The organism is Desulfosporosinus youngiae DSM 17734 (genome assembly GCF_000244895.1).
Taxonomy (GTDB): Bacteria; Bacillota; Desulfitobacteriia; order Desulfitobacteriales; family Desulfitobacteriaceae; genus Desulfosporosinus; species Desulfosporosinus youngiae.
In genome coordinates this window covers 2,727,834-2,785,504 of record NZ_CM001441.1, presented here as the reverse complement: position 1 = coordinate 2,785,504, position 57,671 = coordinate 2,727,834, and the positions used below count along the sequence as shown (strand labels likewise).

Sequence of the window (57,671 nt, the reverse complement as noted above, 5' to 3'; positions counted from 1 at the left end):
GATCAGGAAATGAAGATAAGCAAGTTAACCTGTACCTACTGTCCGACTAAAATCGAAGGAGAATTTAGCTCATGCAAATTTTGCCGGCTGCCTCCTGAACAGCTAATCTTTGTGGAAGCATTTATCAAATGCCGCGGGAATATTAAAGAGGTGGAAAAAGAGTTGGGTATCTCTTACCCGACAGTCAGAGGTCGTTTGGATAGTGTGATTGAGGTTCTGGGCTACGGGGCGTATAAGGAAAAGGAACCTGATATGGAAAAGAGGAATTCCCCGGAAGAAAGTCTGCGCCGTCAGGAGATCCTGGAGGCACTTGAGCGGGGAGAAATATCCGCTCAGGAAGCGACTCATCAGATGAGAAAACAAGTTGATTAGACCTGAAAGGAGCATAACAATGAGCAGTGAAAAAATGAAGATTCTTGAGATGATTCAAGAGGGAAAATTGACTGCGGCTGAAGGAATGGATTTGCTAAAGGCAATTGAAGAAGGAAGTTTGCCAAAAGAACCTATCTCAATTCCCGCAGATGGACTGACGAAGAAAGAGATCCCGCCTAATGGAGAACGATTCTTACGAGTTCGAGTGATTGGAGAAAAATCCTTAAAAGTGAATGTAAATGTTCCCTTGAGTTTGATACGCTCCGCTTCTAAATTGGTCGTCTATGCCATGAGTTTTGTTCCCGCCGATAAGCGCGCTGAGCTGGAACAAAAGGGACTTGATTTACAAGCGTTGGACGTTGAGGGGCTTGCCAGAATTTTAGAAGATAATCTCGATGGGAAGATCGTAGACATAGAAGTTGCAGACCCTACAGAGGGGAGAATCAAGGTGGAAGTGTGTGTGGAATAGACCGGTTAGTCTGTTAATAGTCCAGATCAAATTGCCAAAGTACAGAGGGTTTAAGTTTCCGGTTCCCATCTGGGTCATTGACGAATTCTTTGAGGCCCTTACAGATTTAGCCTTCGTTGGGGAACTAGCCTTAAAGCAGATTCCTCTTCCCAGCGATGAAAAGGCCGGCAGACATTGGCGCTGGATTAAAACAAGTTCCCCAAGTGGCGTTATCGGAGCTTTCCATAATGTCGTTAAAGATTTAGCCGGACATAGAGGACTTGATATGGTTGATGTCGAAGTCGGCGATATTAAAGTCAAGGTCAGAATAACTTGAACGGGAGGGAGATATGAAAAGACAGGTCTATAGAGTCATCCTTAATGGATTCGCTTTCTTTATAGCAGCCCAGTTTTTGCCCATCGTCTCATCAACCCCCCTGCATTTCTTATGGGCTGGTATTATTCTTAGTCTAATTAACCTAATAATTCGTCCGGTGTTAATTATTCTGACCATCCCACTCAATCTTATCACTTTAGGAGTTTTTACTTTGATCATCAATACTTGGATGATCATGCTGACCAGTGGGTTATTGCCCGGCTTTTATGTGCCGGGGTTTGGAGTCGCTTTCCTGGCCTCAATCGTCGTGTCCTTTGCCAACTGGTGTTTCAAGGAAATCAGGCATTAAGAAAAAGGGCGCCTCAAAATAGAAATTTAGTTTCTATTTTAAGGCAGCCCTTTCACTCTAAACTGGAGTTTCCGAACAAAACTTTGTAGCACAAATGGCAAACATCGGTGTTGGATGGTACAAAATCCGTTCTAATTCATTAAAAACCAAGCGGCTGATATTTTCCTCAACTTCAATTTCTTGAAAGCCGCAGCGCCGAAGGGCTCCATGATCCCAAAGCGGCCGTTTTTCAAAGGATAAGGGCATTTTTCGGGCAATTGCGTCACTTACTCGCTTCTTTGAAATAAGTTTATCCGGATAACCCTTTTTCAGGGCAAGGCGGCGATACGTATCACATTGCCGGCGCAATTCCGGATTGTTAAGGGGTAAATACCAATTGGCGTCAAACACCAACACCTTGCCGGAGGGTTTCAAAAGTCTGAACCATTCCTGATACACTTCTTTCGGATTAGGCACAAGTCCCAGGGTATTTCTGGAAACAATCACATCCACGCTTTCATTCGGCAGTCCAATGGCATGAGGTTTAGCTTTCAGAAAGCGCATGCTTTTTCCTGCTGCCTTTACGTTTTTCCGGGCTTGCTCTAACCTATCCGGATAGCAGTCTATTGCTGTAACTGAATATTCCAGCTCTGCTAATAATATGGCTAAAAAACCATCCCCAGTTCCGACATCTAACGCCTTAAGGTTTTTTCCCCGCCCGATATATTTAATCAACAATGATTCCCAAGCTTCTTTTTTGTGCCAAAGATCATTTTGAATAGATTTACCTTTGCTGGTTTCTTGCCTGTCCCAATAGCCTTCAATGCGGTTTTCTAACATACTTTTCTCTCCTCATGTTTTAATCAATAATTGCACTTGCCTTTAACAAAAACCTGAAATCACCTCGGACCGAAAAAAACCCTTTACAGATACCTGTAAAGGGTTTTTAATGACTCTACCGGTCGGATTAAGTCGCTGACTACCCGGCATAAATGACACCTCCCCTATCTTCCGTAGGTTCTGATTAACCTAAACGAGCAGGTCTCCTGGCTTAAGTTCATCGCTGCCTTACGTCTTCCCGGTATCCCAGTGACATTATGTAAGACCGCTCACTATCACAGTGGCGGGACCGCGTCAGATTGACTGACTTCCCTTTTAATACTTTCCATTAGAAAGTATACTCGTTTATTTGTATGAAGTTTTTAGTTTTTTTCAGCCTAGCACATGAATATTAGATTTGTCAATCCTAAATATCAAAGTTCAGGGTGTGACAAGGGGACGGGGTTATCGACACATTGATGAATGTTGTCGATAACCCCGTCCCTCCGACATATCTTTCTATATAAGAACATCATTTACTGAACAAGCTGCAAAGCCAAATCAACAGCTTTGAAGGCATCAACCGCATAACCATCGGCCTTTATAGCCTGTGCATAATCATGAGTTGCAGGATTTCCGCCAATTATTATTTTAACGTTATTACGGAGCTCACGTCGTTCCAGTTCCTTAATTGTTTCGTTCATCATCGCTAAGGTGGTGGTGAGCATGGCCGACAAAGCGAGAATATCTGGCTTGTGCTCAGTAACCGCTTCAATAAAATCATCAGTTTGAACATCGATCCCAAGATCAATAACTTCTAAACCGGCGCCGCGAAACATCATGACGATAAGATTTTTGCCAATATCGTGCAGATCTCCGGCTACTGTACCGATTACTACCTTGCCGAGGGAAGATTGCTTGGGATCTGACAGGATTGGCTTCAAGACGTGCAAACCTGCATGCATAGCCCTTGAGGCTATTAACACATCAGAAATATAAATAGTATTATCTCGAAATTGGCTGCCGATGACCTGCATACCCGGGAGCAATGCCTTTTCAAATAACGTTTGAGGAGTGACCCCGTTTTCTATAGCTAACGCAGTAAGTGCCTTTACGCGATTGGCTTGCCCTTTGATCAGCGCTTTTGTTATTAAATTTAATTCCAGCTGTGTAGTTACCAATATCACTCACTCCCCGGTAGTTTAGTTATAAGGCATATTGTTTAAATCGACTAGGAGTAACTCCCTCGAGCTTCTTAAAAACTCTGGTAAAGTAGCCGGGATCTTCGAAACCGCTTTCTTCAGCAACTTGCATTACGTTATATTTAGGGTTCTTCAGCATTATTTTAGCTTGTTCCACTCTTACCTGTGTGAGGTATTCCATTAAAGTGCAGCCCAGACCTTGTTTAAAAATTCTGCTCACATAACACGGACTTAGATAAACTTCTTGGGCAATGTCTTCTATTGTCAGCTTATTCCGATAATTCCTGTGAATAAATTCAGCAGCCTTCTGAATCGCCTGCTGATTCTTTTGGATTTTGTTCGTTTCCGAATAGTTCATAAATGTTTCCAGCATATTTTTTGCCCAGAGGCAGAGTTCATCAGGATAATTAATATCTTGCAATTCTTTATAAAATAAGGAGTTTAGCTGCAGGACTTCAGTCAACTCAGCGCCTCCATCTACAACTGCTCTTGAGATAATAACCGCTAGTTCCATCATTCTGGTCTTTAAGGTATCAAGATTATCAGGAGCTTTTGCTAAAATATCAACTAACAACTTTTCCAGAAGCCGCTGGGATTTAGGCTTATCTCCATTTCGTACTAACGTCTTTAATTCATGTTCTTTGTCTAAAGAATTAATGCTGAAATTTCTCGACTCAACGGTTGACATGGCTATCTCCGCCCGTTTACGGGCCTGAATTTCTTCTGCCAGCCTAGCCTGTTGGGCAGTTATTTCCCTTCGCTGCTTTAGAACGGTCATACCGCTTTGCATAATTTGATTTGCTACAACAAACAACAGGTCCGCTGCGGCCTGCACCTTATCACTGGACATAATCTCTAATTGAGCAGCCGACCATTTGACAGCCGCAACGTCTATTTCAAGTCCCGATACCATTTCCTCAATTTCTTCCAAAAAATAGTCCTCGGGTTCCCACATAAGTACCTGGCCACAAATAATCGAACCTACATACTGATCTAGCAAAATAGGAGCCGCCCACATTATCAACCCTGCGTGACAACGGAATATATATGGCTCACCATATTTAGCTGCTTCAGTGCATGCTCGTGCGTATGAACGCTGGCATTTTTTCGCGCCATTGCTGTCAGATCTTATCATTTCACAAAAATTACAGTCTTTTATAGCATGATCGGTGGAGATCAGTGTATTTCCCTTATTGTCGACTAGAATTGCCTTTAGTCCAGTCGATTTTGAAAACGAACATAACATTTTGTCTAAAAGATTTCGTCCGACCAGTTGTTCAAGCCACTGGATTTTCTTTTCTTGACTGGAGTCTACTCGATTCACATTGCCACCTCCAAAACAGGCTTAATACTTGAAAAATGCGCAAATATTAAATCAATTTCTGAAATAAGATTGCTAAAGTGACGCAGATAAGGCATTTTCAAAAACGAAATAAGGGATTATTTATAGTATATCACAAGAAGAGCAAGTTTTCGCATAATTTATAACACTTAGAAACTAAATATTCAATTCAAAGGGGCACTCATGCCTCAGGCCATATTTATAAATCAAGCCAGCTAGAGACACGGGTGCCATTAAATGTATTTTAGAGAGTATATCTAAGTTAAATAAAATTACTTTGCAGCAGAGTCAGCATTAAAATCATATTTTGCAGGATCAAATTTGTCTAAGGTACTATTTTTGATCATAAATTCACTAAACTCAGCTTCATTATCGGGAATAGACTTTAATTGTTTCTCAAAAATATCCAGATACTTTAATTCTTTAGCATCTAACTGAAGCAAACCATCTTTGAAAGCAGATCGCAATTCATTAATTGTAGCGGCAGCAGCGATTTTTGTCCGTTCAAAGTGAGTCTTCCCTTTGACAATCTCTTGACTGATTTTCAGAACGACTGCAGGATCCAGGATATATGCCTGGGGATCGTACATGCGGTCGGACTCTGACAGGATGTCTCTCATTTGAAGAGCGAATCCACGAGATGCAGCGCCATTCATTATACGGCAATCATAGATAAGCTGCTCTGTGCAAACCGTAGGAGCCATTCCGCCCAATAATCTTACATTTTCAACAGATTCGTTGCTCCAGCAGTCAGCCAGGCATGCAGCTATATTTCCAACATGACTTGAGTGAGCACAAGCGGCAGTTTTTCCTTCCATGGAAATAGGTCTTCCAGTAATCGCTTTAAGATAAACCCCTTCATAACCACAGTCTTTATCTGGGCCTTGAGCACCACGTTCAACGGCTACAAGTGTACGGACTGCACACATAACTCTGTCAATAGCCGCAAAGACTTTGGGAATAAAGTTTTTGTGAGCCATGACCATAGAGGTATTAGCAAAGCCGCAGGCAGTGTCTCCTGAAGGGATGCAGTTCGCATCAGCAGCAATTTTGACAATTTCATCCCATAAAATTTCCATATCCCGACAACCTACAACTCCCAGTGAAAACACAGCCCTGGGCAGGTCCACATTCATGACGGCTTCATCGTGAAGATGCTTTCCTCCGATTGATTCAATCGCCAGGAAGTCGGCCCCAGCTTCTGCACACCCTTTAAAGGTGTCAATGACATTATCCCAATGTTCTCCTTTATACATGTGGGTAAGAGTCTTACCTTCACGGACATCAACAACCGTCATTCTTAAGAGGCTTTTTAAACCAAATTTCGTATTGTATTCATCCATTACCCCTTTAACAACTTTAGTGACATCAATGCCCCATTGAGGATTAAAGGTGCATGGAGGAAGGAGCTCGATTTCGATAAGGATTCCGGGGGCAAGCAGTTCATGTGCTTTCGAACAAATACCGTGAATCATTTCTTCATATTGCGCCAATACTTTTGGCATGGTTTCTTCGCTGATTAACATAGTAGGAAGAGTAAGGTTTACTTCCGGGTAAACAGTCCCTCCGCCGATAACCATTCCATTATTGCAAACGACGGGGTTCTTAGCATGACCGTATACAAACTCATCTAAATTAGTATAAGCGAGTTCAGTAAATTGAAGATTTGCCACAATAGTCCCTCCTATTATTAAATTTAACGTGCCACCATATCAGTATTTTCTAATAACTTAGCTACAAGTTCTACTGCCGCGGCAGCATCTCCGGCATAGCCATCTGCACCAATCTGATCTGAGAATTCCTGAGATATAGGTGCCCCGCCAATAATAACTTTAACATCGTTACGGATTCCTTGAGCCACACACTCTTCAATGGTTGATTTCATGGAAAGCATGGTCGTCGTGAGCAAGGCGGAAAGGGCTATAACTTTACCATCGTTTTCTTTAATGGCGGCGATGAATTCCTCCGGAGAGACATCAACACCCAAGTCGATTACTTGGAATCCTGAGCATTCAAGCATCATTCCGACTAAACTCTTGCCGATATCATGTAAGTCTCCTTTAACGGTTCCGATAACAACTGTACCCTTATTGGTCATTTCACCGGCGGCCAGCAGTGGTTTGACAAGTTCGATGCCCTCATTCATGGAGCGGGCTGACATTAATACTTCCGGTACAAACATATCATTAACCTTAAAACGTTGTCCAACAATATTCATTCCACCGATAAGGCCTTCATTAATAATTGTGAGTGGATCAACCTTTGCGTCAATGGCTTCTTTAACCAGCGCCTGAACTTGATCGCTGTCACCCTCGATTACGGCATTACTTAATCCTTTAAAATCAAACATTATATATCCCCCTAAACGTTATTTTTAGATTTTACCTAAGTTGTCCAGGTCACAAAAACCGACCTTCTGCCTTCCAGGTACTCACTAGGATTTCAAACTCGTTCCTTTTGTCACTCCTTTCTAACAAGACTCACTCATTATCCACCGGAATGGAAAGAATGTTCAAAAGGTTTTGATTTGTTTCATTGACATTATTTTAGTATTTAATTGCCTCTTTCCGCTATGGACGATCTTGTTTTATATGGATAAATCTTAACCTGTTAATCTGGGCCGAAACGTGAATCTCTTGAAAGATAAGTGTCCTGCAAAGTGATAAATGCTGTGTTAAATCCCATAAAAGCGGGACTATCCTGCAAAAGCCAATTGTAAAATCCTTATTACTATAGAATAATCCATGGAATCATTAATCAATTATCATTAAGCTTACTTCATATAGATACAAACACAGAGGGGGACTGGTTTATGGTCAAATTTGATATTATCTCCGGTTTTTTAGGGGCTGGCAAGACAACCTTAGTCAAAAAAATCCTGCAATCTCTGGACAATAAGGAAAAGATCGTTTTAATTGAAAATGATTTCGGTGAAGTTAATGTTGACCGGGAGGTCCTGGAAATTGAAGGTTTCGAGGTTTATGAATTATCCAACGGATGTGTCTGTTGTAAACTCAAAGGGGATTTTCTTCTTACTCTCAAACAACTATTAAGTCAAAAAATTGACCGGATCATCTTTGAGCCGTCCGGAATATTTATCCTAGGCGAAATTCTTGACATATTTAAATACCCTGAGATTTCCGGCAAATGCTTTATCAACTCTGTGACAACGGTTGTAGATGCCCAAAACTTTTCCAAGCACCTGCAGGGTTACTCTGGCTTTTTCGAAAATCAAATATCCTATGCCTCATCCTTGGTTATCAGCAAATCCCAGTTTTTAAATCATAAAGAAATTCGCCTAATCGAAAAAGAATTACGAAGAATTAACTTAACGGCTCCTATTATTGCTAAGGATTGGAGCGAACTATCGGGTCCGGATATTAAGAACCTCATTGATGAAAATCCGGAAGAATGTACAATGCCTGACCCTAAACTATTTTTGAGCCATAACTTTGATTCTATCGGCCTAAAAACCTCCAGAATTCTAGATGTAGAAAAAGTAGAGAATATCCTCGAAACCTGTAAAAATGGCGGATTTGGAAATGTCATCCGTGGCAAAGGAATTCTTAATTCGGGGGATCGCTTCTTTGAATTTAATTATGTAGACGGTCAATATACCATATCAGAATCCACCAGTTCCGCGTCGGGTGTTGTGAGTTTTATCGGTAAAAAGTTGGCCAAAGATAAACTGACTGCCGCCTTTCAGTAACCACTGGTCTCCAAAAGAACACTTCTTGGCTGATGAATCCCCCGGCTTAAACCTGGAAAAATCCACCTCTTGTATAAGGAGAGGTGGATTTTTCCTATCCTTATACAAGCGGGGACTTAAATGAAACAGGGCTGCAACAAACTCTGAATTTGTTACAGCCCAAACAATCTCTCAGGCCAATTAGCCTAAGAAGTCAAATTGCTTATTGCGGAATGCTTTCAGATACTTGACGCAGAAATTATCCCGACCGGCCAGTGCTTCAGCTGTAATTAAGCTAGCCATCATCATTTGATCCAGCGGATTAATAATCAAACCATCCAGCCCCTTGCCGATAGCCATAATGGCAAAGGCATGATTCATGAATTTCCGCACCGGCAAACCATAGGATACGTTAGAAAGTCCGCAGATTGTATGGACTCCTTTAAACTGGGTCATAATGGCTTCAACTGAATTAATAAATTCAACCGCAAAGGTGCTGTTAACCGAGATTGGCTGAACTAAGGGATCGACATAAATGTTACTCAGGGGCACATTGTTTTTAACAAGCCCATCAATGAGTTTTTCAGCAATTTTTAAGCGGGCATCCATAGTTTCCGGCATTCCATCATCACTCATGCAAAGCGCTACAACTTTCAAGTTCGTTCCGGCGACAACCGGCATTAAGGCATCATAACGCTCTTTTTCGAGGGAAATGGAGTTGATCATGGCTGTTCCCTTGTGTATAGATAAAGCTGCCTCGATAGCCTTGGGATCTGGGCTGTCAATACAGCAGGGTGCATCGACGACTTCCTGAACTGTTTTCACGAGCCATTGCAGATATTCGGGTTCTTTACCGACAAAGATACCGGCATTGACATCAATATAGTCTGCTCCGGCTTCAAACTCATCTTTTGCTACCTTCTGAATATAATCTGCATCTTGTGCTTTGATGGCTTCTCCAATTGCCTTACGGCTGGCATTAATTAATTCTCCGACAACTAACATGTAAGTTCCTCCTCATTTTTATTCAGATCTCGTTTGGTTGTATAGATTCTTGAATTACTCTTTGAGTGTTGTTTTTGTAATATAAATTCTATTCTTAAATCTGCCGTTAGCCCATGGATTTTTTTGTTTTATATTGATGTATCTTAACTAAAAAAGCACCTCCTTCAGGAAGTGCTTTTTGATACTATTTAGCTAGATTAGGATTTACGCTTATCCTTAATGATTTTTCAGCTCACTGATTTATGTAGCTAGAAAAAGCGTTAAGAAAATCAACCGGAGTCATTATCGTAAAAAATTCTTGAATTTCCGGAGTATGAAAATCCATGTCTCCAGTGATAAGAATATCGGGTTGGGATACCATCGCAGAAACTAAAATGGGTATATCCTTTGGATCCCTTATATATGGAACGCTCACAGTAGACAAGTCTGAGGGCGTATAGGCTATTTCAAATTCTAGAGTGGTAAGAAATTTATCCCATTTAGAAATATGCTTAGGAAATTTACGGTTAATGACTTTGGAGACCTCAGTGATTGAATAGCTGCAAATGATTAAATGGTGTTCCTCAATGATTAGAGTTAATAGTTTACTGGATAGGGATGAATTAGATAAAACGGCCGACACCAGAATGTTGGAATCAATAAATACCCGCAAGGCATTACTTTTTCCGTTCATTCCACATTTCCTCCCGAACTACTTCTAATTCATTTAGAAGCTCTTCTTCGATGATACCTTTCTCCTGAGCATCTTTACTTAAAGCATCTTGTAGTTCACGTAAGGCAATTAAACTTGCCTTAGTGATCACAACTTTACCATCATCTTCTATGAAGGCAACCCGATCACCCTCATTTAAGTTTAGTAATTCTCGAATTGTTTTTGGAATCGTTACCTGTCCTTTAGAACTAATCCTTGATACTTCCACAACATAACCACCTTTCAACGTCCTTACTTCTTTACTTTCTTTACCTCTAGCATACTACAACATAAGGACCGGTGCAATTCCTAAGTTCCAAATATAATTTTGGCAATAGAACTTATACTTTTTCAAGACAATATTGTCCCTCTATAAAAAATAATTCCATGCTAGGCCAGACGAAAGTCAGGTCAAATCTGAAATAGTACTACACCTCTGATCAAAAAAGCACCTCCTTTCAGGAAGTGCTTTTTGATACTATTTAACTAGATTAGGATTAACGCTTAGTCCTGCTCCCATACGAAATTTCTCAGCCCCTCAATTAACCGCTGCATGACAGGGATATCCTTGATCGCGACCCGTATGAAATTGCCCGGCAGACCTTCGAAGCTGGCACAATCCCGGACAAGAATCCCCGAACGTCCTAAATGCTCAATTAGGTCTCCCGGCTTCCGGTTCAAAACTTCAATTAAAGCAAAATTAACAGACGCGGGCCAAAGCCGTAAATTCATAAAGTTGGATGACTCAAATTCCCGATAAAAGTACAATCTGCTCTCTTCCAACTTATTTCGTACATCCTCAGGATATTTCAAATCCTCCAGCGCCGCTATCCCTGCCTGTTGAGCCAAAACATTAACGGACCAAGGGTCACGATATCTCTCACATGCCGCAAGCAACGATGGATGGGCAAATACCGCACCTAAACGCAAACCTGGCAGACTAAAAAACTTCGTTAAAGAGTATAAAACAAGGAGATGTTCGTTAGCTGCCAAATAGTCACGGGATGACTTGCGATACTCATCCGGCAGAAAATCAAAGAACGACTCATCGAAGAGGATTTTACACCCTATCTCTTTCGTTAATCTCAAAATTCGTTCGAAGGTTTCTGTCTCAAGGACGCTCCCTGTGGGATTATGAGGGGAACAGAGAAAGAGCAGCTCACACCCTTTAAGGAGTTTACGCCACAGCTGGTCGTTATCCTGCTCATAATCAGGGTTTTCCTTTACCCCATCCCTTCGGCCAAACCTTGCCCACCCTTCAGGGCCAAGAGGAATATACTCTATTTCAGACCCAACCGCTCGCGCAGCCCGTTCATATTCACTAAAGGTTGGAATCGGAATAACCACCTTTTGAGGCTTCAAGGCCTGCAGAATCGTAAATATCAATTCCCCTGCCCCATTACCCGCCATAATCCATTCGAGGGGCTGACCCAAGCGGCGGGAAAGGGTTTTGCGCAAGGCTAAGCTTTCCGGGTCCGGATAATTGACGATATCTGCCATAGCTTTTTGTAAAGAAGTCCAAACCCCTGATGGGGGTCCAAACGGATTAATATTTGCGGAGAGGTCGATAAAGGAGTCCAGTCCATACAATTCCTGGGCTCTGCGGAGATTTCCGCCATGCATAAGTATCACCCCGTATTCTCAGTTGTTTCAGATTCAGCTGTGACAATTCCTCCTGAATGACTATGAAAAAGATCGAGGTAAGCAGGCGAAAACCGCTGCTGGGCTTCAAGCCGTAATTTCTTGCGGGCTTCAAGACTAAAAACGCTGGTTTGCGGAAATACCCCGGCTAATAAGGTGCCGCTATGAGCAGTCACCACACCGAGTCCGCCTTTTTGCCGAACCCAGGTCAGGAAAGGTTCAAAGAGCGGCTTGTGATTGACTTCCAGATTGCACCTTGCGCTGATGGTCCCTGCCGTCGCCAGTTTTTCCAAATCCCCCTGCTCTATTCCTTCGCAGGCTAATTTATAGGCCCGTTCAATGTCACTCTCATGACGGCGATAGTGTTCTGCCAACCCTGGCCGGGCGTTGAATGCTCTCGTATCAATGATGCCGCCCCAATCCAAAGCCAGAAACAGGGCAGGTACAGACGATCCCAGCCAGCGATGCTTATGCCCCTGAACATGTTCGATCTCCGTGATTCCGGGAAACATCACGCTGTCGCTTGGTTCAATCTGCAAAGCAAACTGTGCCAAGCGTTCCGGTGCCGGGTCTTCCCCAAGAGCCATCAGAGCGGCCGCCGCAACCGCTGTAATGTCAGCCGTGGAGCTAGCCATCCCTTTTCCTTCCGGAAGCTGATGAGAGAATTCCACCTTGCCCCCCAATTGCGGAAGGCCTAAGCTTTCCTTAAGTAATTCTAAAACCTGGAGTGCTTTAGTTTTATTTAAAGGAAGATCCCAGCCAGCAGCATCAAAACTCAATGCTACCCTGGCCTCCGAAAATCGGTCAATGGGACAATCTATCAGAAATGGTACTCCTTTTCGAGCCCCTTGTACCCATTCTCCACATGTTCCCGGACACCGGGCCAACCCGACTGCGAAGTCCATCAATATTCAATCCCCCTACGACTTTTGATCCCTTTAGAGAAAGGATGTTTTAACGGGTTCAGATCCCACCAATTGTCTGCCTCCGGCTCCAAGCCGGCGGGCATTCCCCGGCCTGTAAGAATCCAGTGCAGGTGCGGTGAGGATTCGGCCAACAAACATTCTCTTAATTGATTCAAGTCCAAAAAACCGCGGTTTAACGCGTGGCTTATTTCATCTAAAATAATAACGTCATATAGGTTCGCCTCAACTTGGCTCGACACAAATTCAAGGGCTTGTTGAACTAACTCCAAAGCTATTTCCGGATTGCGGTTTTCCCGAAAACATTCTCCGCACCCGGTACAATGTTTCATACCGGTGCGAATCATCCCTGACCAACGGCAACCCACTCCAAATTGTATGAGCGGAATTCCTAGACGGTTTAGACCAACAAGTTCACCACTGTAAGTACTCCCCTTCAGGAATTGGACCATCAAAACCCGTTTTCCTTCAGAATAAGCTAATACCGCCTCTCCAAGGGCTGAGGTCGTCTTGCCTTTCCCCTGGCCTGTATAGACTGTAATCATACCCCTATTCTCCCTGATTGGGAAGCAAACCAATGTTCGAGTAAGTCCTGATGTCCGGCAAAATGCAAGTGCAGATAAGAAGCGACTATATTATCCCGGGCGTATCCCTCCAGGCGAAGCGCTTCGTTCCCTCTGAACAATTCGTAAGCGGGTGGATACTCCTTATCATAGACCACTCGTGAGTAGTGAAATTCATGCCCTTGAACGGTTGTCCCGCGAGGACCGAGAAAATTATCCTCCCGGAAGACTCCTTTGCGGTAGCCTATCCCTTGCAAGCGTTTGGTCATTTCGGCCTTCATCGGAATGAGACCCGCCATAGGCAGCTCGTTTCCTTCAAAATCCTTGATGGATTTGCCCAGATACATGTACCCGCCGCATTCAGCATAGATAGGTTTGCCGCTTGCTGCGTAAGCACGCAGGGAATCTAAAAATAGGGTGTTTTCGCTTAAAGGTTTAAGATGAAGCTCCGGAAAACCCCCGCCTATAAAAATCCCATCCAGATCTTCGGGGAGAGCTGAATCGTGTAAAGGGCTAAAGGGAACAATCGTGGCATTTAAGCGTTCAGCCAGGTCTAAAGCATCCTGGTAGTAGAAAAGGAATGCTTCATCCTGGGCTAAGCCCAACCTAAAACTAATATTATTATCTTGTGTGCCAGGCCCTGCATCCGAACCTGACTTCAAGCTGCCAAAATCACTATCTTCATTAAAGTCAGGTGCACCAAGCATGATGCTTTCGACTTGATCCAAGTCAATGTGTTTAGTTATCAAATCTGAAAGTGTCTCAATAAAACCTTCTAAGAGTCCGCCTTCTCCTACAGGGACTAGCCCTAAATGCCGTTCGGGCAGTTTCAGGGACAATTCTATGGGCAAGACTCCGAGGACCGGTATCTGAATCTCACTTAGAGCTTCTCTAAGTATTTTTTCCTGTGCCGCAGACTTAACCCGGTTTAGAATAACCCCTTGAAGCTTTACTTGGGGGTCATAAGTACTAAAACCGTGCACAAGTGCCGCCACACTGCGCGACATTGAAGAAACATCAACAATAAGAAGGATTGGCGCGTCAAGGAGTTTCGCCACATCGGCAGTGCTCCCGAAACCAGGGGTTCCGCTCATCCCGTCATACATACCCATAACACCTTCGATCACCGCCCAATTCTCTTCAGAACTTTGAGCAAAAACGGAAGGAAGATGCTCCCCCAACAGCCAGCGGTCAAGATTGCGGGAAGCCCTTCCTGTAGCCGCCGCATGATAACTGGGGTCAATGTAATCCGGTCCGACCTTGTACCCTTGGATCGGGCACCCGCGCTTTTTCAAAGCGGCCATCAAGCCTGTGGCGAGGGTTGTTTTCCCTACTCCGCTATGCGTTCCAGCTAAGACAATCCGTGGAATCTTCATGCTGTATCCCCCTAATCGATGTTCGTGGTTCGAAATTATATTACATAAGCTGTCATATACGCTAATATAAGTGTGGGAATAAGGGCTAACCAGGTTGCTGTCCATACCAATTGGCGGCAATGAACTATGTCTGCAGCGTTGACCGGATGAAGAGCATCCCCCATCTCTGCCCGGTGGTGAATCTTGCCGTGATAGATATTGACCCCGCCTAATTGTATACCCAGTAAGCCGGCAACCACACTTTCAGGGTTTCCGCCGTTGGGACTTGGATGACCGGCGGCATCTCGTTTCCACATTCGATAAGCATGACTTACGGGCATTTTTCTCAACCAACCTGCCAAAAGCAGGATAGGAACCGAAAGGCGTGCCGGCAGGTAATTCGCCCAGTCATCCGATCGGGCGGAAAACCGGCCGAAATCTAAATAACGCTCATTTTTATAACCCACCATGGAATCTAATGTACTTACCGCTTTAAAAGCCATGGCTAAGGGTGCTCCTCCCAGAGCCGCATAAAAGAGAGGCGATAATATTCCATCCACAAAGTTTTCGGCTAAGGTTTCTACTGTTCCCCGGGCAATCTCTCCTTCAGAAAGATTGGTGGTATCGCGGCTGACCAGCCAGGATAGTTGGATACGTGCCTCACTCAGATCTCCTTTAGCCAGAGGGACCAGGACATTTTGCCCGGCATCTAAGAGAGATTTACCGGCTAAGGTTGTAAAAATTAAATAGGCGTTCAGGGCAAACCCCAGAATGGGGTGAACCAGGTTCGCTAGAGATACAGCTCCCCAAGTAAGCAAAAAGCTTCCACCGACGATGAGAAGTGTCAGCAAAACCCCATTACGGCGGCGTACTTCAGGAGATCCCAGATTGAGCTTGCCCTCTAAAAAACTAATTCCTTTGCCAATCCCAATGACCGGATGCGGCCAGCTGGGGGGATCTCCAATGACTTGATCGAGAATAAACCCAATAAGAACAGCAACCGGAATTAGCGCCCCGAACATACTCAGCGTTTCGATCATTAATGATTCACTTCCTAGGATTTTGTCCCGAGGCCCATGATCTCCCGAATCCGGTCCAGATCTACATTGCGGCGTACTAAATCGGCTAACTCATTAAACGCCGATTCACGCAGGGCTGCCTGAGAGAGTGAGGCCTCGACAGGTCTCTGGGTTCCTCTGCGTTCCCAAAGCCAGTTTAACAATGAAGCCCGCAAACGATCATTATCGAAGATTCCATGTAAATAGGTTCCGTAGGCGCTTCCGGCCTGCATACCATCCAGATTGGATTCTCCGTTTGAGGTCAGCCTAAACAGCGGTGCATGTCCTTCATCCATAGTTGAGCGGCCCATATGAATTTCATAACCTACCACTGTTTCTCCGGTACAAGCTTTAAAAAAGCCTTGGTCAGCAAGAATCGTCCCCTTACTTTGAACCGTATGTTTCTGAGGATAGAATTCCGTGACCATGGGCAAAATCCCCAGGCCTGATACCTCTTCAAGCTCAGACTCCGTATGCAGAGGGTCTTTGACTAAGCGCCCCATCATTTGGTAGCCGCCGCATATTCCTATAACAGGGACCCCTTCTGTACAAAGGGTTTTAATTTGATTCCCCATACCGCTTTCATGAAGAAAGCGTAAATCAGCAAGGGTATTCTTACTGCCCGGAATAATCAGAAGGTCTGGTTTCCCCAGATTTGCCAGTTCAGTAACATACCTCACCGAAACATCCGGCTCATCCTGAAGTGCATCAAAATCCGTAAAATTCGAAATATAAGGTAAGCGGATTACCGCTGCATCCAATTGTTCCTTCAGGGAAACCGAAGGCTTTTCATTAGCTTCGCTCAAAGCGACGGAGTCTTCATCGGGAATACGGATTTTGAAATAGGGAACAACCCCGACGACCGGGATTCCCGTCTTTTCTTCAATAAAATCCAAAGCAGGCTGAAGGAGTTTGATTTCTCCGCGGAACTTATTAAAAATAATCCCCTTAATCATTGCCCGTTCTTCAGGTTCTACTAATTCCAAGGTTCCCACAACCGATGCCAGGGCACCCCCACGGTCAATATCTGCCACCAGCAAAACCGGCGACTTAATTTCCATAGCGACACGCATATTGACAATATCGTTGGATTTCAGATTAACTTCAGCCGGACTCCCCGCCCCTTCAATAACCACGATTTCATACTCGTCAAGCAGTCCGTGGAGAGCTTCTGTCACAAAGGGCCAAGTCATACGCTGGTATTCTCCATGATAACGCAAAGCAGTGACATTCCCCTGGGACTTACCCATAATGACAACCTGAGAACCCGTAGGCCCGCTGGGTTTCAGCAAAATCGGGTTCATTCGCACCTCCGGTTCAACTCCGGCGGCTTGGGCCTGCACCACCTGCGCTCTCCCCATCTCTCCGCCTGCTGTGGTCACAAATGAGTTGAGGGCCATGTTCTGTGCTTTAAACGGACTTACGCGATATCCTTCTTGGTAAAATATCCGACAAAACGCTGCTGCCAGCACACTCTTCCCAACGCTTGAAGAGGTTCCTTGAATCATGAGCTTAGCAGTTGATTGATTTGAAGACATCATTTTCACCCTCTTTTTCTAAGGAAGTAAGAGACGGTTGTTCAGCTTTAGCAGACCAGTTCACTTACTTTTTAAGACCGTATATATCAGAGCGTTCACCACAGTTGCTGCGATTGGGCTGCCTCCCCGGGTTCCAAGCACTGTGATGGAAGGGAATTCCTGGTGTTCCCAAAGTAAATCCTTGGACTCTTTTGCCCCGATAAACCCTACGGGTATGCCGACGATTAAAGCCGGACGAGTCTCAGGGTTTTCAGCTAAACGCAGCACCTCGATTAAGGCCGTTGGTGCGTTGCCGATGGCCACAATTGAGCCGCGCAGACGGTCGGCATTCATACGAAAGGCCGTCATTGAACGGGTGATTCCCCAAGCTTTTGCTTGTTCAGGAACCTCGGGAAAATTCAGGAAGCACTCTGCGGTTCCACCTAAGGAGTTTAATTTCTGCTTAGAAATACCGGCACGAACCATTTCGACATCCGTGATGACGTCGGCGCCCTCCCTCAGAGCTTTGAGTCCGCAAGCGATCGCTTGGGGGTGAATCGCAATCGAGGACTCTAAGGACGGATCTCCTGTTGTATGAATGATACGTTCAACTACCGGAAAATCCTCTTCCCGCCAAGGACGGGTTAGCCCAGCCCGTATAATCCGCATACTTTCCGCTTCAATTTGGCCCGGATCTAAAATGAAGTCTGCTGTCATTCACCCAAAGCCTCCTTGATACGCAGGCTGGCCAGGCTGGCAATTCCGTCATCCGCTCCCAGTTCTCTGGTAAAGATGATCTCCACCTCCGGATGCTGTTCCCGAATCTCACGCAATTCCTCGTGAATATCCACGGTCACGTGCATTCCGCGGAAAAGAAAGAGGGGCATGATGACAATGTGAGAAGCACCATTTTTGATCTTTGCTTCCACTGCTTCCGGGAGACTCGGTTTGTCATGGGCCATGTAGGCTGGAGTTACAGGCTGTCCCATTAATTTGCTCACTTTTTCGGCAACCACTAAAAGTCCTTGATTGGCTTCTTCGCGCCTGCTCCCGTGTCCTAAAATAATGATTTCTGTGGATTTCATATCAATTCCTCCAAACGTTTAATAAATTGGGCAACGGTTAAATTATGTGAATCATTTTCAGTTACTGGTCGTTTAATAAGAACCAAGGGAATATTTAAGCTGAGACAGGCCTGTACTTTTTCGAGGGTTCCGCCTACTTTACCGCTTTCTTTGGCCACGACAACCTCGACGTCTAATTGCCTGAACATTGCTTCATCCCAGGCTTGGGAAAATGGTCCTTGAGCAGCAATGATTTGATTGGGCTTGAATCCTAAGGATTCACAGCGCGCCAGCACCTCAGAAGTAGGCAGGACCCGAACATAGAGCAATTTGTCCTTCAGCAGAGGAAGGGATACCCATTCAGGCAACCCGTTGCTTCCCGTGGTGAGCATGATGCGATGTCCTAACCCTGCTGCAATCCGGGCGGCGTCCGGAATATCCTCAGCCCAATGAATATAGGAATGGTCCTCCAGCTCCAGAGCTGAACGCTCCCAGCGCAAGTAAGGCAGGGATAAATTCGCGCAGACCTTTTTAGCCATTTCTTTGACCCGTACCGCGTAGGGATGAGTTGCATCCACTAAAGCGGCAAAGGAGCTGCCGCGTAAAAGATCAGTAAGACCCTCTTCATCCATTGCTCCCGAGCGCGCTTGCAGCCCTTGACCTTGGGCTAAATCCGCCCCATAGGCTGTTAGAGTAGAAACTAAAACCTCATGTCCGCGTTGTTTCAGAGCATCTGCAAGTTCACGCCCATCCTCTGTTCCTGCTAAGACTAAAAGCCTCACAGCTTATACCCTCGGGGAGTCACCATATAAGGACCTACAATCCGGGTTTGAGAGTTGCCGATAATCACAGTCGTCAGCATGTCGATAGGGTGATTCGTGAAATCCCCCAGAGTGGTGATTTCAACGCTTGATTCCTCCCCTCGCAAGGCCTCCCTGACCAGACCTACCGGAGTATCGGGGCGGCGGTAACGCAGAATAATCTCTTGTACCGTCTCTATGTGTTGAGGACGGCCCTTGCTTTTGGGATTATAGAGGGCGAAAATGAAATCTCCCTCTGCTGCCAAGCGCACTCGTTTCTCAATAACTTCCCAAGGAGTCAACAAATCACTTAAGCTGACTACGGCAAAATCATGCATTAAAGGAGCACCTAACATGGAAGCCGCTGCTGAGGCTGCTGTTACTCCGGGAATGATTTCCAAGGGCAGATCCAACAGGTTCTCTTGCTCCAAACACTCAATAATAATCCCGGCCATGCCGTAAACCCCGGCATCTCCGCTGCTTACAACAGCGACCCGGTGCCCCTCGGCAGCGATTCGGATCGCTTCACGACAGCGGTCGATTTCCTGACGCATTCCGGTGGCTACAATTTGCTGATGGGTTAAAAACGGACGAATTAAGTCTATGTAGGTTTTATAGCCCACGATATATTCAACGTCATTTAATACCGACTGAACCTTAGCTGTCATATGGTCTTGGTCCCCGGGTCCGAGGCCTACAACAAAGAGTTTTCTATGCTGATCGCCACTGTGACCCCCTGCCCCTTGGTTTTCGGCAGGACCAGCCGTCCCATTTTGGCTCCCAGTAAACTCGCTGCTTCGCATACACCGTCCACTCCTATCTTTTCGCTTACAAAGTTTGATCGACTCAACTGTTCTTGACGATTAACGGATTGCAATTCATCCGCTGGAAAGGTTTTGAAAGGGACCCTCAAGGATTTAGCCGCTTCAATCAGGCCCACTTCATCGGATTTAAGGTCAATACTATAAATTCCTGAGATTCCCTTGAGGGAAGCGCCAAGCTGTTCTACTGCTGTCGTAATCCGTTCCAGAATGACTTCCTTGGCCACCCCTCGCCGGCATCCTACCCCGACACTTAAAATTGGCGGTATTAAATACAGGGAATCCGGCTGAATAGCTGACTTGGGAAAAACATCGATAATAATGTTCGCATGATCGTTTTCATTTTCAGACAAGAAACGATAATACGGATCCTTCAGCCACGCATCATGCTCCGGCTGCAAAGGATAATTTGCCCGAACAGTGAGGAGCTTTTGCTCCAAAAGCAAACGGTTGACCGCCGGCAAATGCCGGACAGGTTCAACTTTCCAGCCATACCTGCGGGCGTACTCGTCCGGTGCCACCATCCCTCGCCCATCCGTAGCTGTCGTAATAACAGGCACTGCCCCAATCCGATCAGAGATTAGAGCGGCCCAGGCATTGGCACCGCCTAAATGCCCTGAAAGCAAAGGAATGACGAATTTCCCTGTTTCATCTAAGACAAGCACTGCCGGGTCCCGATCTTTACCTTCTATTAAGGATGCGATCTGACGCACGACAATTCCTGTAGCCATGACAAAGATGAGAACGGAAAACTCTTGCCACAGATGCGGGACAATATCGCTCAAACGGGAAAAAGATTCGTATTGGATATCAAAGTTTGTAGTTTTATTTAACTGAGTTTGCTGTAATTGTCCCTGTTTTGGCTCACCGGGATTGTCTCTTGGCCCAACTGCTTTTTCATGAACATAAAACGCTGGAACAAGGGTATCCGGCAGAATCTCTCCAATACGCAGGATCGTATCTAAGCCGCGGTCCGTCAGCGATATAAGAGCTGCCTTTGATTTTAGATTTACGTCCGATTTCACGTCTCTGTCCCTTGCCGGTATTCGTGGGTAAAGGTTGGATCATAGAGCTTCGAACGGGCATATCCCCGCGCCGGATCCAGGAAATCCCCAACTAAGATTTGAGCCTGTTTACGAATCCCAGCCTCTTTGACTTTCTCTACGATGGTTTCGAGGGTTCCCAGAAGAACCTCTTCGTCCGGCCAGCTTGCTTTGGCAACGACTGCAATGGGGGTTGAGGCAGGATACCCGCCTTCCATTAACTCCTTTACCACAGATCCCATATCCTGAACACTTAGGAAAATCGCCATACTGGCTTGATGTTTGGCTAATTTGGCAAGGGCTTCACGCTCCGGAACCGGAGTACGTCCGGCTAAGCGCGTGAGAATCAAGGTCTGGCTGATATCCGGCAGGGTAAATTCACGCTTAACCGCTGCAGCGGCGGCAAAAACCGAACTGACCCCCGGTATGACGGAATAGGGTATTTCTTGCTTATCCAGATATTCGAATTGTTCCTTAATAGCTCCATACATGCTGGGATCTCCTGTATGGAGACGGACAACTGTTTCTCCATTTTTGCTTCCCTCAAGCATCAAAGCGGCCACTTCTTCAAGGGTGAGATGGGCGCTGTCATGGAAAGGAGTTCCCGGACGACAAAGTTCCAGTAATTTCGGGTTAACCAGAGACCCGGCATAAATCACGCGGTCCGCTTGCTCCAAGGCACGGGATCCTTTAATGGTAATCAGTTCAGGATCTCCCGGACCGGCACCGACGAAGATGACCTGGCCGTTAGTTTTTTTCTGGTTCACTGTTACCCCTCCCTAATAAATCTTTTTTAACCAGCAGTAAACTAAGATAATCGATTTTTTCGGATTGGAAATCCTTAGGGTTAGGTTCCCAGCGGATCTTCTCTTCGGATTGTCCCAGGCGGGTTAACAAGACTGCTTTTCTATCGCGTTCTTCAAGAAGAGTCAGCATTGCCGGCAGCCTTCGGGAGACTTTCATTAAGACCAAATTAGGGAAATCAAGATATTCTCCCACATCTTCGGTACTTGGCAAAACCAGGAGAGGTTCATCCCCTGTGGCAAGGGGCAAGTTGATTCGAGCCGCTGCAGCTGCCATAGCTGTGATCCCAGGTACCGTGACAATACACTCCTGGGGCAATTCATCCTGGAGATTGTTCAGCAAGTAACTGTAAGTACTGTAAAGGGAAGGATCACCCAGTGTAATAAAGGCCACAGATCTTCCCTGCTTCAATTCAGCTAAGATAGTTTGGGCTCCATCCAGCCAAGCCTTTGCTAAAACTTGCTGATCCGAGGTCATGGGCATTTCAAGTTCGACCAGCCGGACATTGGCGGGACAATGAGTTTTAGCGATATCCCAGGCTACACTTTCCCGGTCCAGCTTGGATTTTGGGATAGCTACCAGATCAACCGACTGAAGGACATTAACGGCTTGCAAGGTCAGGAGCTGAGGGTCGCCGGGGCCGACTCCGACTCCATAGAATTTTCCCCAAGTTGTATTCATCACTTTTCCCCTTTTCGTGCTGAGATTATAAAGATTGGATTTAAGGCTTGTGCCATATGCAAATCTTGAACTGCTTTCCAGCGAACTGCTTGAATTGACACGGTGTCAATATCCTGATAATTAAAGTCTGTGAGAAATTTTAAGCCTTGAGCAACAGTTTCGATCGTAACTGCAGTGATCACGATTCTTCCCCCTTCAACAAGGGGAAGGGTCTTCAGAATTTCCGCTAAACGCCCATTACTCCCGCCAATAATACAGACATCGACGGGAGGCAGCTCAGGGAAAACATTAGGTGCCGCCCCACGAATCAAGCGGAGATTTGAGACGTCAAACTTATGTTGATTGGCAAGAATGAGTTCTTGAGCCTCAGGATTATGTTCGATGGCATAAACGACCCCTTCAGATGCCAGACCTGCGGCTTCAATACTAATGCTCCCTGTACCCGCCCCAATATCCACGACACAGTCTTGTTTCGAAATTTGGGCTTTGGCGAGTACTTGCACACGAATTTCAGACTTGGTCATGGGAACCTTGCCCCGCAGAAACTCTTCATCTGGTATTCCCAGCCTGGACCCGGGAGCTTTTTTGGTAGAATACTTAAGGGACTGGGGATGCTGATTTCCAGCCTGATTGAACGAAGGATCGCTATCCTGCCCGCCGGCAGGATGAAGAATAACAATTGCATTCTTTAACAAGGTCGTTTCCTGAGCTAATTGCACGGCATCCATTGTCGCCCAAAATTCCTCCGGATAAGCAAGGGCATTCCCGATGGATATGATTGGATTAGAGCCGCGGTCCAAGTAGAGTTGGGCAATTTTCTGAGGGGTATTTTCCCCGCCGGTTAAAACCGCTGTTGGATGAGTTATCACTTGCGGAAGTACGGATAACTCCCGGCCATGAACACTGGCAAACGTCGCCTCTTGCCAGGGAAGCTCCGCTCTGGCAAAAGCAAATTGCAGAGAACTGATTCCAGGATGGACATCGATTCGCTCTTCTGGAAATTCCCTCTTTAATCTGGGTAAAAAACTAAAAAACCCAGGGTCGCCGGAAACAAGTACCCCGACCATTTTCTTTTCAAGAAGTGCACTCCGAATAACTTCGACACTGCTGGCCAGGTTACCGGATAGAGTATACCGGCGTCCTGCGAAATCCGGAAAGAGTTCAAGAGCCCTGGACCCACCGATTAAAATCTCGCAGTTTTTTACAAGTTCGTAAATTGCAGGGGGCAACCATTCCGGCCTTCCGGGGCCGATACCAATGACCTGTAGCATACATTACTCCTCTTCCATAATTTGTCGTTGTTTCAGAAATTAGAGAATCCTTCCTAATAGTATGGGCATTAAAAAAACGAGCCTGAGCAGCTCGTATGGTTTACCTTTATAAACACACACATCTCCCATCGCTCGTAGGTTTGTGATGTTACTTAAGGCAGGCTTTCTGGCTTCATATCATCATTCTCTTCCCTCATCCGTAATTTGATCGTCGGATTTCTGAAGAGAACTCCTTGTTTACAGTGGCGGGACCGCATCGGATTTTCACCGACTTCCCCTTTTTGATCCTCTCTTGCATAAGGAACCTTAAGACGACAATATTAAATTCATGACTGGTTATTCGACTGATAGTTGTATATTCTATAAGTATATACTAAATTCCTCTTTTTCAAATAGGATAATCTATAAAAAAATTGTGATTAATGAGACATTCCTGTAAACATTCAGAATTAACGTCCTTCACAACTATCCGTTATTCCTAAAGGTTTGTGCTTTTGGTTATAATCATAATCTGATCCTTTTAGAATTTGCTATAAACATTATTCAGTCCGTAAGTTGTATCCATCATTCTTGTTCCGAACTGGATGATGTGTTAAATTAACGTTAGGAAACAAATGTTAAAAAAGGGGGTATCTCCTTGGCTAAGAGTCTGCCGCCCTCAAAACAAAGGTTCACGTACGGGGATTACCTCACATGGCCCGAAGATGAACGCTGGGAATTGCTGAATGGTATAGCCTACAATATGACCCCTGCCCCTTCGCGCAAGCATCAGGAGATCTCCGGTCAGCTGCATACACTATTTAATAATTATTTAAAAGGCAAACCTTGCCGGGTTTACGCTGCGCCTTTCGATGTACGCCTGCCCCAAATGCAAGAGAGTGACGAACAGATTTCTACCGTTGTTCAGCCGGATATTGTCGTGGTATATGACAAGAATAAATTGGATGATCGTGGGTGTCAAGGCAGCCCTGATCTGGTTGTTGAGATTACTTCCCCCTCCACCTTTCAAAAAGACCTTAAAGAAAAATTCAACCTGTATGAGCGTGCAGGTATTCTAGAGTACTGGATCGTATATCCGGAGCAAAACACTTTAGCTGTGTTTCATCTTACAAATGAGGGTAAATACTCCAGACCGGAAGTGTATACCGAACAAGATTCAATGATCGTAGGTATTTTCGCAGACCTTATTATCGAACTTCAAGATGTTTTTTCCTAAGACTATGCTCCGGTCTCCTTAAAATTATGAAAATAACAAACCTTTCGACTGCGATAGCACGAAAGGTTTGTTCGCGTTTTCCCATTGCCATTTAACTATGCAGTCTATCAATCTTGTGACCTGACTCCATTATTTCATGATCATAACAGAACTTGCTTTAACAAGAGCGGTGACGTCCTCTCCAACTTTTAATCCCATCGAATCTGCCGACCCAGTGGTAATTGAAGCGACTACTTCAGCTGGTGCACTAACGTCTATAATCACTTCAGTCGATACCGGACCTTTCTTTATTTCCTTAATTGTCCCTTTAAGCTGATTTCTCGTTGATAATTGCATATGTATCACCTCCGCCACACAAGTATGATCGCAGCCAAGCGACATACGTTAGTATGACCAAACCAAAATTTTACATACACAAAACCATTTTTACATAACTCCTGAGTATTTCTACGATTCAATTGTCCTTTTCTGTACATTAATTAACTGACTGAGAATGCTTACGGCTATTTCTTCAGGAGTCTCTGCTCCGATTTTCAGACCGATGGGTGAATACAGTTTTTCTAACGATTCGCTGGAGACTCCCTCTTCCTCCAAGTCAGCTTTTATGGCTTTAACCCTTTTGCGGCTGCCAATCATCCCGATATAGGCGGCCGGCTGATCAATCACTTTCCGCAGGCATATTTTGTCATGGCGATGCCCCCTTGTAATAATCACGATATACGTCTGCGGATTTATAGTTATAGCTTCAATTGCCCGTTCAAAATCGTCACAGATAATGGTATCACAGGTGCTAAAGCGGGCAGAGTTAGCAAAGGATGGACGATCATCGACCACCGTAACCTCATACCCAACCATTTTCGCCATCGCTGCCAGGGGGACTGCGATATGCCCCGCACCTAGAATCAACAATTCCACCACCGTCGCCGGAGGCTCAATCAGCAACCGGAAAGCCGCTTTTGTCACTGAGGTTTCACATTGCTTGAACTCAGAATCCAAACTAATTAGTAAGGGTTGGCTTCTTCCGAGACTTATTTTGGCACTATCTATAGCAGCTCTGTTCAGCTTTTCTAAACCAAGATCGCCGAAAATGTCTCCGTTATTCTTAATGAACAGCTTTCTCCCCAGCAATCCTTCCGCAGTCGCTTCAATCACTGTTACCAGCAGGGGATTTCTATTATTCTCTAAAGCTGACAGATAATCTTTCCGTAGATTGATCTGTTCCCTATCACTTTGAGGACCCAAATAGTCAATGAATAATTCCATGACCCCTCCGCAGACCATTCCTTCCTCTTGGGCAATGTCCGCCGTCATATTTAAAGAATGCCTGATAGGTGTGTATGAATCTATAACACTAAACGCCTCCCGCCTGGCCTCGGCCTCGCCACATCCGCCACCGATGGTTCCAATTGCCGTTCCGTCAGGAAAAACCAGCATTTTTGCTCCGGACTTGCGAGGAGTTGACCCCAACACACTGATTACAGTAATCAAGGCAGCCTCCAAGCTCTGATCAAATACCTTTTTCAGCCCGAGGTATATCTCTTTTTCCATCAATCTTGTCCTCCTAGATCAGCCTTCCAAAGCTCATGTAAAGGCATCTTTCGTTTCTCTCCTTTGAATGTCGGGAAATAAGGTCTATTGATCCGAGCAATACATTTCCAGGAATTAAAATAGCTGCCTATTCCATTCCGGCGAATAGCGCAATTCCACTTCCACAATTTCCCCTGCCTTATATCCTTTACTCTTTCCTGGTGTACTGAGAGTGGCGTTGGATCGAATCAGCCTGGACATAGAAGCAAAGCGTCCTATTGGTCTGGCTACATAAGATCCGCCGGTTTTCTGTACTTCCAGCCAGGCAAAGGGTATTGGCCCAAGAATATCATCCAGCAGCTTCACCTTTAATCGCCTGGGTTCAATCCTTGGCTGAGAAAAATATTTGTCGATCAGCGGTCCTACATACCATTCAACGGCACATGCGGCGCCCATGGTCGGTCCAACCGCGCCTACAATAGGTTTAGAGCCGGCTATGGTCAAGGTAGTATGCTTGCCCGGACCATAAGCTATTTCATAGACCAGGATTTCGCCGACGGTTTCCAACACCTCAATGGCCCGGTCATCACTGCCTTTGGAGGATCCCCCATTAAGAATAACTATGTCTGCCCAGGCTAAAGCATCCTGAATCACCCTAACCAATTCATCAGGGTTATCACGGGTAATAGGATAAAGTCGTGGTTCTCCACCCATGATTTTTATTTGAGCTTCCATCATTATCCCGTTAGACTCTACATTTTTACCGCGCGGCGGCCGGTATCCGACAGGTACTAATTCATTCCCGGTAGGAAGAATAGCTACTCTGGGTTTAGCCAGGACAGCCACCTCATCGACACCACCCGTTGACAAAAGTCCAAGTTGCAGCGGGCCAAGACAACAATATGCGGGAACCAATACCTCGCCGGCCTGCATTATTCCACCGATGGGCCGGACATTCTGACCAGGCTGGGGGATATTTAAGATCCGTAATTTCCCTGTTTCATCAATTTCCACATCTTCAATAAGTACTACTGTGTCAAAATCCTCCGGGATTCCAACTCCGGTATTGCTGATGACGAAATCCACCCCGTTTTGCCACTGGTCCGTAGCGGGAATCCCGCCATTAAGATTTGCAGATTTAAGGGCAATACCGTCCATGCTGCTGACAGGGCTGTTCGGCAAGGTATTTACCGCAAGGGTTTCTTGCGCTGTGACTCTTCTCAGAGCCTCTCGTACAGGAATCCTTTCCACACGGGGCTGAAAATGGGATCTAGCAAGGATAAGCCGTAGTGCTTCCTGCCGTGATGTCCGTGGGTGTTCTGGTTTTTTCATCCATATATCCTTTCCAGGTAATTAATTTTTTCTTATATGACTTTTAGGTCCAGATAGCTTACGTTAGTTTATATTAGCCTATGATGGAAGTGTTGGTATTTATGACCAATTACTTATTAACCCGGCTAAAAGATTTAAATGGACCTCAATTGCCACGCCAGATTGCCAAGCTAAATCTCTATTTTCATCTCCTTGGCTATCTTCATTTCAAGAAGCCAAACATGCCAAACCCTATTAAGATCAAAAAAATCCTACACCCGCTAACTATCCGGGTGTAGGATTGACCTCTGATGTTTGTAAATGGGTTTGTGGCTGACTTGATCAACCGTCCTCCTCAATTCTCCTTATTACCGTCCGGTCTGCGGATTTGCCAAAAAAATGATAGCCTGAGCCGGCCTCTGCCAGGAGGTCCAACAATTCGTCGGGATTTGTCACGGAAATACCGCCCAGAATATCCACTCCACGCCGGAAAAAGGCCTCCGGCAATAGGCTGGCTGTCGGTCCGACGACGACAATATGAGCATTTGGTTTGGCCAGTTTGAGCAACTCATCCAACGTATCATTAATCAAAGTGGTGCCCGTAATCACTAAAACATCCGCTTGGGGTATGATCTCCCCAGCACGGCTGCCGTGTACATAAAAAGGCATTTCATCCGGTTTTAAGGTCGAGGGGTCCATTTCCAGAATTGTGAAGGGCTTGTCGCGCTTTTTTAGCTTCTTCAGAAACGGGGCCAGAGCGCCGACCACAACGACATAGGCTTCTTCCGGAATTTCCACCACATCCAGGGCATCAACGTTGCTCTGAACTTCATAATCTTGGGGCGGGAACGTTTGCCAACAGGTTTCGGTTAAGGCATTAAGCACAGCTATGCCGATGGCTTTACGCAGCGAATTACTTTTATAGATTCCTTGAAGTAATTCCATAACCGGTGTCCCTATTAATCGTCCGGAGCTCGGCATGGCCTTAGCGGAACTCGGGCAGCAAACTGCTTCAGGAATTGTTTTAATCGGTGTAAAGCAAATGCCGCCCAGGCCATTGCTGAGCTTTACCCCCGTAAAAAACAACCCAATAACTACCCGCTCCAAGGTAATTTGGTTTATTTCCTCGCCTAAAACAGATTGGATCTGTTCATGAGTTTCCCGCAAGATAGCTCCTGGGCTTAAGTCCAATGAATCAACGTCTTCACCTTGCTTAGTTAACTTTCTGATCTCCATGGTTTCCTCCTGTCACCCTTAGGCCAATTTTCTATTATTTTATCCACTTCATGCTTACATTTCCATAAAATCAAATTATACGATTTGAATAGACGTGAGGACCGACGGCCGCCTCTCCCTATATGTGAATCAGACGGCGAAGGCGGTAGAGTCCACCTTTGCCGCCTGGTGTTTCTGTTCGGATAGAACAGCTCGCCGAAACCATCCACCGGGAGTTTTCGTCACCGAAGTCCCGAGGTCCGGCTTTAGTTTAGCGAGTCCGCTGATTACCTGAATAATTACGAACCAATAATCTCCTTGATTTGTTCGTCACTTAGATTATATTTGAAAAAGTGACTGTAGAAATAGGAAATTTCTTTCCCTAATTCTTCGGTCGTCATGATATTCGGATACAGCTTATTCATCGTCCATAAAATTGTCAGAGGCTGCTCGGTCGTACGGTTGCCCCAAATATGGGAAACACCCGGAACGGTATAGATCTGACCATTTTTAACTGCAGAAATATCGGCATAGCGCTTATCGGCCAGGACATCTTTTTTGAGTGCCACGTCTGAAAGCAACATGACATCAGGACTCCATTTCAGCAGATCTTCCAATGTGTATGTCAGAGTTTCAGTGGTTCTGCCGTTATCAGTCACACTAATGCCGCCCGCGGTTTTGATCCACCATTCGGCAATAATATGAGGCTGTGAATAGGTGATTGGGTTGCCGTAGACAACTTTTTTCTTGTCTGCTTCTTTGAGGTTTTTGGTCAGATCCTGCGCCTTCGCTACAATTTTATCAAAATAGGCCAGGTAGTCCTTGGCAACGTCTTGCTTATTGAGCACTTCGCCAAGCAGCGTAATGCATGCCTTAACATCTTCCTGTTTGGCCCAGGACAGGTAAATAACGTTCTGCCCCTGTGCGGCAAGCTGTTCGGCCATTTCTTTGGTCATAACCAGGCATAGATCAGGCTTCATCTGTAAAACTTTTTCCATCACAATCTCGCCGTTGGCATCCTGAAGTACGGGAGCATTTTTCAGCTGCGGAGCAAACAGGTATTGATATTTATTCCATCGTTCGCTTTTTGTGAAAGAAGCCGTTCCCTCATTGACGATTTTGCTGCCCTCGCCTAAAGTCTCTACAAAGGCGTTAAGCACTCCGATAGAGCCAAAGGTGGCAATGCTTTTGATCTCGGCAGGGATCTTGACAGACCTTCCTGCCATATCGACTACGGTACGCTCGGTCTGAGTAACAGCGGTCTTTTCGGGCGGATTTGTCCCGTTTGGCGCTTGCTGCCCGCATCCTGCCAAGCTGGCTAATACAAAGAAAGTCAGGAGTACCAGGGCCAGGATTTTTTTAGTTGATTTCATTTTTCGTTTCTCCTTTTCGTTCATATGATGTTTTGATTCATGATTGGGATACATACTTTGGTTACTTCGTCCCGCGGGTGTAGGGTTGCTGTTGTTACGCAAACAGGTGTGGCATAAAGCCTTGACAGGTTTTCGGTCGTTACGACATCCTCCGGGAGTCCTTGCGCCATGAATAATCCATCGCGCATGAGAACCGCCTTATTGCAGGCCAGGAAGGCATGGTCGGGAAAGTGCGAGGTCATTAAAATTGAGTAGCCTTGCCCGGCCAAAGTCCTGATCACTTGAAGCATTTTTACCTGGTTGCTGTAATCGAGATTAGCGGTCGGCTCATCCATAATCATAATTTTGGCCTGCTGTGTCAGGGCTCTGGCCAACAAGACCATCTGTTTTTCGCCGCCGCTCATTTCACTGAACAAATACCGGCTCATATGCAGAATTCCCAGCCGCTCCATGGCTTCATCAGCAAGCTCCCAGTCCTTATTCGTCGGACTGCCACCGGTTGCCAGATGAGTCACACGCCCCATAAGCACGACCTCTCTGGCTTCATAGGGGAAAGCCATGGTTGTAGCCTGGGGAACATAGGCCATCAATTTCGCTCTGTTTTTGGCGGATAATTTTTTTAAGTCCTGCCCGTCAAGCTCAATGCTTCCGCTCTTCATCTTATTAAGGGAAAGCAGGCAGCGAATCAGGGTTGTCTTGCCCGTTCCGTTGGGACCAAGCAGGCACAAAATGTCATGACTGGCCAACGTAAAGGAAATATCCTTCAAAATCATCCTGTCCGGGTGATAATAAAAACTTAGCCCTTTCACCGTTAACACTACGACCACCCTTTCCTGACTCTGGACAGCAATAGCACGAAGACTGGAGTGCCAACCAAAGCAGTGAGCACGCCAAGCGGCAGTTCAACCCCTTCGATCCCCCGAATAACATTGTCGATTATCAGCAAAAATGTTCCGCCAATGAAAAACGAAGTAACCGCCAGCTTAGAAAAACTTGCTCCGGTAAGCATTCGGGCAATATGCGGCACGACCATGCCAACCCAGCCGACAATCCCGCAAATACTGACTGCCGAGACCGTCATCAGCGTCGAACTGATAACAACTACCAGCTTCACCAAAGGAACATTGACTCCCATCGTGCGCGCCTCATCTTCTCCCGCCGCCAACACATTGATCTGACTGCGAAAAATATAGATCATGAAAAGGGATAGGGCCAGAGTCGGCAGCATGACTAAGACATCCTCGTTTTTGCCCTTGCCCAAACTGCCCATCAGCCAATAAGTAATGGTCGGCAGCGCGTTATCTGTATCGGCCAGGGTTTTTACAATGGAGAGCAACGACTGAAACAAGCTCGAAACAACAATCCCCGCCAAAATGAGCACGGTAATTGTATTCCCTCCAAATACATAAGCAATCGTATAGGCGGCCGCTACGGCGATAATCCCAAAAAGAAAAGCCAGCAGCTGGATCTGCCACCAAGAGGCATTGTTGATCATGGCCAGCGCCGCACCAAAGGCTGCTCCTGCCGAAACCCCTAAAATATCGGGAGATACCATCGGATTTTTAAACAGCGTCTGATATGAAGCTCCGGCAACCGAGAGAGCTCCCCCGACTAAAATTCCAAGCACAATCCTGGGCAGACGCACCTGCATAACAACCGTATCGAGGGTAGTGTCCCAGTACTGCGGTATATCGGCGAATTTAGAAAGGATGATGTGCAAAACCGTTAGGGGGGATATTGCAAATCGTCCAACCAAAAACGATCCAAAAAACAACGCTATGGTAAAGCAGACCAGCGCAATTATTTTCAATCTAAAGTAGTCATTGCTCTTAAGTCTCAAGGGTGAACTTCTCCTTCATCTTATCTATCCATTTACACATCTATTTGCACCCTCTCCATCTTTTGGCCCAGGTGCAGCTTAGATACACCATACGTGCCAGGTAGATCAGCTCTGCTGAACAGCTTAATTCCCGCCTCATTAAAAAACCGGCCGAAGGTTTCCACATGACAGATGGGATGCCCTAAGCTGTGTATGGCCTTGTCCAGTTCATTGATTCCGTCGGCTTCAGCTTCGCAGCCCGGACCACAGAACCAATGATTGGAAACCAACAGTCCGCCTGGCTTTAAAAGATTGGACATTTTCAAGAACATGGGCGATAGTTGCTGGCGATAAGCATAGAGTTTGTGGGCCATAAGAATCACATCGAAATCAGGCTCCGGATTGATTTCCAGAAGATCATCAACCTCATGGACCTTAACTCTGTCTGCTAAACCCTGATCCTCAATCAGCCTGGCAGTATGGGCGACCCGAAGCGGTTCCTCAATAATCAAGCCCTCTAAATTGATATTTTCCTGGCACAGGGCAAGAGTGAATAGTCCAAAGGAGCCGCCTATATCTAAGATCCTTTGGCTTTGTCGGAACCCGGGCCAGTTTACTACGTGACGCGTAAGAGCCTGAAGTTCCCCTGTTAACGGACGTTTGGCCATGGCCTGAATATATTCGGGAAAAACATTATCGTAACGCAATTCCAGCACCGGGTTTTTAGAACGAAAGAGGGGTAGCAAGTCTTTCCAATCAAAGCCGGCGGTTAAACTTAACCACTGGTATGTCTCTTTATCACGGGTCAGCAGGGTGCTTGTAATACCGGAATTCCTGTATTGATTGCCTGATTGCACGAGAAAGCCCATTTCAATAAGTGACTGTAAAAATCCCTTCATGAAAAGGCCATGCAATTTGACCCCCTGAGATATTTCCTCTCTCGTACTCCCCCCTATTTTCTCAAGCCAGTCAAACAATCTTGAATCGATGGCCGTTTTTAATATCTGGAACGATTTATAGGCCTTGATATAATTTTCAATGACCTCCAGTCCCTCGGGGATTTGCGTATCTGCCAACTTATCAACTGCCATCCTTAAACCCTCTTTCACCACATAAAACTTATTTTCGATTACCGCTCAACGGGTACAAAATGGCCCCACTCAAAGAAAGTGGAGCCACGCCAAATAAAACCTTACCAGGCCTGCCACCTCCTTTTCAAATGTGAAGGCATACCCGTTTCCGGTTACGCCCTGAGGGCTTAAAGCCCTGGCCGGCAACCATAGATTTCTCGTTAGGTTGATCAGGCTCGGAGATATGATTGATTAAGTTTTTAAATATAATAGGTTCGGCGTGTGTACTAGCTAACGTAAACTAACTAGACATAACAAAACCAAACTTCATTGCCATTATACAATATGTTATAATAAATAGGCAATATAAGATTAATTATTATAATATTCATAAATAATTTCTGGAGGTTCGCTATGGCTAATGATGTTTCCTATACGCCTGAAGAAGTCGCAGAAATCCTTAGGATTTCCAAGTTCACAGTGTATGAGCTCATAAAGCGGGGTGAGCTCATGGCTTACCATGTTGGTCGCAAGGTTCGTATAGAGAGTGCTGATATTGAGAGCTACAAACGAAAATCCAAAGGGCTCGCCCCCTTAGATTCCCCCGCAACAACCCCATCCCCCTCCTTTGCACCAACCCAGGGATTCAGCCACAATCCTTCTTCGGATGAAGGCTTAGTCATCTGTGGGCAAGATATCCTCTTGGACATTCTGACCCGCTATCTGGAAAGACAATTTCCGCAAGTTCATTTCCTGCGCCGCTATATCGGCAGCATCGATGGGCTGATGGCCCTATACCGCGGCCATGCCAATGCAGTTACTGCACACCTATGGGACAGCGATACCAACGACTATAACCTTCCCTATGTGCGCAGACTGTTGCCAGGTCACCCAACCTATATCATAAATTTGGTTTATCGAATGGAAGGTTTTTATGTTGCCAAAGGTAACCCCAAAAATGTAACCACCTGGAGTGACCTGACTAAACCAAAGGTTCGTTTTATTAACCGCGAAAGAGGGTCCGGGGCAAGAGTGCTGTTAGATGAACAGCTAAGGATTCTAGGGATTCGCAGTCGGGATATTGTTGGTTATGGAGAGGAAGAAATGACCCACCTTGCCGTAGCGAGTAAAGTCGCCCGCGGTGAAGCAGACGTTGGTTTAGGAATTGAAAAGGTTGCCATGCAATTTGTCAATCTTGATTTTATCCCGCTGCATAAAGAACGCTATGATCTGGTAATTCGCCAGGAAGATCTGGAGCGGACACATTTCCAGGCTTTAATGAGTATCTTAAAATCCCCCTCTTTTCGCAATGAGGTGATAGGAATTGGGGGGTATGACATATCTAGTATGGGAGAGATCATGGCCGAAATCTAGGAACGCCTTAAAAAAGGCAGCGAAGTCAGTTTAATCAAACTGGCTCCGTTGCCTTTTCTTGCACTATCAGACCCACATGCCGCTTTGCGGCACCACTGATGAGTGAAAATAGGTCCTTTGGGTCGGGCAGCTTCTCCCACATCCGTTAACTCAGCACTCCGAGGCTCGCCCACTCACCGGCGCGGGAGTTACCTTCAGCGGATAAGTATTCTTTGGAGATAGCCGCTTCGGCGAAACTGTATCCTACGCCGGTAGGGATTCCTTAAGGGATCACGGCTTCGGCGATACTCTCCGCTGGAGACTATCGTACCGGACATTTTCGTGCCAAACCTCAGGGCAGTACCTGATGTGAACCTGTGGCTGGGTGTATCCTTAAATACAACAACACTTATTTGCTTAATCTGTCGGCATGAGATTTTCCAGATTAAGCGGGACCATCGACTCGTCTCCCCGACGAAGACTGGTAAATCCGGCCTCAAAGAGCATTTTTCGGCATTCTGCCATGGAAGCTCCCCTGCCTTTAGAGGTTTCGAGGTTATTATCCCGGGGGTTGGCCCCGCTTTCAGCGGTTAGAACATTAGCTCCTGCTAATAACCCCGCTTGGTTAGGCTCATGTACGGACATATAACGCAAACTCTTCAGATTTAAAGTGGCTAAAGTAATGACCGCCACAATCTGGGCCAGTCTCAATTCCGTAATTTGTCCATGGACAGACAATGGAACACCCGGTACAGCTATCCTTCGCATAGCCGCATGTTGAAAACAGCCAAGTTCAATTCCAATGAAGAAATTATCAATAATTTCTTCATTGGAGTGCTCTGGTCCAATGGGTTCGCAGCAGGTATATAAATCGAGGCCGGCGGCAACAATGGCTTCCATGGTCGAACGCCTGACCTTCGGACTGAGATCTGTATCGATGCCTTCCCTCAGGCGATTAACATGATAAGCCCCTCTTACACCTGCTTTTTTTAATTCTTGCCAAGTCTTGATATCGGCATCCCCGATATTCACCCAGATCTGCGTATGATCAGGGATATTCTTTTTGACAATCTCAACTGAATTTAAAACGACATCCAGGTTATAGGAGTGCATTGTCATCAGGAACAGTCCATACAAGTCCCCTTGACCCGCGAATTCTTGTGCTTTCAAGGCAATCTCTTCATCCGTTGTCCTTCTTGGAGAAAACTGAGTATGCCCTTTTCCGAAAACACAGAACCGGCAGTTCCCCTCGCATTCCGAGACTTCGACCCCAATCTGCCCGATAATCACTCCGGAATTTTCCGACTTTTGCCTGGAAAGATGGTCCGCCACCGTCCTGATCATTGAGGCTTCCAAGGATGTTTCCTTGAAATTAAGCAAGTGGAGACAGTCTTCTTTCGTCAGGCTTTCATAATTCTGAACTTTATCCAGGATTTCTATCAGTCGTTGATTAAATTGCATTTTTTATCTCCCTTTTGTAGAATACCCCTTTAGAAAAATCAATTTCCAGATTAACCAGATCCCCGACAGTCAGCTCGACTTCAGGACCCGCTGTCACCCAAAAATCCTGATCCTGATAACGGAGCAGAACATTATACCAATCTCCTAAAAAGCTGACCGCTAAGATTTGAAAATCACCCGGTTTCGTTAAAATCCGGAGATGATTGGGCCTAAGCATCATCCGGTAAGGTCCATCCGGCAAGGACGCGGGGAACTCACCCAACATGCTCCGAAACATTCCTCCTGCAACCGTCCCTTCCAGATAATTGGTTTTGCCAAAATAATCGGCAATATAAGGAGATGCCGGAGCTTCATAAACCCTCTTGGCGAAGTCATACTGAAGAATCTGTCCATCGGACATAACCGCAATCCGGGCGGACATCAGCAGCGCATCCCGTTGATCATGGGTAACCATAACCGTTGTCATGGTTAACTCCTGATGGAGACGGAGGACCAATTCGATCATTTTTTCTTTAGTAAGCACATCCAGGCTGGTAAATGGTTCGTCCAGCAGCAGAATAGAAGGTTCGGCTGCAATCGCCCGCGCCAAGGCAACCCGTTGTTTCTGGCCTCCGGAGAGGGCATTAACTCGTCGTTTCTCAAAACCGATCATTTCAACCCTTTCCAGCAAACTCATGGCTTTTTGCCGCCTTAAGCTCTTCGAAATCCCCCTCACGCGCAGGCCGAATTCCACATTCTCAACCACATTCAGGTTGGGAAATAATCTCAAATCCTGAAAGACAATCACGGTCCCTCTTTTTTCTGGGGCCAGGGGCTGGGCATTCTGCCCCCGGATAAAAATCTCTCCGTAATCGATGGGCAAAAGTCCGGCAATGGTTTTTATCAAGGTGGTCTTCCCACAGCCGGATGGACCCAGCAGGGAGATAAACTCACCTTTTCGGATATTCAGATCAATTCCCTTTAAAATTTCTTTTCCGGATAACCGGACATGTAAATTCCGGATGAAAAGTTCATGCATCATTATCCCTCTTAGTTAAAAAAGTAAACCTCTTTTACCTGATAATATTTTTTCATTAAGGATTCAAAAAGGATAAAAACCAGGAGAGAGGTCGCTATAAATAAGATACTGTAACCGGAAGAGATCGTCCGGTCCCCGCTTTGGATATACGGAAACATCAGCATCGAAAAGGTGATCACCTTTCCTCCTCCGACTAAAAACGTTAAAAAGTATTGACTAAAGGAGATAATATAAGCCATACTCCCGGCGGCAATAATTCCGGGCATCGCCAGAGGCAGGGTGATATAGCGGAAGGTCTGAAAGGGTGTCGCCCCGAGGACCCGGGCCTGGCTCTCCAGCTTGTGCCCTGTGGCTTTGGTGACCTCCGTCAGGATTTTCATGGTATAGGGCAAACAAAGAATGATATGCACAATGATCACTCCCGGCACCGTGTCACTTAGGTTTAAGCGGATGAACAAAATCTGGATGCCCATCGCAAAGGCGGTTACCGGTACGATCACGGGTAAAAGAATGATAAACTGAATCAGACCCTTCCCCCAAAAATTATAGAAAGCAACCGCCCGGGCCGCAGGAATACTGATCAGAATCGAGGCCAGGGCTGCTGCCATCGAGATCAGAATACTGGAAAAGAGAACCCGCAGTGCGCCGGAATAACCGCCAAAGAATTCACCCCATACCCTGGCTGAAAGTGTCTCGGGAAGGAGGTTCGGCCAGGGCCAGCTCCCTGCGAAACTCCAGATCAGAAGAATTCCTAAAGGCAAAAGCACAGAAAAAATAGCGCTATAAAAAATGGTCTTTGCCAGGACCTTGAATGCCATATGATTAATAGTCTCCACCTGCCTTTACCTGCCGGTCTCCTTTGATAATCCGGTAATAGACATAGGTCAGCATGACCGACAGAACAACCATAACCCCGTTCAAAGCCATCGCATAGGGACGATGAGCCAGATCCGGATGGGTATATTCGAGATAGGCTAAAACGGGCAGGGCTTTCGGTGACGTCATTCCCAAGAGAAACGGAATCTCAAAGGCCCCGAAGGAGTACGCGAAAACCAGCAGAAAGGATGTGTAGATGGTAGGAAGGCAGAGGGGCAGAGTAATGCTGTGAAAGGTTTTGAATTTGGAAGCCCCTAGATTGACAGCCGCTTCCCCGATTGAACCATCGATCTTTGCCATGATGGTCACTACCATCATGATCACAAAGGGGACTTCCTTCCATAAGTAGGCAAGTATAATCCCCAAGGCATAGGGATCAAAGAGCAAGGCGGGGAATTGCTGGGGGCTTTGGACCCAGTTAAGCTGATAAAGGACACGCGAAATGATACCGCTCTGGGAAAAGAGATTAAGAATCAGGAGCGCCGCCGCAAGATGGGGCACAATGATCGGGACTTTAAAGATCTGAAAGATTTTCATCCGGGTGAACCCGCTGCTGACGGCCAGCGCACTGATCAAAACCCCCATGAACACGGCAAGTAATGATGAGACTGAGGAATAATAGAGACTCAGCCATAAAGAGGGAAGCAAATCCCCCCTTAAAAGCAGGGCTTGATAATAGGATAAGGTCCATTCATTTAACCCGGCTGCAGGCAGAATGCCAAAACTCTGGACTAAGGTGTTCAAGAGAGCATAGATGAAGACTCCCATAAATACGACGACCGGGAGAACCATCAGATACGGCTTTAATCTCGAATAATGCATTTTTTCTATTTATTTCCGGGAATCTGGGACTGCCAGACTTCCTCGATGACTGGAATCAAATCAGCCGGCAGCTCCGGAAGCCGTTTGGATAGAAGCCGATCCTGCGGGATGACTCCTTTGCCCAAAGGAATCTTGCTGAAAAGTTCCTTTTCCTGAGAATTCAGCTTGGCATTATCAAGCACCGGCAAATCTCCCCAATTTTTCGGATCATATTTTGAGGCCTGGATCTCAGGGCTTAAAATTGCATTAATCACGACCAGAGCCCCCTCAAGGTTGGAAGCATTGGCGGGAATCGCCAGGTAATGCGTATTTCCAATCATCCCTTTATCAAAAATGAAGGAACGGGCAGTCTCCTTGAATTGTCCGGTCTCAATCATACCGGCCACTGAATTTGGATTGTAGGACATGGTCATCACCAGTTCTCCGTCCGCAAACATGTTGTCCACCTGAGCAATAGAAGACGGATAGGTTTTTCCTTCTTGCCAGAGGTAAGGGCTTAATTCTTTAAGATAATCCATCGCTGGCTGAATCGCGGCTTTGAGTTTTTCCTTATCGTTCCCGATACCGACAACGTTTTCATAGCCGACGATATCATAGATGATGTTGCGGACAAAGGCACTTCCGGTAAAATCGGGCGGGGCCGGATAGGTAACCTTTCCTTTGTATTGCTTAGCAAACCCAAGGAGCTCTTGAGTATCCTTAGGGGTTTCCGAGGTTATGGCAGAATCATTGATCAGCACGAATTGGGCTTTTCCATAAGGAGCTTCATACCCTTTGATTTCATAGCCAAAATCATATTGAACCTCTTTCGAATCAGGGTCAATGTATTTTTGGTAGTTTGGCAGTTCCTGGGTAAACGGACCATAGATCAGCTGGTTTTTCATGGCGGTATAGAAATTCTCTCCATTAATCCAGACCATATCAATGGAGCCCTTGCTCTTATCCGCCTGTTTTTCCCCGAGCAACTTGTTCAGGATCTGGTCGATATCCATGGGGACTCTTTTTAAGGTTATCTCATAGTTCTCTTTGACGTGTGGCGCAAGCTGGGTATCAATCCATCGGTTAATTCGCTCATCTCCGCCCCAGCCGTAGAAATTGACCGTCGTACCTTTGGCCTTGATTAAAACACTTTCAAAGCTTTGAATTTCGGGACTGGACGGTGCCGGAACCGGTGTCTGTGAACACCCAATTCCACTAAAAATAAGCAGCAAAAGCATTACAATGGATAAGACTTTTTTCATTCATCCTCACCCTTTCACATGGTTAACTAAGATTCTTAGTGATAAAAAGCACAAAAATAAGTACCTTCATTTTTATAACTCAAAAATTCGAGGTTGATTTAATGAGGATGATCTTCTTTATTATTGTCTGCTGTATTATTTAACACTGCATTTTTGGCAAAAGACAGAAATAATCCCAAAGAGCGATAATAGTCCTCTAGAGTGTTTATCCAAGTTTGAAGGCATCTAATTCCATCATCCGTTATTCTATAGAGTCTTTTAGCTTGTCCCGGATTCGATATATTCCACACAGAAGTGACATACCCCTGCTGTTCCATGGACTTTAAGCAGCGGTAAACACCGGAAGGATCAGGTTTCCTGCCTTGCAGCATACAGTTTTCGGGCAGTTTTTTCACTATGCTGTACCCATGCAGTTCTTCAGCCATTAAAAGCGTAAGAATAGCCGGATGAATCAACTTTTCAAGATTGGTTCCATGGCATGGACAATCAGCATTTTCAATCATATCTTCTATCATATAGTCACCTCCATTTCGCAAGCACGTCACGCGCCGAAAACACTTTGCGATGTTAAAGCTTTTCTTGATCCGAATCAGGTTACAATACCAGGATGACTCAAAAGTGTATCCTGTGTTTTTATGTAAAAATCCAATCTTTATGATAAGATTATCACATCTAGTAGACCAAGTCTATTATTAAAAACGTTTAAAAACTACCTGGTTATACTATCCTGTAAAAAAACTCTAAAGACATGCGGAAGAATCCCCAGACCCGCAAGCAGGGCAGCTTCGCCCACAGAAGCGAACCCATTGCATGGAGAGGCAGTAAAAGCCCACAAGACGGTGGGGGAAGACTGAGCCACGGGTTCACATCAGGTATTACCCAGAGGTTTGGCGAAGTCCCGCACCGGCGAGTGGGCAAGCCTCGGAATGCTGCGGTGAGCGGATGTGGCGAAGCTGCCCGACCCGAGAGCACTCTCTTTTTCATCCTCTGCTAGTGACGCCTTAGCGGCATGGGCGGCTACTAAAAAAATCTTTTTGGAGAGGATTTACTTATGACCGAAAAAATTATTTTCGACTGTGATAATACTATGGGAGTCGCCGGGTGCGATGTAGACGATGGTTTAGCACTCCTCTATCTCTTAGGCAAAGAACACATCGATCTCTGTGGTGTTACGACAACCTATGGCAACAGTGACCTCAATACAGTCTACCAGAACACCTTGACCATGCTGAAGGAAATCGGCAAACCGGATATTCCGCTGCTTAAAGGGTGTGAAGACAAGCATCATTACCAAAGCGAAGCCACGGATTTTTTGGTTGAGTCCGTGAACTCCAATCCGGGAAGAATCACCATTCTGGCCACAGGATCACTAACCAATCTCTATGCAGCTTACCGTTCGGACCCTAGCTTTTTGGCAAAGGTAAAACGCATTGTTGTCATGGGAGGAACCACTGAACCCCTGATCATTAATGGCCGCCCCCTTAATGAACTGAATTTTTCATGCGATTCGTTAGCCACTGAAACCGTCTTGAAGCTTGGAAACAATGTTTCTGTCATCACTGGAAATACTTGTTTGGACGCGTTTTTTCCTAAGGAAGCATTCTTTGCCCGGCTCTCATCCGAGAACAAGCCCATCGCCCGCTACCTTCTCAAAAAAACATCCTACTGGTTTAAGTACATGATGTTCTTATTTAATCTGGATGGTTTTTATAATTGGGATGTCGTTGCCGCAGCATACGTCGCTAACCCTACCTTATTTGAAGACCGAATTTTCTCGTTCAACCTGCGTTTGGCAGAGCTGGAGCATGGTGAACTAACCTTAGAAGATCCCCCGAATGATTCTCTTCATTATTCGCTGAATTTGCCTCGAATCCAAATTCAGCATGAACTAATTGAGGACATCTATAATACATGGCTGAGTCTCGATCTAAAATTCTCCTCCCCGAAACTCTATAGGTAACCCCCCGCTGCCGGTTCTCATTTTTACCCATTAAAAAGCCCCTTGACGATGTGCGCCAAGGAGCTGTGTGGATTTACTAATCTTTAAACGGTTCTATAGTCACTCCAAGGTCAGACGGTTTTCCAAAATACATGGCCGTGGTGACAATGGCATCAATGCCCGTATCAGCATAGTCTTGGATATTGCCTTCATTAATGCCGCCTGCCCCAAGAAGTGTAACATTGGGGTTAAGGCTTCGGATTTCTTCAACGATGACTTTTAAGTCATGGGCAGGAATCTTGTCAAATTGCAATCCATCAACGCCGGTTTCTACTAAAAGGCGGGCATCTTCAATCCGTTCTACTTCAACAATAATTTTCTTTTCACAGGCATTTCCCTTAACTTCTTTCATCACCTGAGCCAGATTATGAATATCTCCCAGGAAATTGACATGCTGCTTGAAAATTAAGATAGTTTCAGACAAGCCCAAGCGATGGGGAAAAGCGCCCCCAGCGATAATTGACTTTATGGAGAGCTCTTTAGTACCGGGAAATGATTTTCTGGTAGCGACAACAGCCACCTGTGGATTCACTGATTTAGCCTTATCCACCATCCGTTTGGTCCTTGTGGCAATACCTGAACAGTATTCAAGTATATTCAGGGAGACTTTCCAGGCTATATGCAGGTTCGAGGCCAACCCTTCGGCTTCGATAAAGATATCTCCCTTGTTAACGATAGAGCCCGATGGCAAGGAGCGAATCTGCCTAATCCCCAGCCTGTTAAAGATCCTTAATACTTCCTCTACCCCGGATAAAACCGTAAATTCTCTGGCTTTAAATGTAATCGTTCCTTTAGTTCCGCCGATACCAAGAGTTAGTGTTGTTAGATCCAGATAAGGAACATCCTCTTTGATCCAGCGGTCAATGGTTTCATCACTAATGTAAATCATAGCCTCCACCTCAAATTCGCTTTAACTTACTCTCCTCTTATGAATCCATTCTTTTCAAAGATTTTCATAGCCTCATCACTCTGTAAATACTCCAAAAACTTCGAAGCTTCATCACTGTTTTTCGAGGCAGCTACCACCGCTGCAGGCAATACAACCGGTTTATGGGAGTTTGCCGGTGCCGCGGCCACAATTTTCACTTTATCGGAAAGGATCGCGATGGTATCCCAAACAAACGCTGCTTCGGCATTGTCTGTCTCTACATAGGTCATTATTTGCATCAGATCCTTGCCAATAACGAATTTAGGTTGTAAGGTATCCCATAATTTAAGGGTCTCCAGGGTTTCTTGCGCAGTTTTAGCTGCCGGAACTGACCCGGCTTCGCCGATTCCGATTTTCTTAACCTCCGGTTTGGCTAAATCTTCAAAGCTGTTAATGGAAGTGTTGTTTTTATTGACGATCAGGACAAGTTCATCCCCTAGGAGATTCACTCTGGAGTCCTGCTTAATCAGTCCCTTTTGCTCTAAAGCATCCATCTGCGGTTTACCTTGAGAAATAAAAATATCGGCAGCGGCCCCTTGCTCGATTTGGGTTTGGAGGGAGCCTGACGGCCCATAATTATAAACCAATTTAACCTGAGCATTTTTCGCCGAATACAGGCTTTTTATTTCCTCAAGAGAACCTTTCAAACTGGGAGCAGTGGATACCAAAAGCTCAATAGGCTTAGCCTGGTCAGCTTGACTGACTTCCGGTTTTGGGGTTTCATTGACAGCACTTGAACACCCGGAAATAAATAAAACAAGCAATACCAGGGAAAAAGCCATCCGCCCCAGGGCAGCCCGGGTTTTATCAGTTTTCCTAATTAGATTAGATAGTCTCATTGAATCTCCCCTCTTTCTTTTGTACTTGCCGGTAACGCGGCATCAGATAATTATCAGCTTTTCCGGATTCATCTTCAGCTTCCAGGGCTGTGGTTTATCCTTCAATTCAGACCACATTTGTTTGGTGATCTCCCACTGAATTTGGTGATTCTCCTGTCTCCGGGCTTCCTTTTCCGTAACGAGATAGACTGTCACCCGGGAAGGAGTCTCACTGATGAAATTAAGCCGGCCTTCAAACACATTGTCCTCTTTTTCCGTTAACGCCAATTCAAGAGCATGAGCATGAATACCTACAAACTCAATCTGTTTCGGGATTTCTCTCTTGGTTTTTAAGTTTATCCCCCAATCCGTTGCCTCCAACTCAAAGGGCGATTTGTAGATGGCCGGAGAGAAATTTCTGCAGCCTGTTAATTGTGCGGATACGAGTGAAGGCGGAGAGCTGAATACCTCCTCTGTCCCCCCTTTTGCTTCAATCTTCCCTGAAGACAATACGACTAATCTATGGCAAATGCTATAGATTTCATCCATGTTATGGGTCACGAACAGGGTAACTCCTTGATAGCCTGATAAGGTTTCGGTCAATTGTTTGACCATGTGGTTTCTTAAATAGTCGTCAAGTGCGGAAAATGGTTCATCTAAGAGCAGCGCCTCCGGCTCAATAGCTAAAGCCCTGGCCAGAGCAACCCGCTGTTGTTGTCCCCCGGAAAGTTGATTTGGATACCTCTTTTCTAAACCCTCCAGCTTGATCATCTTCACTTTTTCCTCGATTATGGCTATTCTATCTGCGCGCTTTCTGTCTTCAATGCCAAATCCAATATTATCTTCCACCGTCATATTAGGGAAAAGGGCATAATTCTGGAATAAATAACCCACTTTTCTCTTGCGGCAAGGGAGATCAATTCTTCGCTTGGAGTCGAACAACGTTCGGTCGTTGAGAATAATCCTTCCTGTATCAGGCGTATCGATGCCAGCGATACAGCGCAAAATCATACTTTTACCTGACCCGGAAGCCCCTAAAAGTCCAAGAATCTCCCCATCTGTCTCAAACTTAACATCTAAGGTAAAACCCGGAAGTTTCTTTTGAATATCCACCCATAATTTCATATTACTTCCTGCCAGTAACAGCAGTCATCTTGCGCTGGTAATCCGTCCAATAGTTCATTAACGTCATAACGATCAAGGAAATTATAAAAATAAGTATCACCCATATCAGAGCCCTTCTCATTTCTCCGCTTTCGGCTGCAAAGAAAATCGCCGCAGGAATGGTCAGTGTTTTTCCGGGTATGTTGCCGCCAATCATAAGCGTAGCCCCAAAATCCCCTAAAGCCCTGGCGAAAGCTAAGACAGTACCGGCCGCCACCCCCGGCCAGGAAAGCGGGATGGTTATCTTCCAAAAGATTTTCCACTCTGAGACACCCAGTGTACGTGCAGCATTAATAATATTTTGATCAATTTGTTCAAAGGCGCTTCTAACCGTTCGATACATTAAGGGAAAGGCAACCACTGAAGCTGCAATAACCGTTGCCGGCCAGGAAAATATAACCGTTTGCCCAACTGCCATCAGGAGTCTTCCCAAGGGGCCGTTCTTGCCAAACAGTACCAGGAGCAGGAACCCGACAACTGTAGGCGGTAAAACTAAAGGCAGAGTAAGTACACCGTCAATCAGCCCTTTGAATTTCCCCCTGTAGCCTGAAACAAAGCAGGCAGCCGCAATTCCTGAGAAAAAAGTCACAATCGTTGAAATGGTGGCTGCTCTTAGGGAAATTAGCAGCGGGGCAAAGTCCATTCCCATTAAATCATTATAAACACCGCAACCCCCCTTACCTTATCTAGTTATGATATTAGTAAATAGTATGGTATAAAAAATAAAGCTCCCGAAAAGGGAGCTAAATAAACTGGTATCCCAGTCTAACCCGAACTACTCCTCTTCAAACTGTGAAGGCATACCAGTTTCCCGGAATACCCTGAGGATCTGCGATCCTGTCCAGTGACCTTGGAATTGCTCTTTAGGTCATTCTGGCTCGGAGGTCATTCTTCAATTTTTCGGACCAATTAATCCGCTTCAGTTATCTGTAAAGTACTTCCTGGTAATTTTTTTGTCTAAAGTTTCTTAATTTCCTCTTGTTTGCCCTTATCCAGCTTAATGATCTGACTGCCAAGCATTTCCGCCTCCCGGGCATCATGAGTGACCAAAATAAAAGGAATCTGCCATTGGGTTTGAAGCTTAAGCAACTCCTGCTGGAGGGTACTCCGCGTGTCCTGATCCAGAGCGGAAAGAGGTTCATCAAGCAGCAAAAGTTCCGGCTCAGTCATTAAGGCACGAGCGAGAGCAACCCGTTGCTTTTCTCCTCCCGAAATCTGATTGGGATAGCGATTTCTGAGATGAGCAATTTTCAACATCTCCAGAACATTGGAAACGGCAAGAACCTTATTGGGAATACTTCCTTTTTGAGGCTTACCGTACATCACATTCTTTTCCACCGACATGTGGGGAAAGAGAGCATAGTCTTGGAAAACATACCCTATGCGCCGCTTTCTGATAGGAATATCTGCCCTATGCTCAGAAGAGAAGATGATTTTATCATTGATATTAATTTCCCCCCATGAAGGAGTCTGGAGGCCTGCTATACATTGCAGGATCGTCGTCTTGCCGGCACCGGAAGGACCGACCAGGGCGAGAATACCGCTCTTTAAGGTGATATCGGCTTCCAGCTCAAAGGAAGGCAGCTTCTTTTTAAAATGAGCCTTTAGCATTACGCTCCACCTCCTCGGGAGTCTCGTCGTGATCCTTTCCCCCATCGGTTTAATCCATAAATGACCAGAAAACTAAAAATAGTCATAATGACAACCAATATGCCTGCTTCCCCTGTGTCGCCGGCCTCATTAGCGAAATAAATAGCAATGGGCATAGTTTGCGTCTTACCAGGAATATTCCCGGCAATCATCAGCGTCGCTCCAAACTCCCCCAGAGACCGGGCAAAGGCTAAAACTAAGCCCGCTATAATGCCATTCAAGGCTAAGGGAAGAGTTATGGTGAAAAACACCCTTAGTTCTCCAGCCCCCAGAGTACGCGCCGCTTTCTCCAGGTTTTGATCAACACTTTCAATAGCAACCTTTACGGATTGATACATTAAGGGAAAAGCCACAACGGCGGCTGCTATTACGGCCCCCGCCAAAGTAAAGACTATCCTGACATTAAACCAATGTTCGAATAACTTGCCTAACGGGCCATTCTTCCCAAAAACAAACAACAGCATAAAGCCAACAACTGAGGGAGGGAGCACCAGGGGCAAAGTAATGATTGACTCTACAATATCTTTGCCCCAAAACTCGCGCTTAGCCATAAAGGCGGCTATTGGTATAGAAGAGAATGCGACAATAACGACGGCAGCAAAGGCAACTTTCAAAGATAGAATAATGGGAATAACGCTAAATTCCATTGGATTCCCCCGGAAAGTAATTATTTGGCCAACGTTTTAGTTATTTAGCTAATGTTTTAAATCCATAGTTTACAAATAACTGTTGAGCTTCCGAACCCTGTAAGTATTTTAAAAAGTCTTCGGCAAGTTGTTTATTTTTAGTTGCCGAAATAACCGCTGCCGGGTAAGTAATAGGCTTATGACTGCTCTCCGGAGCTGCCGTTACGACTTTGACTTTCGATGACCCTAAAGCATCGGACCGGTATACGAGTCCTGCCTCTACATTACCTGTTTCCACATAATTCAGAACCTGGGTCACATCCTTAGCCATTACAAACTTAGGCTGTAATGTATCCCAAAGTTTAAGACTTGTCAAGGCTTCCTGGGCATATTTTCCGGCGGGTACAGACTCAGGTGTTCCAATACCGATCTTTTGAACATTTGCCTTAGTCAGATCTTCAAAGGATGTAACCTTACTGTTATCCTTCCCTGCAACCAAGACTAATTCATTGCCTACTAAGTCGAGCCTACTCTCTTTAACCAACAAATCCTTTTGTTCCAAAGCATCCATCTGAGCTTTTCCTGCAGAAATAAAAAGGTCTGCCGGGGCTCCTTGTTCAATTTGTTGCTGCAGTGTACCTGAAGCTCCAAAGACGAAGGTAAGCTTAACTTCGGGAACCTTTGCGGCATACTCTTTCTGGATTTCGGTCAATGAATCCTTCAGGCTGGCTGCGGCAGACACCATGATCTCTGTGGGTTCAGCCTTGGGAGTGTTTGCCGATGGGGCATTATTTCCCGAACTGCAGCCAATCGTAGTTAAAATTAAAAGAAAACTAAACACTAACATCCATGAAACCTTTTTCATTCGAACTCCTCCTAACATATGTAAATTTATATTTCAGTTGATTTATATTAGTCCAAATTAGTCTAAGTTCGTTTATATTACTCAATCTATACATTTGTGCAATGAATTCATATATTTCAGATTTATATAGATTAACATAATATAATACTAACTAACGTCAACCAACAAGACCCAACTGCAATGTCATTATACAATAGGTTATAATAACTTAGCAATATAATTATAGTTTTTATTATCTCCATTAGAATAGTCTGGAGGCTCACTATATCCAATAATGTTTCTTATACGTTGAAGAAGCCGCAGAAATCCTTAAAATTTCTAAGATTACAGTTTATGCGCTTTTTTCAAGATGTTTTTCCTAAGGATATGATCCTATATCCTAAATAACGAGAAATAAAAACCTTTCGACTCTGATTGAGACAAAAGGTTTTTTCTTATTCCGTAATAGTGGCTATGATCTCCTTCCTGATTTCCGTCAATTCGGAAGAGGCAGGATAATTTCCTTCAGAATCCGGCCGGCAACAGTCAGCACATCATCAAGTTTGTTAGTTTTGTCTAACTTTCAGAAGAAATAATACGCAGGCATTGCCTACATCCTTCTACGTCTTTTAAGCAAGAAATCCGTTATTTCGTCTTCATTTTGAATTAATTTTTCCACTTGAGAAGCGATCTTTTCGAGTTCTTCGTGATGCTGCTTGCCTAAAGCTTCAAGGCTATCAAAGCGTCTATCATAGCCATCAAAGCGCTTATCATAGCCGTCGAAGCGCTTATCATAGCTATCAAAACGCCTATCATGCTCGGCGAGCTTTTCACTAATTTCACCTAAACGTTTAGCGTTGTCCTCTAAATGTTTTAAGACTAACTCTTGAAACTTTTCATTATCCATCAGCTCGCCCCACCCTTTTTATCATTTTAAGTATAACACAGTCATCAAACATTTTTTTGTCTAAGATCGTCGAACCGGCAGAACTATAAAATTCGTATTATCGCAAACGCATGTATTACACTGTTTTGTATTTACACTTGAGAATTTATATACTGTCAACAATCATTTTAGCAAAAACACCTTAGATTTTAGAAGTAATTCATAGAGGGTTAAGATAGATTTTATCGTGTACTACATATACCTTTAGAGGTAAAGGGCCCTTTGTTATAAGATTTTTCAAATATATAATATGGTGTTTGACTTCCCTTTGCTTGATTCCAAGCTATAAAGTCGGCAACCTCAGTTCCGGTTTATTCAATTTTGAGCGGCTAGACTTGTAAAAATATAAGCTAGTTTTCTATGGATATTCCTCATTAACCGGTTAGGCAAAGAAAGGGGCCTCAAGAAAACCTGAGGCCCCACTGCTGTATAATCGGTAATTAACGCAAAAGCTGCAATACGCCCTGGGGTTGTTGGTTGGCTTGAGCCAGCATCGCAGTAGCGGCTTGAGCGAGAATGTTGTTCTTTTGGAACTCCATCATCTCTTTAGCCATATCTACATCGCGGATACGGGATTCAGCACCGGTCATGTTTTCGGAGGTAGTTGAGAGGTTGGCAATGGTGTGCTCCAAACGGTTCTGAAAAGCACCCAGTTTAGACCTTTCACTCGATACTGCAGCAATTGCATCATTGAGTACACTGATGGCTGCTGTTGCACTTTCAAAAGAGGAAACATCTAAAGCAAATTCTATGTTTGTATTGTCGGTACCGTCGGTTACGTTGGTAATGGCAACATACTTTGCTTTAGCACCATCACTGGCTTCTACTTCTGCCCCAGCTTGGGCAGCGCCTCCACTGACTTTCAATGCCACACTACGCATATCAGAGATATCCACCGTCATGCTCTGGTTATAGTTGGCTCCCACCTGAAGTCTTATACCCTGCCCCACAGAGTCTGCTCCGGCAGTTGTTGTTGCCCTGTCTAGACCAAGTGTCTTAGCCATTTCATCTGCCGTTACTTTGACTGATCCAGCTGATCCATCCTGGCCTGAGGTAATAACAAATGAACCGTCTGTGTAATTAACTGTGGCATTTTCCAAGCCAGCAACCGCACGGATCTGATTCTGAAGATCTGAGGCCATACCTCCCACTGTATAAGTGCCTGCATTTAAGGTAATGTCAGCCTGGATGCCGTCAATCTCCAGAGTGGAAGTGTTATTGGCATTTCTGCCCTGGACATAAGCTGCAGTTTGTAGACCCAACGCTGCCTGAGCGGTACCGGTTACAGCAGTCAAGGTACTTATGGAACCAGTAAGGCTATTTGTGAGTACCAGCTTGTTATCCCCATCAAAGGCTGCTTCAATGTTGCCGTCACCAAAGGCTGCGCTTAATTTGGTGTTCATATCCGCTAGGAATGTTTCACGGTCAGCAGATACTGAAAAGTCATAATTCCCATTTGCCAAGGTAATCTCTTTCGTCAAGCCACCAGCTGTAATATTAAGCTTATTATTGTCCGAGCCATCGACTGCAATTGTAAAGTCGCTCGCGTCGTTACTGGCTACGAGATGACTTACCGCTCCACCGCCGTCCACGGATAAGCTATCCCCTACATTGGTAGTTGTAAACGTAATTTGGTTTTGGCCATTAAATGATGCTGAAATTTTACCGGCACCAAAGGCATCCTCCAGTTTGGTATTAATGTTATTAAGGAAGTCTTGGGCTGTTTTCCCGCCAGTACTGTAATCTGCTATATCCAAAGCAATCGTTTGGGTATCGCCGTTAAGAGTCAGGGTGAGTTCGTTGTTTTCCGTGCCCTGCACATGTACGGTATCAGCAAGGTTAAGGAATGATTCTGCGCTGCCGCCGACGACCTCTATCGTGCTGTCTTTGCCTTCCAGGCTATTAGTCAATACTAGGCTGTTGCCAGCAGTGACTGCATTTTCGAGTTTTACACCCGTTGCCTGACCTGACTTTTCTTTAAGCACGATGGTGTGTTGTAAACCTAAACGAGGTGAAGCATCTAACTGATCATCCGGGTCAGGATTTGCAAGATTGATTGCAGTTATCAGATTATCTCTCTGGTTCTCTAACGTAGTGCCTACCTTAAATTCATTATCACCTAATATAGCGTCATTTGCCACAGCATGGTAAGTGGTACCGTTGATTGTCAGTTGATCACCAGCTGCAAACTGTTTGGTTAATGTGAGATTATATTCACCTCTTACCTCTACCGCACTATTGTTCACTACATCTAAGTCATAAGCACCACCAACTGTATTAATAGTAGTGTCTAATTTTACTTGCAAATTCACTCCTGTTGCTTGGGCTTCTTTTTCGGTAAAGGTAAGTGTACTGCCTGTGCGAGCTACTTCGAATCTGTCGGTAAAATCACTATCCAACAATAAGGCCGCTTCAATCGCCTGTGCCTGTTGTTGGGTGGTGATAGCGGTATCAGTGTCAATACCTCCTATTACTCCGCTGCCAATTGCTATGTCTACTCCACCTTGAACGACGCCGACTCCGTCCAATACACCACCGATATTGATTTGGGTATTATTCGTTGTGAAAGCCTCGGCGATGTTTAAGGTATATATACCCCGTTCTTCACGTACGCTCTGTGTAATCACTTCAACTGGATTTACGGCGCCTGCAGCTTCTCCGCCGAAAGAGGCAACAACGTTGTTCGCACCAAATACCTCGTCAAGTTGAGTATTAATGTCGGTAAGGAAGGCGTCCTTACCAGCAGAACGGGTCAAGTCATACGTTTCATTTGACAGACTGATGGTCCCAGTAGTCGTTCCTACTTTAAGCTCCAACTCATTGTTGCCGGTACCAATCTGCGTGGTGACGAAATCGGGCTCCGCAGCAGTGTTGACCAGGTGTGCAAGAGCTCCACCGCTTTGGATGGTTAGGGTGTCACCTACTCCGTTAGTTTTAAAAGCTACTTTGTCATTCTCTATTACTACAGTGATAGCTGGATTATTGATCTTAGTCTGTAATTCCGCAGCTAATTCTGTCGCAGTGTAATTCCCTTCGTCAAGCATAATGTTTATAGTATTCCCATTAAAGGTTACTGTAAGATCGGTGTTTTCCCCGCCTTGGGCTGATAGGCCGGCAGCTCCCAGCGCAGTTGCTACAGTACCATTGTTAACAACAATCGTGCTGCCTGTGCCTCTCGACTCATCATTATTGGTGAGCACCAGCTGGTCATCCCCATCAAATGAAGCAATAGTCGTGTTTTCCCCGAATTTCGCATTTAGTTCGGCCTGGAGTACTGTTAAGAAAGCGGCTTGGTCTGCAGCAACGCTTAAATCATAGGCGCCGTTAGCACCATTTAAACCGCTTCCCGCTGCTGAGTTATCCGTAAGAGCGTCTGCGGTTAATCCCAGTTTTGCTGATGCAGCATTTGCGGTAATCGCTACTTCTGCCTCCGTGCCTTTTTGTATCGATGTGATAGTTAATTTATTTCCATTATTACCGACAGTGAATTGGACTCCGTCATGGGCTGTACCATCAAATACAGCATCAATATCAGCCTGCAGCCGTTGAGTAAGTTGTCCAATATCAATCGGAGTTCCACTTCCATCAAGTTTTTTAACTTCATTAAGCGCAACTGCCTGACCATTAAGCGTTAAGTCAACAGCAAGAGAACTAAGATCTTCATTTAATGTAGCATTGTTCGCCCCTGTTAATGCTGCTGCTTCGCTGGTGCCCTCGCTGATGGTTACATTTCTGGTAGTTCCGTTGATCGTTAGATTAATCGTATTTGCCTTCGCCGTATACGTAGCATCCGCAAACGTATCAGGGTCAGAAGGATCACTTAACATATGCTTCACAGCACTCGTTGACGCTCCTGAAATTTCAAGTTCCTTAGCGCTATCGCCTGTGGAAAAGACAAGTTTGTTGTCTTCAACAGATACAGTGACATTCCCAAAATCTCCGCCTTTTGCTTGGATTTTGGTTTGGAGATCTGCGGCAAATGCTTCAGCACTAGCGTGATTTGTCTCTGTCAGATAGACAGTTTCTGTCTTCGTCCCAATGGTTAGGGTTAGTTCATTGCCTGTTCCCTGGGTGATATCTACGTCTCCAGCACCGAGCCCCAGTGTATCGACAGCTGATCCGCCAACGATCTCAAGGGTGCTGCGTACCGAGCCATATTGATCTTCAATTGAGATTTTGTCTGTTGCAGCATTCCAAGTTACTGCCACATCGCCACCAAAGGCTTTGTCAAAAGCTGATTGAAAGGCTGTGGCAGCGGCAGTGGTACCACCGCGAAGTGATAGTGCGGCTTGATCTAAATCGGTGTCAGTAATATTACCTGCAACATAAGCACCTGTACCTGTCACAGTCCATCCCGATAAATCAAGCTCTGAGCCATCTGTTAACGCCACTATTCCTGCTGTACCCAAGCCTTGGATTGCATCTTCTATCAATGCCGCAGTGTTCTGAGCTGCAGTAGTTGATAGTCTTACAGTAATCTTATTACTGGTTCCGTCCCACTCTGCTGTAAGTGCACCAGCACCAGCCGTAAACTCAACGCTTACTGCATTAGCGTCTCTTCCTTGACCAGCAGTTGCAGCTATAACTAGTGAATCTGTACCAGCATCATTTGTAAAAGTTCTCGAAGCAGCAGTGTTTACATCAGCGTCAGTGTAGACTCCTGTATTTAGGGTTATAGTTTTTTCCAGCCCGTTGGCATTCACTGTAAGCTGGTTGTTGGCTGTAATGTCACTATAGGTTGCAGCATTGCCAAGATGGTTGGTTAATAAACCTCCACCCGTAATCTCGATGCTCGTTTCCTTTGTGCGAAACTCAATTTTGTTCGCTGAGTTTAGTACTGCTTCAATTTTTCCAGCACCGAATTCAGTATCAAGTGAAGCGTTTAAGTCGTCCAGAAAATCAATCACTTCATTTCCGGCAGCCCCATCATAATTTTTTGCAGTAACGGAGACGGTTTTTGCGAGATCACCGTTTAAGCTGATGCTGATTTCATTAAGTCCTGCCGATATATTCCCAACAGCATCGCCTAATCCGCCGGCAAACACTTGATCTGTTGTTGCAGCTTTGTAGTTGGTGTTAAATATTTCGAACCTTTCTGGAATTACGCCGCCTACGGCTATCGCGTCTGTCCGGGAGACTTCGATACCGCCGGTTGCTGTTCTATCAGTTACAGCATTGACGGTTAATCCTAATGTTGCTGAAGCAGCTGTGGCTTCAATCGCGACTTGTGCTGACGCATATTGCTCGGAAGATGTGATGGTTAATTTACCGTTGTCATTTCCTACAGTAAATGTTACGCCATTATGATCTGCGCCGTCGAATACTGCGTCAATATCTGCCTGCAGACCATCTACTAAGTCGTCCATCTCAATTGGAGTACCAGAGCCATCAAGTAATTTAACATTAGTTAGTGCTACATCCACTCCATTGAGTTTTAAATCAGTAGCAATGGCATCCAAATCACTGGTTAATGGACCTGCAGAAACTCCGGTCAATACTGGGGCTAATGCAGCTTTCATGTCTTTCGTCCCTGTTAAGGTATAATCATTTCGCTGATTGACGTCGAGGGTTACCCCTTCACCTGTTCCTGTCAATACCGCTACTGTCTTCCCTACTACTGTCGGCCCACTTACATCCTTAGTGCCGGTCACCGTAATCCCGCTCAGTTCGGATATCGCCACATCCCCTAAACCTGTTCCGGTTGCGGTGGCGCTGGTTAATTCAACCTTCGGCCCGCCGTTGGCTAGATTAGCATCGTAAGCTACATCTCCGGTAGCAGAGGCTCCTCCTATGGCGCTGATTTCTGCCGTGGTTAAAGCATCTCCAGTGGCACTGGCATTAGTGGAAGCGGCAATAATATCGATATTGCCCACTACTTGGGCCCCGGTTACTTTAGCAGTTTGGGTAGCGGTGGCGTTTAAATCGCCCTTCAGTAATTTAATGGCATTAAATTCACTGGTGTTACCAATACGGTTAATTTCCGAAGTTAACTGGTTGACTTCCTTCTGGATTTCACCACGGTCAGAATCGGTATTGGTGTCGTTGGAAGCTTGGGTAGCCAGTTCCCTCATTCTTTGCAGAATGCTTTGGGTTTCACTCAAGGCACCCTCAGCGGTCTGAATCAGAGAAATACCGTCTTGAGCATTTCTTGAAGCTTGGTTCAAGCCACGGATTTGAGCGCGCATTTTTTCACTGATGGCCAGACCGGCGGCATCATCGCCGGCTTTGTTGATGCGCAGACCGGAAGACAGCTTTTCCAGGGATTTAGCTGAATTAGCCGTATTGGTCGCCAACTTGTTGTAGATGTTCAATGACGCAATATTATGGTTGATAATCATCAATAAAACCTCCGTGTATTTTTTTATGAACTTCCGTGTTCACATTTATATAACAAGCCTGATGGCCACTCGGCTTATTACCATAGTTGATATCTGGAAACTATAAAAAAGGACGATCCCGGCTTCATCTATCCCGGCGTCCTGCCGGAAATGAGCAAAGGTAATCGTCCTTGAAATATTAAATTAAGGGTTGCTTTTCAAGCTTTGAGAACGTACAGCTAACTGGTTTTGGGAGGCTTGTTTTGCTCTTCAAATAATTCTCCGCGGATAATAGGTGTGTCTTTAGGGGCATCGATGGCCAATCTCAAATCACCATAGTCACTTTTGACGACTTTAACCATGATGTCATTGCCAATCATCACGTATTCCCCAGGTTTCCTGCCTAACACCAGCATTATTAACTCCTCCTTGATTCCTGAATTAACTAAAAAAAGACGAGCAAACTATCCCAAATTCTCCCCCTGCGTCCTGTAAGGGGGTTGGGTTTATTTGCTCGTCCCTGTACCTGTTCTTTTTCCTTGTCTTAAGTTTGCTTCATATTATGTGCCGTTGGGATAACATGACTTCATTTAATTTCTCCTCCTTGATCCCTTAAATAAAAAAACGAGCAAATATTCCAAATCCTCCCCTACGTCCTGTAAGAGTAATTTGGCTTATTTGCTCGTCCCTGCAATGGCTTAAAATAATGTGGAATCAGTTATGGTATATGGGCAATCAGTTAGGCTATAAACACTATTAGTCCTTGATCCCGCTTTGGGGCATATTGACCGCGAAAGAGTTATTTTGATCTCTATATAATTCTCCACGCGTAATTATTGTACTTTTAGGAGCAGCGATTGCGAGTCTCAAATCACCTGTGTCACTTCTGACAACTTTGACCATGATGTCCTCACCAATCATCACATATTCGCCAGGTTTTCTTCCCAACACCAGCACGATTGTTCCTCCTATCTATAATATCGTAAGATTGCTGCAAAACTTTAAGGCTTTTTTTAAAAAAATTTGGAATACCGCAGCCTGCTGTGAATTCGGCACTACCCCCCTCTGATTAATGGTTCGCAAGATGAATTATGACCTCAAACTTAATTCTATTTCAGCCCGTAGAAATATCATTGTTTTAGGGATAAGTGGTTGTTTTCAGGATATAAGATGCTCTCCAGCAATATAAAGTACAGGGAATATCCTTCCCTTCCGGTAGATGAAAAAAAGAAACCCGGCTTGCACCGGGTTTTAATCACTCTACATTCCAAAGATAGCTTTCAATTCCTTGGAGTAATGACGGCTTACAGGTATCTCTTCGCTCCTGTCTCTCAGTTTGATAATATAGTTCTGGTTAAACATGGGAATTATCCTGTCCACATAGTCCAGATTCACTATATAACTTTTATGACACCTGAAAAAATTCCTTGCTCCGAATTTATCTTCAATCGCGGAAAGAGTATTATCAGTAGGCAGTGATTTTCGAGATGTATAGACTATTGTGCTTTTACCTTGGGCAGAAAAATAGTGAACTTCTGCGATGGGAATGATAACGATACAGCCTCTTTCTTCGGCCGCGACCCAGTTAGGAGAAGTTGTTGAAGCCTCTCTTAGCCTGGTGGAATCACCCTTTCCCACTCGTTTGCTTAAATCGATTCTCTTCTTTATTCTCTCTACGACTGTGTAAACTCTTTCCTTGGATACGGGTTTCAGTATGTAATCAAGGGCCTCCACTTCAAACGCTTTCCAGGCGTATTCGTTATGGGCGGTAATATAGACAATATAGGGATAAAATCCTGAATCCCCTGTTTCCCTGATTTCCTTTGCCATCTGGAAACCATCCTTATCGGGCATGGATACATCCAAGAACAACACATCCGGTTTCAGCACCTTTATCTCCGCCAAGGCTGTTTCTGAGTCACTAAAAGAGCCGACAATCTTTAGATCATTACACCCCTTAAATACATACTGCATCTGCTCCAAACCTAGTTCTTCATCATCCACCAGGACCGCTTTCAGAACCCCCATAGTCTTTACTTGTTTTTTAGGCTTATCCTTCATCTTTCATCCTCCAGAACAACCGAGTAATCTTCTCTGCTCTATTAAGTTATGATCCCGGAATAGTTCATTCATCAGTGGTGTCGCGCAGCGGCATGGGGATCTGATAGGTAAAATAAAAAGTGCTTCCTTTGCCTACTTGACTTTCTGCCCAAATTTTGCCCTTATGCTTTTCAATGATCTGTGCGCATATATAGAGACCAAGACCAATGCCGGTATTCCCTTTATTCCCCGCAGGAGAGGGTT

General features: G+C 45.2%; 57 protein-coding genes and 4 riboswitches (2 of these 61 cut by a window edge). Of the genes, 8 read left to right on the top strand and 49 right to left on the bottom strand.

Translation table 11 applies throughout. From position 1 onward, the window contains the following. The 4 genes in view from DESYODRAFT_RS12855 to DESYODRAFT_RS12840 are tightly spaced (at most 19 nt apart) and all read left to right on the top strand, a layout consistent with a single transcriptional unit that may run on beyond the window. A protein-coding gene (locus tag DESYODRAFT_RS12855) for a DUF2089 domain-containing protein (RefSeq protein ID WP_007783687.1) crosses the window boundary here: on the top strand, positions 1–372 show its 3' portion. 36 nt of this gene lie to the left of the window's left edge; 372 of the gene's 408 nt are visible here — the last part of the coding sequence; its start codon lies beyond the left edge, outside the window; the stop codon is at positions 370–372. 19 nt (positions 373–391) lie between these two features. After that, positions 392–841 (top strand): SHOCT-like domain-containing protein, encoded by a 450-nt coding sequence (locus tag DESYODRAFT_RS12850; protein ID WP_007783686.1) that lies wholly within the window; start codon positions 392–394, stop codon positions 839–841. Further along, positions 831–1,157: a hypothetical protein gene (locus DESYODRAFT_RS12845; protein WP_007783685.1), complete on the top strand. Its 327-nt coding sequence runs from the start codon at positions 831–833 to the stop codon at positions 1,155–1,157. Before DESYODRAFT_RS12850 ends, DESYODRAFT_RS12845 begins: the two co-directional genes overlap by 11 nt. 13 nt (positions 1,158–1,170) lie before the next feature. Next, the gene (locus tag DESYODRAFT_RS12840) at positions 1,171–1,506 is read left to right on the top strand and encodes a phage holin family protein (protein WP_007783684.1); all 336 of its coding nucleotides are present in this window, start codon (positions 1,171–1,173) and stop codon (positions 1,504–1,506) included. Between the two features lie 57 nt (positions 1,507–1,563). Here the strand turns inward: DESYODRAFT_RS12840 and DESYODRAFT_RS12835 are convergent, their stop codons facing one another. The 5 genes from DESYODRAFT_RS12835 to DESYODRAFT_RS12815 all read right to left on the bottom strand — a co-directional run bounded on the left by DESYODRAFT_RS12835 (position 1,564) and on the right by DESYODRAFT_RS12815 (position 7,198). Further along, a complete protein-coding gene (locus DESYODRAFT_RS12835) occupies positions 1,564–2,325 on the bottom strand; it encodes a class I SAM-dependent methyltransferase (protein WP_007783683.1) in 762 nt (253 codons plus the stop codon). A gap of 179 nt (positions 2,326–2,504) precedes the next feature. Continuing rightward, a riboswitch (cobalamin riboswitch) is annotated at positions 2,505–2,685 on the bottom strand. A gap of 155 nt (positions 2,686–2,840) precedes the next feature. After that, entirely contained in the window at positions 2,841–3,485 is a 645-nt protein-coding gene (locus tag DESYODRAFT_RS12830) for a cobalamin B12-binding domain-containing protein (protein ID WP_007783682.1), read from the bottom strand. Positions 3,486–3,510: 25 nt separating this feature from the next. Beyond that, positions 3,511–4,830: a PocR ligand-binding domain-containing protein gene (locus DESYODRAFT_RS12825; protein ID WP_007783678.1), complete on the bottom strand. Its 1,320-nt coding sequence runs from the start codon at positions 4,828–4,830 to the stop codon at positions 3,511–3,513. 290 nt (positions 4,831–5,120) lie between these two features. Continuing rightward, on the bottom strand, positions 5,121–6,521 hold the full coding sequence (locus tag DESYODRAFT_RS12820; protein WP_007783676.1) for a methyltransferase MtaB domain-containing protein: 1,401 nt from the start codon (positions 6,519–6,521) through the stop codon (positions 5,121–5,123). Positions 6,522–6,544: 23 nt separating this feature from the next. After that, positions 6,545–7,198 (bottom strand): cobalamin B12-binding domain-containing protein, encoded by a 654-nt coding sequence (locus DESYODRAFT_RS12815; RefSeq protein WP_007783673.1) that lies wholly within the window; start codon positions 7,196–7,198, stop codon positions 6,545–6,547. A 462-nt stretch (positions 7,199–7,660) separates the two neighbouring features. Between DESYODRAFT_RS12815 and DESYODRAFT_RS12810 the strand changes: the two genes are divergently transcribed. Beyond that, complete coding sequence (locus tag DESYODRAFT_RS12810; RefSeq protein WP_007783670.1) at positions 7,661–8,557, top strand: CobW family GTP-binding protein; 897 nt, start codon at positions 7,661–7,663, stop codon at positions 8,555–8,557. Positions 8,558–8,737: 180 nt separating this feature from the next. Here the strand turns inward: DESYODRAFT_RS12810 and DESYODRAFT_RS12805 are convergent, their stop codons facing one another. The 17 genes from DESYODRAFT_RS12805 to DESYODRAFT_RS12725 all read right to left on the bottom strand — a co-directional run bounded on the left by DESYODRAFT_RS12805 (position 8,738) and on the right by DESYODRAFT_RS12725 (position 23,773). After that, a complete protein-coding gene (locus DESYODRAFT_RS12805) occupies positions 8,738–9,541 on the bottom strand; it encodes a methyltetrahydrofolate cobalamin methyltransferase (RefSeq protein ID WP_007783668.1) in 804 nt (267 codons plus the stop codon). Between the two features lie 232 nt (positions 9,542–9,773). Further along, positions 9,774–10,214: a putative toxin-antitoxin system toxin component, PIN family gene (locus tag DESYODRAFT_RS12800; protein WP_007783666.1), complete on the bottom strand. Its 441-nt coding sequence runs from the start codon at positions 10,212–10,214 to the stop codon at positions 9,774–9,776. After that, positions 10,198–10,461, bottom strand: coding sequence for an AbrB/MazE/SpoVT family DNA-binding domain-containing protein (locus DESYODRAFT_RS12795; RefSeq protein WP_007783665.1), 264 nt, complete (start codon positions 10,459–10,461; stop codon positions 10,198–10,200). Before DESYODRAFT_RS12795 ends, DESYODRAFT_RS12800 begins: the two co-directional genes overlap by 17 nt. A gap of 275 nt (positions 10,462–10,736) precedes the next feature. Next, positions 10,737–11,855 (bottom strand): pyridoxal phosphate-dependent aminotransferase, encoded by a 1,119-nt coding sequence (locus DESYODRAFT_RS12790; protein ID WP_042338530.1) that lies wholly within the window; start codon positions 11,853–11,855, stop codon positions 10,737–10,739. Between the two features lie 5 nt (positions 11,856–11,860). Further along, positions 11,861–12,778 (bottom strand): GHMP family kinase ATP-binding protein, encoded by a 918-nt coding sequence (locus tag DESYODRAFT_RS12785; protein ID WP_007783658.1) that lies wholly within the window; start codon positions 12,776–12,778, stop codon positions 11,861–11,863. Then, positions 12,778–13,341 carry a cob(I)yrinic acid a,c-diamide adenosyltransferase gene (locus DESYODRAFT_RS12780; protein WP_007783656.1) on the bottom strand — a complete coding sequence of 188 codons (564 nt, stop codon included), beginning with the start codon at positions 13,339–13,341 and terminating at the stop codon, positions 12,778–12,780. Before DESYODRAFT_RS12780 ends, DESYODRAFT_RS12785 begins: the two co-directional genes overlap by 1 nt. Continuing rightward, complete coding sequence (locus tag DESYODRAFT_RS12775; RefSeq protein ID WP_007783655.1) at positions 13,338–14,735, bottom strand: cobyrinic acid a,c-diamide synthase CobB; 1,398 nt, start codon at positions 14,733–14,735, stop codon at positions 13,338–13,340. The genes DESYODRAFT_RS12780 and DESYODRAFT_RS12775 overlap by 4 nt, the downstream gene beginning before the upstream one ends. A 35-nt stretch (positions 14,736–14,770) precedes the next feature. Then, on the bottom strand, positions 14,771–15,754 hold the full coding sequence (gene cbiB / locus DESYODRAFT_RS12770) for an adenosylcobinamide-phosphate synthase CbiB (RefSeq protein ID WP_007783653.1): 984 nt from the start codon (positions 15,752–15,754) through the stop codon (positions 14,771–14,773). Between the two features lie 14 nt (positions 15,755–15,768). Next, positions 15,769–17,310 (bottom strand): cobyric acid synthase, encoded by a 1,542-nt coding sequence (locus DESYODRAFT_RS12765; RefSeq protein ID WP_042338527.1) that lies wholly within the window; start codon positions 17,308–17,310, stop codon positions 15,769–15,771. A 60-nt stretch (positions 17,311–17,370) separates the two neighbouring features. Next, positions 17,371–18,006, bottom strand: coding sequence for a precorrin-8X methylmutase (locus DESYODRAFT_RS12760; RefSeq protein WP_007783647.1), 636 nt, complete (start codon positions 18,004–18,006; stop codon positions 17,371–17,373). After that, complete coding sequence (locus DESYODRAFT_RS12755) at positions 18,003–18,374, bottom strand: sirohydrochlorin chelatase (protein ID WP_007783645.1); 372 nt, start codon at positions 18,372–18,374, stop codon at positions 18,003–18,005. The genes DESYODRAFT_RS12760 and DESYODRAFT_RS12755 overlap by 4 nt, the downstream gene beginning before the upstream one ends. Further along, positions 18,371–19,135, bottom strand: coding sequence for a precorrin-6A reductase (gene cobK / locus DESYODRAFT_RS12750; protein WP_007783643.1), 765 nt, complete (start codon positions 19,133–19,135; stop codon positions 18,371–18,373). Before cobK ends, DESYODRAFT_RS12755 begins: the two co-directional genes overlap by 4 nt. Further along, positions 19,132–19,821, bottom strand: a complete 690-nt coding sequence (gene cobJ, locus DESYODRAFT_RS12745; protein ID WP_007783641.1) for a precorrin-3B C(17)-methyltransferase — start codon at positions 19,819–19,821, stop codon at positions 19,132–19,134. The genes cobK and cobJ overlap by 4 nt, the downstream gene beginning before the upstream one ends. A gap of 26 nt (positions 19,822–19,847) precedes the next feature. Continuing rightward, the gene (locus tag DESYODRAFT_RS12740; protein WP_007783639.1) at positions 19,848–20,999 is read right to left on the bottom strand and encodes a cobalt-precorrin 5A hydrolase; all 1,152 of its coding nucleotides are present in this window, start codon (positions 20,997–20,999) and stop codon (positions 19,848–19,850) included. Next, positions 20,996–21,784 (bottom strand): precorrin-4 C(11)-methyltransferase, encoded by a 789-nt coding sequence (gene cobM, locus DESYODRAFT_RS12735; protein WP_007783638.1) that lies wholly within the window; start codon positions 21,782–21,784, stop codon positions 20,996–20,998. The genes DESYODRAFT_RS12740 and cobM overlap by 4 nt, the downstream gene beginning before the upstream one ends. Then, complete coding sequence (gene cobI / locus DESYODRAFT_RS12730; protein ID WP_007783637.1) at positions 21,765–22,502, bottom strand: precorrin-2 C(20)-methyltransferase; 738 nt, start codon at positions 22,500–22,502, stop codon at positions 21,765–21,767. Before cobI ends, cobM begins: the two co-directional genes overlap by 20 nt. Continuing rightward, positions 22,502–23,773 (bottom strand): bifunctional cobalt-precorrin-7 (C(5))-methyltransferase/cobalt-precorrin-6B (C(15))-methyltransferase, encoded by a 1,272-nt coding sequence (locus tag DESYODRAFT_RS12725; RefSeq protein WP_007783636.1) that lies wholly within the window; start codon positions 23,771–23,773, stop codon positions 22,502–22,504. The genes cobI and DESYODRAFT_RS12725 overlap by 1 nt, the downstream gene beginning before the upstream one ends. A 139-nt stretch (positions 23,774–23,912) precedes the next feature. Further along, positions 23,913–24,097, bottom strand: a riboswitch (cobalamin riboswitch). Positions 24,098–24,410: 313 nt separating this feature from the next. Here DESYODRAFT_RS12725 and DESYODRAFT_RS12720 point away from each other — a divergent pair. Then, positions 24,411–24,989: a Uma2 family endonuclease gene (locus DESYODRAFT_RS12720; protein ID WP_007783634.1), complete on the top strand. Its 579-nt coding sequence runs from the start codon at positions 24,411–24,413 to the stop codon at positions 24,987–24,989. A 129-nt stretch (positions 24,990–25,118) separates the two neighbouring features. On the opposite strand, the gene DESYODRAFT_RS12715 is transcribed toward DESYODRAFT_RS12720, so the two are convergent. From DESYODRAFT_RS12715 to DESYODRAFT_RS12680, 8 genes are all read right to left on the bottom strand, one after another. After that, complete coding sequence (locus DESYODRAFT_RS12715; RefSeq protein WP_007783632.1) at positions 25,119–25,325, bottom strand: TOBE domain-containing protein; 207 nt, start codon at positions 25,323–25,325, stop codon at positions 25,119–25,121. A gap of 111 nt (positions 25,326–25,436) precedes the next feature. Then, positions 25,437–26,537 carry an XdhC family protein gene (locus DESYODRAFT_RS12710; protein ID WP_007783631.1) on the bottom strand — a complete coding sequence of 367 codons (1,101 nt, stop codon included), beginning with the start codon at positions 26,535–26,537 and terminating at the stop codon, positions 25,437–25,439. A gap of 114 nt (positions 26,538–26,651) precedes the next feature. Continuing rightward, positions 26,652–27,848: a molybdopterin molybdotransferase MoeA gene (locus tag DESYODRAFT_RS12705; RefSeq protein ID WP_007783628.1), complete on the bottom strand. Its 1,197-nt coding sequence runs from the start codon at positions 27,846–27,848 to the stop codon at positions 26,652–26,654. A gap of 321 nt (positions 27,849–28,169) precedes the next feature. Further along, positions 28,170–29,063, bottom strand: a complete 894-nt coding sequence (locus DESYODRAFT_RS12700) for a DUF364 domain-containing protein (RefSeq protein ID WP_007783627.1) — start codon at positions 29,061–29,063, stop codon at positions 28,170–28,172. 278 nt (positions 29,064–29,341) lie between these two features. Next, positions 29,342–30,415: an ABC transporter substrate-binding protein gene (locus tag DESYODRAFT_RS12695; RefSeq protein ID WP_007783624.1), complete on the bottom strand. Its 1,074-nt coding sequence runs from the start codon at positions 30,413–30,415 to the stop codon at positions 29,342–29,344. Between the two features lie 20 nt (positions 30,416–30,435). Then, complete coding sequence (locus DESYODRAFT_RS12690) at positions 30,436–31,233, bottom strand: ABC transporter ATP-binding protein (protein WP_007783622.1); 798 nt, start codon at positions 31,231–31,233, stop codon at positions 30,436–30,438. After that, complete coding sequence (locus DESYODRAFT_RS12685) at positions 31,233–32,255, bottom strand: FecCD family ABC transporter permease (RefSeq protein WP_007783620.1); 1,023 nt, start codon at positions 32,253–32,255, stop codon at positions 31,233–31,235. The genes DESYODRAFT_RS12690 and DESYODRAFT_RS12685 overlap by 1 nt, the downstream gene beginning before the upstream one ends. Positions 32,256–32,287: 32 nt before the next feature. Beyond that, positions 32,288–33,325, bottom strand: coding sequence for a class I SAM-dependent methyltransferase (locus DESYODRAFT_RS12680; protein ID WP_007783619.1), 1,038 nt, complete (start codon positions 33,323–33,325; stop codon positions 32,288–32,290). A 103-nt stretch (positions 33,326–33,428) separates the two neighbouring features. Continuing rightward, a riboswitch (molybdenum cofactor riboswitch) is annotated at positions 33,429–33,558 on the bottom strand. Between the two features lie 160 nt (positions 33,559–33,718). On the opposite strand from DESYODRAFT_RS12680, the gene DESYODRAFT_RS12675 reads away from it, so the two are divergent. Further along, on the top strand, positions 33,719–34,678 hold the full coding sequence (locus DESYODRAFT_RS12675; RefSeq protein ID WP_007783618.1) for a helix-turn-helix transcriptional regulator: 960 nt from the start codon (positions 33,719–33,721) through the stop codon (positions 34,676–34,678). Between the two features lie 396 nt (positions 34,679–35,074). Here the strand turns inward: DESYODRAFT_RS12675 and DESYODRAFT_RS12670 are convergent, their stop codons facing one another. The 6 genes from DESYODRAFT_RS12670 to DESYODRAFT_RS12645 form a co-directional block, all read right to left on the bottom strand. Further along, positions 35,075–36,118, bottom strand: a complete 1,044-nt coding sequence (locus DESYODRAFT_RS12670) for a hypothetical protein (RefSeq protein WP_007783616.1) — start codon at positions 36,116–36,118, stop codon at positions 35,075–35,077. Further along, complete coding sequence (locus DESYODRAFT_RS12665; protein WP_242833640.1) at positions 36,108–37,139, bottom strand: ABC transporter ATP-binding protein; 1,032 nt, start codon at positions 37,137–37,139, stop codon at positions 36,108–36,110. The genes DESYODRAFT_RS12670 and DESYODRAFT_RS12665 overlap by 11 nt, the downstream gene beginning before the upstream one ends. 8 nt (positions 37,140–37,147) lie before the next feature. Beyond that, positions 37,148–37,954 (bottom strand): ABC transporter permease, encoded by an 807-nt coding sequence (locus DESYODRAFT_RS12660; protein WP_007783613.1) that lies wholly within the window; start codon positions 37,952–37,954, stop codon positions 37,148–37,150. Positions 37,955–37,958: 4 nt separating this feature from the next. Continuing rightward, the gene (locus DESYODRAFT_RS12655; protein ID WP_007783612.1) at positions 37,959–38,834 is read right to left on the bottom strand and encodes an ABC transporter permease; all 876 of its coding nucleotides are present in this window, start codon (positions 38,832–38,834) and stop codon (positions 37,959–37,961) included. A gap of 5 nt (positions 38,835–38,839) precedes the next feature. Continuing rightward, on the bottom strand, positions 38,840–40,075 hold the full coding sequence (locus DESYODRAFT_RS12650) for an ABC transporter substrate-binding protein (RefSeq protein ID WP_007783610.1): 1,236 nt from the start codon (positions 40,073–40,075) through the stop codon (positions 38,840–38,842). A gap of 98 nt (positions 40,076–40,173) precedes the next feature. Further along, positions 40,174–40,590, bottom strand: coding sequence for a PadR family transcriptional regulator (locus DESYODRAFT_RS12645; protein ID WP_007783608.1), 417 nt, complete (start codon positions 40,588–40,590; stop codon positions 40,174–40,176). 536 nt (positions 40,591–41,126) lie between these two features. Between DESYODRAFT_RS12645 and DESYODRAFT_RS12640 the strand changes: the two genes are divergently transcribed. Then, positions 41,127–42,035, top strand: coding sequence for a nucleoside hydrolase (locus DESYODRAFT_RS12640; RefSeq protein WP_007783606.1), 909 nt, complete (start codon positions 41,127–41,129; stop codon positions 42,033–42,035). Between the two features lie 76 nt (positions 42,036–42,111). On the opposite strand, the gene modD is transcribed toward DESYODRAFT_RS12640, so the two are convergent. The 13 genes from modD to DESYODRAFT_RS26650 all read right to left on the bottom strand — a co-directional run. Beyond that, positions 42,112–42,963: a ModD protein gene (gene modD, locus DESYODRAFT_RS12635; protein WP_007783604.1), complete on the bottom strand. Its 852-nt coding sequence runs from the start codon at positions 42,961–42,963 to the stop codon at positions 42,112–42,114. 26 nt (positions 42,964–42,989) lie between these two features. Then, complete coding sequence (gene modA / locus DESYODRAFT_RS12630; RefSeq protein ID WP_007783602.1) at positions 42,990–43,841, bottom strand: molybdate ABC transporter substrate-binding protein; 852 nt, start codon at positions 43,839–43,841, stop codon at positions 42,990–42,992. Positions 43,842–43,883: 42 nt separating this feature from the next. Further along, positions 43,884–44,945, bottom strand: coding sequence for a sulfate/molybdate ABC transporter ATP-binding protein (locus DESYODRAFT_RS12625; protein ID WP_007783600.1), 1,062 nt, complete (start codon positions 44,943–44,945; stop codon positions 43,884–43,886). A 1-nt stretch (position 44,946) separates the two neighbouring features. Further along, positions 44,947–45,633, bottom strand: coding sequence for a molybdate ABC transporter permease subunit (gene modB, locus DESYODRAFT_RS12620; protein ID WP_007783598.1), 687 nt, complete (start codon positions 45,631–45,633; stop codon positions 44,947–44,949). A gap of 113 nt (positions 45,634–45,746) precedes the next feature. Then, positions 45,747–45,880: riboswitch (molybdenum cofactor riboswitch) on the bottom strand. A gap of 61 nt (positions 45,881–45,941) precedes the next feature. Continuing rightward, the gene (locus tag DESYODRAFT_RS12615; protein WP_007783596.1) at positions 45,942–46,595 is read right to left on the bottom strand and encodes an ATP-binding cassette domain-containing protein; all 654 of its coding nucleotides are present in this window, start codon (positions 46,593–46,595) and stop codon (positions 45,942–45,944) included. After that, positions 46,595–47,281, bottom strand: coding sequence for a molybdate ABC transporter permease subunit (gene modB, locus DESYODRAFT_RS12610; RefSeq protein WP_007783593.1), 687 nt, complete (start codon positions 47,279–47,281; stop codon positions 46,595–46,597). Before modB (DESYODRAFT_RS12610) ends, DESYODRAFT_RS12615 begins: the two co-directional genes overlap by 1 nt. Before the next feature lie 40 nt (positions 47,282–47,321). Then, positions 47,322–48,125 (bottom strand): molybdate ABC transporter substrate-binding protein, encoded by an 804-nt coding sequence (gene modA / locus DESYODRAFT_RS12605; RefSeq protein WP_007783591.1) that lies wholly within the window; start codon positions 48,123–48,125, stop codon positions 47,322–47,324. A gap of 589 nt (positions 48,126–48,714) precedes the next feature. Beyond that, complete coding sequence (locus DESYODRAFT_RS12600; protein WP_007783588.1) at positions 48,715–49,011, bottom strand: hypothetical protein; 297 nt, start codon at positions 49,009–49,011, stop codon at positions 48,715–48,717. A 479-nt stretch (positions 49,012–49,490) separates the two neighbouring features. Continuing rightward, positions 49,491–55,388 (bottom strand): flagellin N-terminal helical domain-containing protein, encoded by a 5,898-nt coding sequence (locus DESYODRAFT_RS29545; protein WP_007783583.1) that lies wholly within the window; start codon positions 55,386–55,388, stop codon positions 49,491–49,493. Positions 55,389–55,606: 218 nt separating this feature from the next. Next, positions 55,607–55,783: a carbon storage regulator gene (locus DESYODRAFT_RS12590; RefSeq protein WP_007783582.1), complete on the bottom strand. Its 177-nt coding sequence runs from the start codon at positions 55,781–55,783 to the stop codon at positions 55,607–55,609. 340 nt (positions 55,784–56,123) lie between these two features. Next, positions 56,124–56,324 (bottom strand): carbon storage regulator, encoded by a 201-nt coding sequence (locus tag DESYODRAFT_RS12585; RefSeq protein ID WP_007783578.1) that lies wholly within the window; start codon positions 56,322–56,324, stop codon positions 56,124–56,126. A 303-nt stretch (positions 56,325–56,627) separates the two neighbouring features. Beyond that, positions 56,628–57,428 carry a LytR/AlgR family response regulator transcription factor gene (locus tag DESYODRAFT_RS12580; RefSeq protein WP_007783576.1) on the bottom strand — a complete coding sequence of 267 codons (801 nt, stop codon included), beginning with the start codon at positions 57,426–57,428 and terminating at the stop codon, positions 56,628–56,630. Positions 57,429–57,492: 64 nt separating this feature from the next. Further along, positions 57,493–57,671, bottom strand: the end of a protein-coding gene (locus DESYODRAFT_RS26650; RefSeq protein WP_007783573.1) for a two-component regulator propeller domain-containing protein. The gene runs 3,151 nt beyond the window's last position; the window shows 179 of its 3,330 coding nt (coding positions 3,152–3,330); its start codon lies off the right edge, out of view; its stop codon occupies positions 57,493–57,495.

Coding starts and splice junctions, on each gene's coding strand:
- cobJ (WP_007783641.1), bottom strand. CDS start 19,821: ATGACAGCTAAGGTTCAGTCGGTATTAAATGACGTTGAATATATCGTG.
- DESYODRAFT_RS12640 (WP_007783606.1), top strand. CDS start 41,127: ATGACCGAAAAAATTATTTTCGACTGTGATAATACTATGGGAGTCGCC.
- modA (WP_007783602.1), bottom strand. CDS start 43,841: ATGAGACTATCTAATCTAATTAGGAAAACTGATAAAACCCGGGCTGCC.
- DESYODRAFT_RS12805 (WP_007783668.1), bottom strand. CDS start 9,541: ATGTTAGTTGTCGGAGAATTAATTAATGCCAGCCGTAAGGCAATTGGA.
- DESYODRAFT_RS12835 (WP_007783683.1), bottom strand. CDS start 2,325: ATGTTAGAAAACCGCATTGAAGGCTATTGGGACAGGCAAGAAACCAGC.
- DESYODRAFT_RS12660 (WP_007783613.1), bottom strand. CDS start 37,954: ATGGCATTCAAGGTCCTGGCAAAGACCATTTTTTATAGCGCTATTTTT.
- cbiB (WP_007783653.1), bottom strand. CDS start 15,754: ATGATCGAAACGCTGAGTATGTTCGGGGCGCTAATTCCGGTTGCTGTT.
- DESYODRAFT_RS12780 (WP_007783656.1), bottom strand. CDS start 13,341: ATGATTACAGTCTATACAGGCCAGGGGAAAGGCAAGACGACCTCAGCC.
- DESYODRAFT_RS12670 (WP_007783616.1), bottom strand. CDS start 36,118: ATGCAATTTAATCAACGACTGATAGAAATCCTGGATAAAGTTCAGAAT.
- DESYODRAFT_RS12815 (WP_007783673.1), bottom strand. CDS start 7,198: ATGTTTGATTTTAAAGGATTAAGTAATGCCGTAATCGAGGGTGACAGC.
- DESYODRAFT_RS12715 (WP_007783632.1), bottom strand. CDS start 25,325: ATGCAATTATCAACGAGAAATCAGCTTAAAGGGACAATTAAGGAAATA.
- DESYODRAFT_RS12775 (WP_007783655.1), bottom strand. CDS start 14,735: ATGAAGATTCCACGGATTGTCTTAGCTGGAACGCATAGCGGAGTAGGG.
- modB (WP_007783598.1), bottom strand. CDS start 45,633: ATGGGAATGGACTTTGCCCCGCTGCTAATTTCCCTAAGAGCAGCCACC.
- DESYODRAFT_RS12850 (WP_007783686.1), top strand. CDS start 392: ATGAGCAGTGAAAAAATGAAGATTCTTGAGATGATTCAAGAGGGAAAA.
- DESYODRAFT_RS12760 (WP_007783647.1), bottom strand. CDS start 18,006: ATGACAGCAGACTTCATTTTAGATCCGGGCCAAATTGAAGCGGAAAGT.
- DESYODRAFT_RS12665 (WP_242833640.1), bottom strand. CDS start 37,139: ATGATGCATGAACTTTTCATCCGGAATTTACATGTCCGGTTATCCGGA.
- DESYODRAFT_RS12725 (WP_007783636.1), bottom strand. CDS start 23,773: ATGCTACAGGTCATTGGTATCGGCCCCGGAAGGCCGGAATGGTTGCCC.
- DESYODRAFT_RS12590 (WP_007783582.1), bottom strand. CDS start 55,783: ATGCTGGTGTTAGGCAGGAAACCTGGGGAATACGTGATGATTGGCAAT.
- cobI (WP_007783637.1), bottom strand. CDS start 22,502: ATGAATACAACTTGGGGAAAATTCTATGGAGTCGGAGTCGGCCCCGGC.
- DESYODRAFT_RS12710 (WP_007783631.1), bottom strand. CDS start 26,537: ATGGAAAAAGAGATATACCTCGGGCTGAAAAAGGTATTTGATCAGAGC.
- DESYODRAFT_RS12765 (WP_042338527.1), bottom strand. CDS start 17,310: ATGTCTTCAAATCAATCAACTGCTAAGCTCATGATTCAAGGAACCTCT.
- DESYODRAFT_RS12695 (WP_007783624.1), bottom strand. CDS start 30,415: ATGAAATCAACTAAAAAAATCCTGGCCCTGGTACTCCTGACTTTCTTT.
- DESYODRAFT_RS12650 (WP_007783610.1), bottom strand. CDS start 40,075: ATGAAAAAAGTCTTATCCATTGTAATGCTTTTGCTGCTTATTTTTAGT.
- DESYODRAFT_RS12645 (WP_007783608.1), bottom strand. CDS start 40,590: ATGATAGAAGATATGATTGAAAATGCTGATTGTCCATGCCATGGAACC.
- DESYODRAFT_RS12680 (WP_007783619.1), bottom strand. CDS start 33,325: ATGGCAGTTGATAAGTTGGCAGATACGCAAATCCCCGAGGGACTGGAG.
- DESYODRAFT_RS12810 (WP_007783670.1), top strand. CDS start 7,661: ATGGTCAAATTTGATATTATCTCCGGTTTTTTAGGGGCTGGCAAGACA.
- DESYODRAFT_RS12600 (WP_007783588.1), bottom strand. CDS start 49,011: ATGGATAATGAAAAGTTTCAAGAGTTAGTCTTAAAACATTTAGAGGAC.
- modD (WP_007783604.1), bottom strand. CDS start 42,963: ATGATTTACATTAGTGATGAAACCATTGACCGCTGGATCAAAGAGGAT.
- DESYODRAFT_RS12840 (WP_007783684.1), top strand. CDS start 1,171: ATGAAAAGACAGGTCTATAGAGTCATCCTTAATGGATTCGCTTTCTTT.
- DESYODRAFT_RS12675 (WP_007783618.1), top strand. CDS start 33,719: ATGGCTAATGATGTTTCCTATACGCCTGAAGAAGTCGCAGAAATCCTT.
- DESYODRAFT_RS12625 (WP_007783600.1), bottom strand. CDS start 44,945: ATGAAATTATGGGTGGATATTCAAAAGAAACTTCCGGGTTTTACCTTA.
- DESYODRAFT_RS12580 (WP_007783576.1), bottom strand. CDS start 57,428: ATGAAGGATAAGCCTAAAAAACAAGTAAAGACTATGGGGGTTCTGAAA.
- DESYODRAFT_RS12785 (WP_007783658.1), bottom strand. CDS start 12,778: ATGGACTTCGCAGTCGGGTTGGCCCGGTGTCCGGGAACATGTGGAGAA.
- DESYODRAFT_RS12800 (WP_007783666.1), bottom strand. CDS start 10,214: ATGAACGGAAAAAGTAATGCCTTGCGGGTATTTATTGATTCCAACATT.
- DESYODRAFT_RS12705 (WP_007783628.1), bottom strand. CDS start 27,848: ATGAAAAAACCAGAACACCCACGGACATCACGGCAGGAAGCACTACGG.
- DESYODRAFT_RS29545 (WP_007783583.1), bottom strand. CDS start 55,388: ATGATTATCAACCATAATATTGCGTCATTGAACATCTACAACAAGTTG.
- DESYODRAFT_RS12790 (WP_042338530.1), bottom strand. CDS start 11,855: ATGCATGGCGGAAATCTCCGCAGAGCCCAGGAATTGTATGGACTGGAC.
- DESYODRAFT_RS12755 (WP_007783645.1), bottom strand. CDS start 18,374: ATGAAATCCACAGAAATCATTATTTTAGGACACGGGAGCAGGCGCGAA.
- DESYODRAFT_RS12655 (WP_007783612.1), bottom strand. CDS start 38,834: ATGCATTATTCGAGATTAAAGCCGTATCTGATGGTTCTCCCGGTCGTC.
- modA (WP_007783591.1), bottom strand. CDS start 48,125: ATGAAAAAGGTTTCATGGATGTTAGTGTTTAGTTTTCTTTTAATTTTA.
- modB (WP_007783593.1), bottom strand. CDS start 47,281: ATGGAATTTAGCGTTATTCCCATTATTCTATCTTTGAAAGTTGCCTTT.
- DESYODRAFT_RS12615 (WP_007783596.1), bottom strand. CDS start 46,595: ATGCTAAAGGCTCATTTTAAAAAGAAGCTGCCTTCCTTTGAGCTGGAA.
- DESYODRAFT_RS12700 (WP_007783627.1), bottom strand. CDS start 29,063: ATGGAGATCAGAAAGTTAACTAAGCAAGGTGAAGACGTTGATTCATTG.